The organism is Paenibacillus xylaniclasticus (assembly GCF_004001065.1).
GTDB lineage: Bacteria > Bacillota > Bacilli > Paenibacillales > Paenibacillaceae > Paenibacillus_T > Paenibacillus_T xylaniclasticus.
Map to the genome: position 1 here is coordinate 115,343 of NZ_BIML01000003.1, position 57,671 is coordinate 173,013.

General features: G+C 51.8%; 59 protein-coding genes, 1 pseudogene and 1 other annotated feature (2 of these 61 running past the window's edge). Of the genes and pseudogenes, 9 read left to right on the forward strand and 51 right to left on the reverse strand.

Annotated features, from left to right (window positions below; genetic code table 11):
• Positions 1–3,286, reverse strand: partial view of a helicase-exonuclease AddAB subunit AddB gene (gene addB, locus PXY01_RS04110; RefSeq protein ID WP_127567589.1) — the 5' portion only. It extends 329 nt beyond the left edge of the window; 3,286 of the gene's 3,615 nt are visible here — the first part of the coding sequence; it begins with the start codon at positions 3,284–3,286; its stop codon lies off the left edge, out of view.
• Between the two features lie 189 nt (positions 3,287–3,475).
• Complete coding sequence (locus PXY01_RS04115) at positions 3,476–4,858, reverse strand: class I SAM-dependent rRNA methyltransferase (protein ID WP_127567591.1); 1,383 nt, start codon at positions 4,856–4,858, stop codon at positions 3,476–3,478.
• Positions 4,859–5,122: 264 nt separating this feature from the next.
• Between PXY01_RS04115 and PXY01_RS04120 the strand changes: the two genes are divergently transcribed.
• Positions 5,123–6,097 (forward strand): Na/Pi cotransporter family protein, encoded by a 975-nt coding sequence (locus tag PXY01_RS04120; RefSeq protein WP_127567593.1) that lies wholly within the window; start codon positions 5,123–5,125, stop codon positions 6,095–6,097.
• Here PXY01_RS04120 and deoC read toward each other — a convergent pair.
• From deoC to PXY01_RS04160, 8 genes are all read right to left on the reverse strand, one after another.
• Entirely contained in the window at positions 6,021–6,755 is a 735-nt protein-coding gene (deoC, locus tag PXY01_RS04125) for a deoxyribose-phosphate aldolase (RefSeq protein WP_127567595.1), read from the reverse strand. The genes PXY01_RS04120 and deoC overlap by 77 nt on opposite strands.
• Entirely contained in the window at positions 6,748–7,188 is a 441-nt protein-coding gene (locus tag PXY01_RS04130; protein WP_127567597.1) for an NUDIX hydrolase, read from the reverse strand. The genes deoC and PXY01_RS04130 overlap by 8 nt, the downstream gene beginning before the upstream one ends.
• A 35-nt stretch (positions 7,189–7,223) precedes the next feature.
• On the reverse strand, positions 7,224–8,606 hold the full coding sequence (mtaB, locus tag PXY01_RS04135; protein WP_127567599.1) for a tRNA (N(6)-L-threonylcarbamoyladenosine(37)-C(2))-methylthiotransferase MtaB: 1,383 nt from the start codon (positions 8,604–8,606) through the stop codon (positions 7,224–7,226).
• A gap of 3 nt (positions 8,607–8,609) precedes the next feature.
• Positions 8,610–9,374 carry an RsmE family RNA methyltransferase gene (locus PXY01_RS04140; RefSeq protein ID WP_127567601.1) on the reverse strand — a complete coding sequence of 255 codons (765 nt, stop codon included), beginning with the start codon at positions 9,372–9,374 and terminating at the stop codon, positions 8,610–8,612.
• A 51-nt stretch (positions 9,375–9,425) separates the two neighbouring features.
• A complete protein-coding gene (locus tag PXY01_RS04145) occupies positions 9,426–10,130 on the reverse strand; it encodes a site-2 protease family protein (protein ID WP_127567603.1) in 705 nt (234 codons plus the stop codon).
• A 6-nt stretch (positions 10,131–10,136) separates the two neighbouring features.
• Complete coding sequence (prmA, locus tag PXY01_RS04150; RefSeq protein ID WP_127567605.1) at positions 10,137–11,135, reverse strand: 50S ribosomal protein L11 methyltransferase; 999 nt, start codon at positions 11,133–11,135, stop codon at positions 10,137–10,139.
• Positions 11,136–11,341: 206 nt separating this feature from the next.
• A complete protein-coding gene (locus tag PXY01_RS04155; RefSeq protein ID WP_127567606.1) occupies positions 11,342–11,554 on the reverse strand; it encodes a hypothetical protein in 213 nt (70 codons plus the stop codon).
• Positions 11,547–11,714, reverse strand: a complete 168-nt coding sequence (locus PXY01_RS04160; protein WP_127567608.1) for a YfhD family protein — start codon at positions 11,712–11,714, stop codon at positions 11,547–11,549. Before PXY01_RS04160 ends, PXY01_RS04155 begins: the two co-directional genes overlap by 8 nt.
• A 202-nt stretch (positions 11,715–11,916) precedes the next feature.
• On the opposite strand from PXY01_RS04160, the gene PXY01_RS22705 reads away from it, so the two are divergent.
• Both PXY01_RS22705 and PXY01_RS22710 read left to right on the forward strand, forming a co-directional pair.
• Entirely contained in the window at positions 11,917–12,216 is a 300-nt protein-coding gene (locus PXY01_RS22705) for a suppressor of fused domain protein (RefSeq protein ID WP_246027790.1), read from the forward strand.
• A 4-nt stretch (positions 12,217–12,220) separates the two neighbouring features.
• On the forward strand, positions 12,221–12,580 hold the full coding sequence (locus PXY01_RS22710) for a suppressor of fused domain protein (RefSeq protein WP_246027791.1): 360 nt from the start codon (positions 12,221–12,223) through the stop codon (positions 12,578–12,580).
• Positions 12,581–12,736: 156 nt separating this feature from the next.
• On the opposite strand, the gene dnaJ is transcribed toward PXY01_RS22710, so the two are convergent.
• From dnaJ to gpr, 10 genes are all read right to left on the reverse strand, one after another.
• Complete coding sequence (gene dnaJ / locus PXY01_RS04170) at positions 12,737–13,873, reverse strand: molecular chaperone DnaJ (protein ID WP_127567610.1); 1,137 nt, start codon at positions 13,871–13,873, stop codon at positions 12,737–12,739.
• Positions 13,874–14,004: 131 nt separating this feature from the next.
• A complete protein-coding gene (dnaK, locus tag PXY01_RS04175; RefSeq protein ID WP_127567612.1) occupies positions 14,005–15,843 on the reverse strand; it encodes a molecular chaperone DnaK in 1,839 nt (612 codons plus the stop codon).
• Between the two features lie 63 nt (positions 15,844–15,906).
• Positions 15,907–16,494 carry a nucleotide exchange factor GrpE gene (gene grpE, locus PXY01_RS04180; protein WP_127567614.1) on the reverse strand — a complete coding sequence of 196 codons (588 nt, stop codon included), beginning with the start codon at positions 16,492–16,494 and terminating at the stop codon, positions 15,907–15,909.
• Positions 16,495–16,558: 64 nt separating this feature from the next.
• The gene (gene hrcA / locus PXY01_RS04185) at positions 16,559–17,590 is read right to left on the reverse strand and encodes a heat-inducible transcriptional repressor HrcA (protein WP_127567616.1); all 1,032 of its coding nucleotides are present in this window, start codon (positions 17,588–17,590) and stop codon (positions 16,559–16,561) included.
• Between the two features lie 156 nt (positions 17,591–17,746).
• Positions 17,747–18,214, reverse strand: a complete 468-nt coding sequence (locus PXY01_RS04190) for an N-acetyltransferase (protein WP_127567618.1) — start codon at positions 18,212–18,214, stop codon at positions 17,747–17,749.
• 152 nt (positions 18,215–18,366) lie between these two features.
• On the reverse strand, positions 18,367–19,536 hold the full coding sequence (gene hemW, locus PXY01_RS04195) for a radical SAM family heme chaperone HemW (RefSeq protein WP_127567620.1): 1,170 nt from the start codon (positions 19,534–19,536) through the stop codon (positions 18,367–18,369).
• Positions 19,537–19,638: 102 nt separating this feature from the next.
• On the reverse strand, positions 19,639–21,456 hold the full coding sequence (gene lepA, locus PXY01_RS04200) for a translation elongation factor 4 (protein WP_127567621.1): 1,818 nt from the start codon (positions 21,454–21,456) through the stop codon (positions 19,639–19,641).
• A gap of 95 nt (positions 21,457–21,551) precedes the next feature.
• Positions 21,552–21,974 (reverse strand): hypothetical protein, encoded by a 423-nt coding sequence (locus PXY01_RS04205; RefSeq protein WP_127567623.1) that lies wholly within the window; start codon positions 21,972–21,974, stop codon positions 21,552–21,554.
• A 51-nt stretch (positions 21,975–22,025) separates the two neighbouring features.
• A complete protein-coding gene (spoIIP, locus tag PXY01_RS04210; RefSeq protein ID WP_127567625.1) occupies positions 22,026–23,339 on the reverse strand; it encodes a stage II sporulation protein P in 1,314 nt (437 codons plus the stop codon).
• A gap of 160 nt (positions 23,340–23,499) precedes the next feature.
• Positions 23,500–24,510 carry a GPR endopeptidase gene (gene gpr, locus PXY01_RS04215; RefSeq protein ID WP_127567627.1) on the reverse strand — a complete coding sequence of 337 codons (1,011 nt, stop codon included), beginning with the start codon at positions 24,508–24,510 and terminating at the stop codon, positions 23,500–23,502.
• A 191-nt stretch (positions 24,511–24,701) separates the two neighbouring features.
• Here gpr and rpsT point away from each other — a divergent pair, with 191 nt between their 5' ends.
• Complete coding sequence (gene rpsT / locus PXY01_RS04220) at positions 24,702–24,974, forward strand: 30S ribosomal protein S20 (protein ID WP_127567629.1); 273 nt, start codon at positions 24,702–24,704, stop codon at positions 24,972–24,974.
• A 125-nt stretch (positions 24,975–25,099) separates the two neighbouring features.
• On the opposite strand, the gene holA is transcribed toward rpsT, so the two are convergent.
• The 6 genes from holA to PXY01_RS04250 form a co-directional block, all read right to left on the reverse strand.
• The gene (holA, locus tag PXY01_RS04225; RefSeq protein WP_127567631.1) at positions 25,100–26,152 is read right to left on the reverse strand and encodes a DNA polymerase III subunit delta; all 1,053 of its coding nucleotides are present in this window, start codon (positions 26,150–26,152) and stop codon (positions 25,100–25,102) included.
• Positions 26,153–26,382: 230 nt separating this feature from the next.
• A complete protein-coding gene (locus tag PXY01_RS04230) occupies positions 26,383–27,648 on the reverse strand; it encodes an anti-sigma factor family protein (RefSeq protein WP_127567633.1) in 1,266 nt (421 codons plus the stop codon).
• On the reverse strand, positions 27,645–28,193 hold the full coding sequence (locus PXY01_RS04235; RefSeq protein ID WP_127567635.1) for an RNA polymerase sigma factor: 549 nt from the start codon (positions 28,191–28,193) through the stop codon (positions 27,645–27,647). Before PXY01_RS04235 ends, PXY01_RS04230 begins: the two co-directional genes overlap by 4 nt.
• Positions 28,194–28,397: 204 nt before the next feature.
• Positions 28,398–31,022, reverse strand: a complete 2,625-nt coding sequence (locus PXY01_RS04240) for a DNA internalization-related competence protein ComEC/Rec2 (RefSeq protein ID WP_127567637.1) — start codon at positions 31,020–31,022, stop codon at positions 28,398–28,400.
• A 95-nt stretch (positions 31,023–31,117) separates the two neighbouring features.
• Complete coding sequence (locus tag PXY01_RS04245; protein ID WP_127567639.1) at positions 31,118–31,648, reverse strand: deoxycytidylate deaminase; 531 nt, start codon at positions 31,646–31,648, stop codon at positions 31,118–31,120.
• Positions 31,649–31,730: 82 nt separating this feature from the next.
• Entirely contained in the window at positions 31,731–32,333 is a 603-nt protein-coding gene (locus PXY01_RS04250; RefSeq protein WP_218028207.1) for a ComEA family DNA-binding protein, read from the reverse strand.
• A gap of 185 nt (positions 32,334–32,518) precedes the next feature.
• Between PXY01_RS04250 and comER the strand changes: the two genes are divergently transcribed.
• Positions 32,519–33,358 (forward strand): late competence protein ComER, encoded by an 840-nt coding sequence (gene comER / locus PXY01_RS04255; protein ID WP_127567643.1) that lies wholly within the window; start codon positions 32,519–32,521, stop codon positions 33,356–33,358.
• A gap of 83 nt (positions 33,359–33,441) precedes the next feature.
• On the opposite strand, the gene leuS is transcribed toward comER, so the two are convergent.
• The gene (gene leuS, locus PXY01_RS04260) at positions 33,442–35,886 is read right to left on the reverse strand and encodes a leucine--tRNA ligase (RefSeq protein ID WP_127568067.1); all 2,445 of its coding nucleotides are present in this window, start codon (positions 35,884–35,886) and stop codon (positions 33,442–33,444) included.
• Positions 35,887–35,950: 64 nt separating this feature from the next.
• Positions 35,951–36,200 (reverse strand) — a binding site (T-box leader).
• A 296-nt stretch (positions 36,201–36,496) separates the two neighbouring features.
• Between leuS and PXY01_RS04265 the strand changes: the two genes are divergently transcribed.
• Complete coding sequence (locus tag PXY01_RS04265; protein ID WP_127567645.1) at positions 36,497–36,787, forward strand: hypothetical protein; 291 nt, start codon at positions 36,497–36,499, stop codon at positions 36,785–36,787.
• Positions 36,788–36,888: 101 nt separating this feature from the next.
• Here the strand turns inward: PXY01_RS04265 and PXY01_RS04270 are convergent, their stop codons facing one another.
• The 19 genes and pseudogenes from PXY01_RS04270 to hisA all read right to left on the reverse strand — a co-directional run bounded on the left by PXY01_RS04270 (position 36,889) and on the right by hisA (position 52,539).
• Positions 36,889–37,677 (reverse strand): class I SAM-dependent DNA methyltransferase, encoded by a 789-nt coding sequence (locus tag PXY01_RS04270; RefSeq protein ID WP_127567647.1) that lies wholly within the window; start codon positions 37,675–37,677, stop codon positions 36,889–36,891.
• Positions 37,674–38,609 (reverse strand): CvfB family protein, encoded by a 936-nt coding sequence (locus tag PXY01_RS04275; protein WP_127567649.1) that lies wholly within the window; start codon positions 38,607–38,609, stop codon positions 37,674–37,676. The genes PXY01_RS04270 and PXY01_RS04275 overlap by 4 nt, the downstream gene beginning before the upstream one ends.
• A complete protein-coding gene (gene rsfS, locus PXY01_RS04280) occupies positions 38,606–38,953 on the reverse strand; it encodes a ribosome silencing factor (protein WP_127567651.1) in 348 nt (115 codons plus the stop codon). Before rsfS ends, PXY01_RS04275 begins: the two co-directional genes overlap by 4 nt.
• Positions 38,950–39,525 carry a bis(5'-nucleosyl)-tetraphosphatase (symmetrical) YqeK gene (yqeK, locus tag PXY01_RS04285; RefSeq protein ID WP_127567653.1) on the reverse strand — a complete coding sequence of 192 codons (576 nt, stop codon included), beginning with the start codon at positions 39,523–39,525 and terminating at the stop codon, positions 38,950–38,952. Before yqeK ends, rsfS begins: the two co-directional genes overlap by 4 nt.
• A complete protein-coding gene (gene nadD / locus PXY01_RS04290) occupies positions 39,515–40,114 on the reverse strand; it encodes a nicotinate-nucleotide adenylyltransferase (protein WP_127567655.1) in 600 nt (199 codons plus the stop codon). Before nadD ends, yqeK begins: the two co-directional genes overlap by 11 nt.
• A 35-nt stretch (positions 40,115–40,149) precedes the next feature.
• Complete coding sequence (gene yhbY / locus PXY01_RS04295) at positions 40,150–40,443, reverse strand: ribosome assembly RNA-binding protein YhbY (RefSeq protein WP_127567657.1); 294 nt, start codon at positions 40,441–40,443, stop codon at positions 40,150–40,152.
• A 68-nt stretch (positions 40,444–40,511) separates the two neighbouring features.
• Entirely contained in the window at positions 40,512–41,396 is an 885-nt protein-coding gene (gene aroE / locus PXY01_RS04300) for a shikimate dehydrogenase (RefSeq protein ID WP_127567659.1), read from the reverse strand.
• A gap of 14 nt (positions 41,397–41,410) precedes the next feature.
• Positions 41,411–42,529, reverse strand: coding sequence for a ribosome biogenesis GTPase YqeH (gene yqeH / locus PXY01_RS04305; protein WP_127567661.1), 1,119 nt, complete (start codon positions 42,527–42,529; stop codon positions 41,411–41,413).
• On the reverse strand, positions 42,526–43,050 hold the full coding sequence (locus PXY01_RS04310; protein WP_127567663.1) for a YqeG family HAD IIIA-type phosphatase: 525 nt from the start codon (positions 43,048–43,050) through the stop codon (positions 42,526–42,528). The genes yqeH and PXY01_RS04310 overlap by 4 nt, the downstream gene beginning before the upstream one ends.
• Before the next feature lie 117 nt (positions 43,051–43,167).
• Positions 43,168–45,429: a transglutaminase TgpA family protein gene (locus tag PXY01_RS04315; protein WP_127567665.1), complete on the reverse strand. Its 2,262-nt coding sequence runs from the start codon at positions 45,427–45,429 to the stop codon at positions 43,168–43,170.
• A complete protein-coding gene (locus PXY01_RS04320) occupies positions 45,426–46,676 on the reverse strand; it encodes a DUF58 domain-containing protein (protein ID WP_127567667.1) in 1,251 nt (416 codons plus the stop codon). The genes PXY01_RS04315 and PXY01_RS04320 overlap by 4 nt, the downstream gene beginning before the upstream one ends.
• 2 nt (positions 46,677–46,678) lie before the next feature.
• Positions 46,679–47,635 (reverse strand): AAA family ATPase, encoded by a 957-nt coding sequence (locus PXY01_RS04325; RefSeq protein WP_127567668.1) that lies wholly within the window; start codon positions 47,633–47,635, stop codon positions 46,679–46,681.
• Between the two features lie 151 nt (positions 47,636–47,786).
• Complete coding sequence (gene spoVAE, locus PXY01_RS04330) at positions 47,787–48,137, reverse strand: stage V sporulation protein AE (protein WP_127567670.1); 351 nt, start codon at positions 48,135–48,137, stop codon at positions 47,787–47,789.
• Between the two features lie 4 nt (positions 48,138–48,141).
• On the reverse strand, positions 48,142–49,155 hold the full coding sequence (gene spoVAD, locus PXY01_RS04335) for a stage V sporulation protein AD (RefSeq protein ID WP_127567673.1): 1,014 nt from the start codon (positions 49,153–49,155) through the stop codon (positions 48,142–48,144).
• Positions 49,155–49,658 carry a stage V sporulation protein AC gene (gene spoVAC, locus PXY01_RS04340; RefSeq protein ID WP_164744309.1) on the reverse strand — a complete coding sequence of 168 codons (504 nt, stop codon included), beginning with the start codon at positions 49,656–49,658 and terminating at the stop codon, positions 49,155–49,157. Before spoVAC ends, spoVAD begins: the two co-directional genes overlap by 1 nt.
• 92 nt (positions 49,659–49,750) lie before the next feature.
• Positions 49,751–50,144 (reverse strand): annotated as a pseudogene (locus tag PXY01_RS04345) (DinB family protein).
• Positions 50,145–50,488: 344 nt separating this feature from the next.
• Positions 50,489–51,082, reverse strand: coding sequence for a GNAT family N-acetyltransferase (locus PXY01_RS04350; protein WP_127567675.1), 594 nt, complete (start codon positions 51,080–51,082; stop codon positions 50,489–50,491).
• Positions 51,083–51,309: 227 nt separating this feature from the next.
• Positions 51,310–51,627 carry a hypothetical protein gene (locus PXY01_RS04355; RefSeq protein ID WP_127567677.1) on the reverse strand — a complete coding sequence of 106 codons (318 nt, stop codon included), beginning with the start codon at positions 51,625–51,627 and terminating at the stop codon, positions 51,310–51,312.
• Positions 51,628–51,783: 156 nt separating this feature from the next.
• Entirely contained in the window at positions 51,784–52,539 is a 756-nt protein-coding gene (hisA, locus tag PXY01_RS04360) for a phosphoribosylformimino-5-aminoimidazole carboxamide ribotide isomerase (protein WP_127567679.1), read from the reverse strand.
• 100 nt (positions 52,540–52,639) lie between these two features.
• Between hisA and PXY01_RS04365 the strand changes: the two genes are divergently transcribed.
• Positions 52,640–53,017 (forward strand): DMT family transporter, encoded by a 378-nt coding sequence (locus PXY01_RS04365; RefSeq protein ID WP_246027792.1) that lies wholly within the window; start codon positions 52,640–52,642, stop codon positions 53,015–53,017.
• 63 nt (positions 53,018–53,080) lie between these two features.
• Here PXY01_RS04365 and PXY01_RS04370 read toward each other — a convergent pair whose 3' ends face one another.
• The 3 genes from PXY01_RS04370 to PXY01_RS04380 form a co-directional block, all read right to left on the reverse strand.
• Positions 53,081–53,428 carry a hypothetical protein gene (locus PXY01_RS04370; protein ID WP_127567681.1) on the reverse strand — a complete coding sequence of 116 codons (348 nt, stop codon included), beginning with the start codon at positions 53,426–53,428 and terminating at the stop codon, positions 53,081–53,083.
• Between the two features lie 70 nt (positions 53,429–53,498).
• Positions 53,499–54,083: a hypothetical protein gene (locus PXY01_RS04375; RefSeq protein WP_127567683.1), complete on the reverse strand. Its 585-nt coding sequence runs from the start codon at positions 54,081–54,083 to the stop codon at positions 53,499–53,501.
• 96 nt (positions 54,084–54,179) lie between these two features.
• Entirely contained in the window at positions 54,180–54,644 is a 465-nt protein-coding gene (locus PXY01_RS04380; RefSeq protein ID WP_127567685.1) for a GNAT family N-acetyltransferase, read from the reverse strand.
• Between the two features lie 396 nt (positions 54,645–55,040).
• On the opposite strand from PXY01_RS04380, the gene PXY01_RS04385 reads away from it, so the two are divergent.
• Both PXY01_RS04385 and PXY01_RS04390 read left to right on the forward strand, forming a co-directional pair.
• Positions 55,041–55,610: a methylated-DNA--[protein]-cysteine S-methyltransferase gene (locus PXY01_RS04385; RefSeq protein WP_127567687.1), complete on the forward strand. Its 570-nt coding sequence runs from the start codon at positions 55,041–55,043 to the stop codon at positions 55,608–55,610.
• Entirely contained in the window at positions 55,607–56,428 is an 822-nt protein-coding gene (locus PXY01_RS04390) for an SPL family radical SAM protein (protein WP_127567689.1), read from the forward strand. The genes PXY01_RS04385 and PXY01_RS04390 overlap by 4 nt, the downstream gene beginning before the upstream one ends.
• Positions 56,429–56,431: 3 nt before the next feature.
• Here the strand turns inward: PXY01_RS04390 and PXY01_RS04395 are convergent, their stop codons facing one another.
• On the reverse strand, positions 56,432–56,806 hold the full coding sequence (locus PXY01_RS04395; RefSeq protein WP_373864276.1) for a DinB family protein: 375 nt from the start codon (positions 56,804–56,806) through the stop codon (positions 56,432–56,434).
• Positions 56,807–57,153: 347 nt separating this feature from the next.
• Positions 57,154–57,671 carry the 3' portion of an HAD hydrolase-like protein gene (locus PXY01_RS04405; protein ID WP_127567693.1) on the reverse strand. Its footprint extends 88 nt past the window's final position, so 518 of the gene's 606 nt are visible here — the last part of the coding sequence; the start codon falls outside the window, past its right edge — the gene reads right to left on this strand; the stop codon is at positions 57,154–57,156.

Genomic DNA, 57,671 nt, shown 5'->3' on the forward strand with positions numbered 1-57,671 from the left:
GCAGCACCGATGAGTTCGAGTAAAAGGAGCCGTCTTTCTTCACTGCAACCGGCAGCACCTCGGAGTAGCCGGATTCCAGCTCGCTGTCCATAAGCCGAATAACCTTTTCATCTGCGACGAGCAAGCCTTTCGTTTTGAACTTCTTCAACCGCTGCCTGCGTGCCTCATGACGATCCAGCCCGCCTGCAGTGTTCAAGAGCGGATTATGCACGTGAAAATAAAGCACGCCGGCCGGCTTCACTTCCCGTCCTAGCCAAGAAGCACCGTGCGTCAGCAGCACGTCTAAGTAAGCCAGCATTTGGAGCGACAGCCCGAACGCCACCTCCTCCATCCGAAGATTGGTAGAGCTCGACTTATAGTCCATAACGCGAAGGAGAAGCCCTTCGTCCGTCTCGGCTGCATCGACGCGGTCAATTCGGCCAACGAGCTCGATGTCATCGCCTTCCGGCGTCTTTACCACGAGCGACGGCAGCGTGCCGTCAGGACCGAAGTCCACCTCCAAGCCGACCGGATGGAACGAAGCACGCCGGGCATGATCGCCGAGCATAATAGCCGCCTGGGCAATAATCGCCTTCAGCTTGGTCAGCATATAGCGATGGCGCCCGCTGCTGAGCAATATTTCCGATTGCAGGCGCGGCGCAAGCTCGCTTACTGCCTCAGCGACAGCATCAGCCGCTTGCTGATCGGTAACGGCGCCCCATCGACGGCCGAACTTGTCCGCAACCTTGCTGAGTGCAGCATGGAACAGCTGACCGACGTCCGGCGCTTCCAGACGGTAGATTTGACGCTCCTGCAGTCTCAAGCCATAAACGGCAAAATGCTGAAACGGACACGAAACGAACCGTTCCATCCGCGATACGCTCGCCCGCAGCCGCTCGCCGTACAGCTTACGCGCCGTGTCGGCATCAAGCGGCGGCTCCACGTTCCGATAATCGAGCGATGCAACGCGGCGGCGCAGCGGCTCCTGCCACATAGGACGGACAGCGAACCAGCTGAACACATCCCACCATGCGTCATCGATTTCTGCCCCCTGCCGCCACGCCCGCAGCCGGGCAATCAGATGCGGCAAAGCAGACACTGGACGGACAGCGAACGCTAATTGTTCTTCTCTCGTCATATCTTCCGAAGGCTCCGTACTAATCATGCGCACCGGCAGCAGCGGAAACATTGTCCTTAAATGACGAATCAGCTCGGATGGGTGCAAGCTTTTGCCTTCCTCATCTGCCATCGCATAGCTAATCCATAAATGTCTGCTCGGCGCTGCTATCGCATTGTAAATCATGAATCGCTCATCGAGCAGCCTGCGTCGTACACTCGGCGCCAGCGGCAGCCCAGCGTCGGACAGCATGTCCCGCTCCTGCTCGGTTAGAATGCCATCTTCCGTCATTCGAGCTGGAAGTACACCGTCATTCGCTCCTAAAATATAACAAACCTTCACATCGCCTGATCTCGTCCGGTCGACGCTGCCGATCAACACTTGATCGAGCGATGGCGGCACGGACGCCAGCTTCAAGCTGTCCAGCCCCGTCTCTAGCATCCCAGCGAACAACTCCGGCGTAAGCGGCTCTTCGCCCGTCATCTCGACCATTTGGTCAAGCAGCGACAGAACGCTGTCCCACAGCTGCCGATGCGAGCGCGATTGCCGGACGCGGCCGGCTTCCGCATCAGCACGGCTCCAGCGCTCCAGCCGATCAGCCGCACCACAATGCTCTAACAGCTGATACAGCGCTTCGCACATCGAGCGAACGTCCTTCGCGCTTTCCAGCGCTTTACTGAACCGCTGAAGCGGCAACACGATCGCTTGGCGCGCTTCAAGGACAACCTCAAAGCGTTCAAGCTCCGAACTGCTTGCTTCCGCCGCCTCCGGATTGTCAAGCGACTCGCGAACAAGCGGCTTCCAGCTTCGCTTATCGAGCCAGCGCCAGCCGTCGATGCCGGCAGCCAGTGCATAATTCTCGAGCAAATCGAATGATTCCCTCGTTAATCTTGAGCCGCTGTCTTCCTCATCAGGAAACAGCAGCTCCGTCTTCATGCAGCGGAATACAGCATCATACTTCCATCCGTGCAATACCGTTTCAAGCGCTGAGCGGATAAACTCAACGAGCGGATGATAGGATGCGGTGCGCTTCTGGTCTAGAAAGTATGGAATACCATTATCCTGCATCAGCTCGGTCAAATAATCCGTATAGTCCGTCGCGTTACGCACCATGATCGCCATTTCACGCCAGCGCATCCCTTCTTCACGTGCACGGCGCACCATATCGCGTACAGCCGCCTCCGCTTCCGCCCGGCGGTTAGGTGCGGCATGTACAGACAGCTCTCCCGCTTGCTGATGCGAATCAAACAGTGAAGCCTTCATTGCGTCGGCTGCCATTGGGCGACGCGAAGCATAGTTTTGTTCAATATGAGCAAGCACCGTTCGATTCATAAAACGCGGAGGTGTACCTTCGTTCAACATAAGCGTTTCTTTAATGGCAATGCCATTGTGCTGCGCAAGCTCGTAAAGCCGAATATATGTCTCCGCCGTCGGATGAAACAGCTCCAGCTCATGCGGGCGTTCCCCTTCGTCATACGGACGGTCCAGCGTGAGCGCAACCGTTACGTTAGCTGCCGAGCCAATTATCGCTTCCAGCGCTTCGTACTCCTTGGGGGTAAAGCCGTGGAAGCCGTCGATATAAATCTCGGCCCCTTTCAGCGATGGGCTGAGCGCGTAACCGCGCGCAAGAAACGTCAAATAATCTTCTGCATCTGCGTACAAATGCGCCGTCTCCAGCTCTAGATGACGGTACAGCAGCTGAAGGTCATGCAGCTTTCGCTGCAGCAGCGGCGAAGCGGCTGCGCCGGACGGCTGATGCGCCATCGATTCGGACAGTCGCGAGCTGTCCACGCCGTAACGCTTCCATTCCGTCAGCAGCTCGCCGAGCCGTTCGATAAATCCAGGCTGCCCGCCTGCGCCTTGGAACAGCTGCAGCTCCGATCCATGCCTGTGCATCAGCTTATAAAGCAGCATGTTTTTGCCGTTCTCGTCGATGGGAACAAGAGCAGTACCGCCTGTCTCCTGCATAACGCGGAACGCCAGGCGCCGAAAGCTGAGCGCTTGTGCGCGAATCGTCCCCGAGCGGCCGCCGCGCAGCAGCTCATACTCGGTCTGGAACGTCGCCTGCTCCGGCACAAGCATAATAAGCGGCGGGCCATCCGGCTCCGCCTGCAGCTTAACTCGTATTTCATCCAGGCAATATCGGGTTTTCCCCGCCCCGGAGCGACCTAGTACAAATCGCAGTGCCACAAGCGACACCTCCCTTTTCCGATCAATTTCGCCATCCTCTTAGCCGGATGACAAGGTGCCTCTATTCTAGCACAATCCGACGTTTTTTTCATTGATAGATCGAACATACATTCTGGGAGTTTTCGTTATAAAAAAGCCCTAGCCAGACGATCACATCGTCCCAGCTAGGGCAGGATTACAGAGAGGACGTTATCGCTTGCTCCGCACCTCAAAAATCGCAAATTTCAAATAGTGTCCCTCGCTTACGCCGAGCAGCTGCGGGTGGTCTTTGCCCGCTGCGCGCCATTCCACGAGGCGAAGCAGCTTGCCCGCATCGCGCGCCGCTTCCTGGATCGTCGCAAGAAACTGCTCTGGCTTCATATGATACGAGCAGCTGGCTGTAACGAGATAGCCGCCCTCGTTCACCAGCTTCAGGCCATGCAGATTAATGTCCTTGTAGCCGCGCACCGCGCCGCTGACTGCGCCGCGAGTCTTCGTGAACGCCGGCGGGTCAAGCACCACGACGTCCCACGTGCGGCCGCCGCCTGCTGCAAGCTTCTTCGACGTGTCGACCTTACCGCCATCCTCGCGATTTACAGCCGCGCGAGCCGCCCGATCATCAACGCCCTTGGCCTGTTGGCGCAAATAGTCGAACGCATCGGCTACGACGAATTCGACGCGATCCTCAAAGCCATTCCGGGCAACATTGCGGCGCGCCGTCTCAATCGCATGCTCCGATATATCGAGACAGGTCACTTTCTTCGCGCCATATTTGCACGCATGCAGCGTGAAGCTTCCCGTATGTGCAAAGCATTCCAGCACAGTTGCACCGTCCCAATAAGGGAATGTCACTTCTTTGCCGTTCGCATTAATCGGCACGCGCCTTGTCCCCGATTCGTCCGTTACATCCTGCAGCTTAATGCCGCTGCGGCTGCCCCAGCCCTTCATGAGTGGAGCGATCGAAGCGCGGTTCTCGCGCTGGTCGAAGAAGTAACCCGTCTTCTGTCCTTCGACGATGTCGACCTCCAGCCTCAAGCCGTTCTCGCTAATCTCGACGATTCGCGGGCAATCGCCGTACAGAACGCCTGTACGCTGCTCTAAGCCTTCGAGCGAACGAACGCCGACGTCGCTGCGCTCGTAAATGCCTTGCGGTGCGAATACATTCGCCAGCGCGCGCACAATAGCATCGCGTCGTACATCCATGCCGAGCGTTAAAATTTGTACGACCAGAACGCCACCGAACCGGTCGACGACAAGACCTGGAAGAAAATCAGCCTCTCCGTACACTAGGCGGCAATCCTGATCCTCAACAAACCGGCTCCGATGCTCTGCACACCGTTCAAACCGCTCACGGAAGAACGTCTCATCCATCTCAACATCAGGTGAATAGCTAATGACTCTCACCGTAATTTGCGAAGCCGGATTCCAATAACCGCTCGCCAAATATTTACCTTGATGGTTCGCAATATCAACGACGTCTCCCGGCTTGGCCTCGCCGTCCATCCGGTCGATCTCGCTGGCGTATACCCAAGGATGGCCATCCTCCAGTCTCTTCTTCCGGTTCTTGCTCAAAATAATGGTTGCCCGTTTCACCCTACCGTCCCTTTCTGTACTAACGTATTCCGATGGACTTTACCATCAGCCATCAGCAAGTGCTTCCTTTCGCCAATTCATCGGTGTCGTGCCACCCGAACAGGCTCTAGCTTCAACCTTTATCGTTCATCTAACGATAACATCTGACCTTGAGACATATGGTCCGAAGCCGACATGCTCGTCATTCTTGTCCAATCCCGTGCATAGAGATAAAGATAGCTTGCCTTATTCCTTCCAGAGCGTATTGAAAGGAGCCTAGCCGCGATGCTTCATACGATCATCCTACCTCTCACCCTCGGCTTCGCTGTCTTCATGACCGGTATGAAGCTGATGGAGATGGCGCTTAGCCGATGGGCCGGGCCTTACTTGTCCAGCATCCTTCGTAGGTTTACTGCAACGCCGCTGCACGGACTTGCGACGGGCACTGCAACAACGGCGGTGCTGCAGAGCAGCACCGCCGTTACCGTCCTCTCGATCGGCCTCGTGAACGCAGGCCTTATGACATTTCCGCGCACGCTTGGCATCGTACTAGGCACGAACATCGGAACCTGCCTGACGACCGAGTTGATCGGTCTTCAGATCGGCCGTATGGCCGTGCCGCTGCTGCTGACCGCATCAGCCGCTTGGCTGCTGACTGCCGCCGCAGGAGAAATGCGGCTTATCGCATGGAGCCGTGCTGAGCCCGTGCTTCTGCCGGTTAGGCTGCTTGCCGTCGCATCCGCAGGCTTCGCGCTTATCCTTCTCGGCATTACGACAATGCAATCAATTGGACCAGCCGTGCAAGCAAGCAGCATGTTCAGCTGGTTTATTGAGCAATCCAAGAACAGCGTTCTATGGGGAGTCGCAGCGGGTACGCTGCTAACAGCAGCCGTTCATAGCAGCGCCGCCGTGATCGGAATTGTAATGGGCATGTCAGCCATCGGTGCAATGCCGCTTGAAGTATGCGTTGCCGTCGTGCTTGGAGCGAACATCGGTACATGCTTCACCGCTGTATTAGCTGCCATAAGCTCGACGAAAGCCGGACGCTATGTTGCTATATCACATGTGGTGCTGAACGTAGCCGGCGCGGCGCTTTTTCTGCCGTTAATCCCGATGCTGGCCCATTTGTCCGCCGCGATCAGCGAATCTCCTGCTGCGCAAGTTGCACATGCGCAGACGATATTTAATATTGTGTGTTCGCTCCTGGCGCTCCCGCTGTGCTACTTGCCTGCGCTGCGCTCGCCGCGCCTGCTCCATTAACGATCGCGATACCGGCGCTTGTGCCCAGCCGGTTCGCTCCGGCATTCAGCATCATAATCGCCGTCTCCCGGTCGCGAATTCCACCTGATGCCTTCACGCCAATACTGGAAGATACGGACGCCCGCATCAACCGAATGTCCGCTTCTGTCGCACCGCCGGCCCCGAAGCCGGTCGACGTCTTCACATAATGAGCGCCGGCAGCTTCCGCCACGCGGCACGCCTCTGCTTTCTGTTCATCGCTAAGCAATCCGGTCTCAAGAATGACCTTCACAATTGCGCTTCCTTCGACTGCTCGAACGACTGCGCTAATGTCATGATTGACAACGCCATAACGTCCGTCGAGCAATGCGCCAATCGGCAGCACCATGTCGATCTCGGACGCGCCTTCGTCGACAGCTTCCGAAGCCTCGAACACTTTAACCTTCGTCGACATGGCGCCGAGTGGAAAGCCAACGACTGCGCTGACCGCAACGTTAGAGCCGGCAAGCTGATCTCTGCAATACGAAACCCAAGAGCCGTTCACACATACGCTGTAGAACTGGTGCTTGATCGCCTCTTCGCACAGCTTGCTGATGTCCGCACTCGTTGCACCAGGTTTAAGCAGCGTGTGATCGATGAACCGGGCAATACTCTGATCCGGTGTCCACTGCTCAGGCATGGCCTTGGACCTCCAAGCCGAGCAGCTTCAGCGCGCCAGCAAGGATACGGTCGTTGTTGTCATAGCCGGACGCCTTCTGCTTGCGCCATGCTTCTTCAGGCGTAAACCAATCGACGCCGCGAATTTCTTCCACCTGCGGTTGAAGCGAGCCGCCGATCGCTTCAACGAGGTAATAGTGTACTTCTTTATCGACAAGCCCTTTGGATTCATGTTTATATTGATATTTAATTTGATCGATTGGCTTAATAATAGTGCCGACCATGCCGGTTTCCTCTTCAATTTCTCGAAGCGCCGTCTGCTCGACGGTCTCGCCCGGCTCCATCTTGCCTTTCGGAAGCGATACTTTGCCGTATCGGTCCTGAATCAATTGAATTTGCAGCGTATTATCCTCGGTGCGGCGATATACGACGCCTCCGGCCGATATTTCTTTCATGCTCGGCACTCCTCTCTAGGTTATCGAATGATCAACTACAGCGCCTTCGCCTCCGGCACATCGCTTAATGCTTCATGGCGTACGGACGCAGCAGTAGAATCGAGTACACGAACGAGCTGTCCGCGGCATTCGTTCACGCCGGCTTCTGTAATTTTGACCCGACATAGCTGCCCAACCAAATCCTCGGAACCATCGAACACGATCTGCAGATAGTTATCCGAATAGCCCATAACGAGGCCGGTGCCCGGTGCCCCCTTATAGTCCCGTTCCGGTATGACGTCGACCACTTCGCCGACCCATTGCTTGGCATAAGCCAGCTGCATTTGCTCCGACAGGTCGATCAGCTTGTGAACGCGCTCGTTCTTCACTTCCTCGTCCACTTGATCTTCCATACGCGCAGCAGGCGTTCCCGTCCGTTTCGAGTACGGGAAGACATGCATCTCCGAGAAGCCGATTTCCTGCATGAAACGGTAGCCCTGCTCAAACATCTCATCCGTCTCGCCAGGGAAGCCGACAATGACGTCCGTTGTAATCGCAACGCCCGGCATTGCTTCCTTCAGACGTTTAATTTTGGCCGCGAACTCCTCTGTCGTATATTTGCGGCGCATCCGCTTTAATACGGAGTTTTCGCCTGCTTGCAGCGGGATATGCAGATGGCGGCACATTTTGCTCGAACGGTTCAGCACATCAATCATTCGATCGTCGATTTGACTAGCCTCAATCGAGCTGATTCGAATACGCTCCAAGCCTTCTACTTTGTCGAGATCCCATAAGAGATCCGTTAGCTTGTAATTGTCCAGATCGTCGCCATAGCCGCCGGTATGAATACCTGTCAGAACGATTTCTTTGTAGCCAGCAGCAACGAGCTGATGCGCCTGCTCGATGACGCTCTTCGGATCGCGGCTGCGTGACAGTCCGCGCGACCATGGAATAATGCAGAACGTACAGAAATTGTTGCAGCCCTCTTGAATTTTCAGGAATGCGCGTGTACGATCAGCGAAATCCGGCACATCGAGCTCTTCGAACTCCCGTGTCTTCATAATGTTACGTACAGCATTGACCGGCTGACGGTCCGATTGAATTTGACTTACATAATCAAGCAGCTTATCGCGGTCCTGCGTACCGATGACAAGATCAACGCCAGGTATCTCCAAAATCTCAGCCGGCGACGTCTGCGCATAGCAGCCCGTAACTGCGATGACAGCATCGGGATTGCGGCGCACAGCGCGGCGTATGATTTGACGGCTTTTCTTGTCGCCTGTATTCGTAACGGTACATGTATTAATGACGTATACGTCGGCTGTACGCTCTTCAAAATCAACCTGCTCGTAGCCGGCGTTCTTGAACAGCTGCCACATCGCTTCCGTATCATAAAAGTTAACTTTGCAGCCTAAGGTGTAAAATGCGACTGATGGCATTCCTTAATATCCTCCCATTTCTCCGGATTCGTACAGCAGCGCCGTCAGCGCGACGAAGCCTGCTGTTTCCGTACGCAGTATGCGTTTGCCCAAGCCAACGACGACAGCGCCTGCCGCCCGGGCTTCCTCCGCTTCCTTCTCCGTAAAGCCGCCTTCCGGCCCCACGACGACCAACGCGCGGATGTCACGACGCTCCTTATACGGCTCCAACGCCCCGCGCAAGCCTCCGCCTGTTCCGGCTCTTCCCTCTTCCTCATAGCAAAACAGCACCAAGTCGTAGCTCCCCATCTGCCCGAGCAGCTGCTTCCAGCTGACCGGCTTGGCAATGTCGGGAACACGACTTCGATGCGCCTGTTCTGCCGCCTCTTTCGCAATCTTCGCCCATCGTTCGAGACGTTTCGCTTCCTTCTTGGCGTCGTATTGAACAATCACTCGCTCCGATTCGAACGGGATAAACGAATAGGCGCCGATCTCCGTCCCTTTCTGAATGATTAGCTCCATCTTGTCGCCCTTCGGCAAGCTTTGAGCAATTGTAATTTTCCAGGCCGGCTCTCGATCTGCTGTAAGCTGCTGCTCGATCGTGCCTTCAACCCGTTCGGAATTGACGGAGGTCGCTTTCACGACCGCCTCCCGTCCGTTCCCGTCACTTGCTATGAATGAATCGCCGACGCGCATACGCATCACTCGGCATGCATGGTGCGCATCGTCGCCGAGCAGCACGACCGAAGCTTCGCCATACTGCTCAGCCGATACGAAATATCTTTGCATCTCTCATAACCACACTTTACGAAAGTTCCAACCTTCATCTTAACACGTTCACTAGTTCAAATCTACGAAGAACTGGTACCAGTTCATCGGCTTGGTGAAAATCTTCTCACACAACTCTACAATATGAAAGAAGATGTCGCCTGAATAGCTGAGCACCGGATCAATCGTTACATCCCGAAGCGGCGGAATAAATACCATGAGAAGGAACAGGTAGGCGCCCCAATGCTCATGCTGCTCCAGTTGCAGACGCGTCCGGTAAGGAAGCATATTTTTTACAATTCCATACCCATCAAGCGGCGGCAGTGGAATCAAGTTAAATAAGAACAAGGTAATATTCAAGAAAATTAAATAATAAAACAGATGCACTAATGCTTTATACAGACCGACCGAGCCAGCTTGCAATAAGCCCGTCTGGTTCAGAAAATAGAGGAGAAATATACTAATGATCACCAAAATAAGATTGCTAATCGGCCCTGCAGCCGTTGTCGCGATGCTCATTAACCTTGGGTTGCGGAACCGGTTCGGATTGTACGGAACCGGCTTCGCCCAGCCAAAACCTGCGAGCAGAATCATGATTGTACCGAACACATCCAGATGCGCCCGCGGATTCAACGTCACTCTGCCCGCGTCATATGCAGTCCGGTCGCCGAACAGATACGCCGTATAGGCATGCGCCCACTCGTGCACAGCAAGCGACACGGCAAATGCGATAATTATAAAAGGCAAATCCTCAAATGGAAACCAAAAAAAGTTCATCCTCGCCTATTCACCCGCTTTCGGTTTGCCTGCAACGAAGGCGATCCAGCCGTCTTCGCGGCGGCGGTCGATAATTTCAAAGCCTGCACGAAGCAGCCCTTGCTCCACGACTTCCTCTTTGTTCTCCCAGATGCCTGATGCGATATATATGCCGCCCGGCTTAAGGGCCGCGTATACATCATCGATGAACAGCATAATAATTTCAGCCAAAATGTTCGCCACAACGACATCGACCGGTACCGTAACGTTTAACGGGCCTGCCTCTGCGCCGCTCTCATCCTTCGTCTCACCCTTGAGCACGCCGAGAAGGTCACTTAGCCTCACGTCAATCGAATCGGACAAGCCGTTAAGCTTCGTATTCTCTTTCGCGCTGGATACAGCAACTGGGTCGAGATCGACTGCCAGCACAGCTTTCGCACCAAGCTTCATCGCGCCAATTGCGAGGATGCCAGAGCCTGTACCTACGTCAATAAGCTCCTCGCCGCCTCTGATGACGGAATCGAGTGTGCGCAGGCAGAGCGCCGTCGTCGGGTGCGTGCCTGTACCGAACGCCATACCCGGATCAAGGTCGATGACGTGCTCACCTTCACCTGGTGTATATTCCTCCCACGTCGGACGAATCGTCAGACGCTCCGAGACACGCATCGGTTTAAAATATTTTTTCCAAGCGTCTGCCCAGTCTTCTTCATCGACCATCTTCAGCGACAAATTATAATGACCCGGATCGAGATCGAATTCGCGCAGCCCTTCTATGAAAGGCTTGATCGCTTCCACAATTGGCTCCATATTCGTTTCTTCGGAGAAGTAGCCCTGAATAACTGCCTCTCCTTCCGGAATATTATTGAGCGGACGGTCGTACCATTGACCAAGCCTTGTATCCCGCGGCCTGTTCAATGAACCGGACTCCTCGATCGCAACGCCGCCAGCGCCTGCCTCATACAAATAATCAGATATCGCCTCAACGACTTCCTCGCGCACTGAGATCGTAAGTTCATGCCATTTCACTATCGTTGTCCTCCTAAACGTTGTACATCAACCTATCCCGCGCAAGCGGGACCTCATAGCGACTATTGTAGCACATCTTGACCTATAAAATCTTCCTGCCCTTCTGATCCGCTTATTCTCTTGCCGATTGATATACGGATCTGAGTTTTCATATCCGTGCATAGCAAAAAAGACCGAAGCCCCGTTCGGTGCCCGATCTTCTTCAATTAACGATATAAATCGACAGGCTCCGGATCGCCGCCCGTCTGTCGAATGAGATGGAGCGCCCGATCCAGCACGTCCGGTGAAACAGTCGCCGTCACAACTCCCGATGCATCGCCGGTGACGGCCTCAGCCCGCAAAAGCTGCAGCTTCAGCGCCGCTTCGCGCGCACCCGCCTCTGCCGTGTATGAAGCTCGAATGGTAATGCCTTCACTCATGTCTCTGCTTCACCCTGCGGTCAGCAGCTTCAGCTCTTCGCTGCGCGACCTTGTCGTCTTCGTCCGCAAGCTCCTCCGAGAACTCGACATCTTCATTCTCAACGATCGGCAGGTTACCGAAATTGACGTCTTCCATATTATTTTTCTTCAAATTTACCATATGTGTATCATCTCCTCTTCATCTGAATACCGCATGTAACAAATAATAGGATGAACAATCCCGACATTTATTATGCAATGCGTTAATCTTAACCTATATTCATTGTTATATAGATACACTGGTATTTTGTTTACATTTCCATGTATAATATGATATTTTGAATATGACTCCGATTACCAATATATCCCTTCAAAGAGGCCCTATGAGCAATCAAGAGCTATCTCCATCTGGACACTCTATCTATAGACATGAAGCAAGGGAACGGGAATTTCAACCGGCCTATGGAGATGAGCATGCAGCCGAACTCATTTCTCAACACGTAGAGAAGTACATCGGACCCATTCAAAGTGTATATCATGAAATCATATCAGATCTCGTTCATATCGACATCATCGTCGTAGCCCCTACTCCGGAACGCAACTTTTATACGCTTGTCACCTTGCGGCATGAGCAATTTGCCCATGACTGTACCGCAAGGAGCAGAAGCGTAGCGTTATGCTGAGCTCTTGCTCTGCCTGCCTCCCGATTGGAGCCTTTCCGACGAGGCATTCAAGCAGGAAGAGAACTACTGGCCAATTCGCAGCTTGAAGACGCTGGCCCGATTGCCGCACGAAAATAATACTTGGCTGACTGCGGCTCATACGATTCCTAACGATAATCCTGCCGAGCCATTTGCGAAAGATACGAAGCTAAACGGCATGATTATATCTGTTCCTTCGACGATCGAGTCGATCAATGAATTTTTTACCCTTTGCTTTTCGCCTGACAAGACGGTTCGGTTCTACAGCTTAATTCCGATCTATCAAGAAGAGATGGATCATAAAGCTGAAACGAGGCGCCGACAGTTTATTTGCCAAGCTGGATAAAGCCGGCGTTAATGAGCTCATTAACCCGAAGAGAAAAAATACTTGTGCCAAGCTGTTCGGACTGTTCTAGTCGATCCTCTTATCGTTATAAACCAAAAGACGCTCCAACAGGCATTATCACCTGTAGAGCGTCTTTTCTATTCGTATATCTGTTCGCTATTCGCCTCGAAACGCTTTCTTCATCCGCTCGAATATCGTTTCATGATGTTCCTGCTCGGGCACCTGAGCACCCCCGCTGCTGCCGCTTAAACCGCCAAATTGACGGAGCAGCTCTTTCTGTTCATCAGACAGCTTCGTCGGCGTTACGACGGTTACCTTAACGTGCTGGTCACCTGTTCCATGACCGCGCAGCTTCGGCACGCCTTTGCCCTTCAGCCGGAAATACGTGCCTGTTTGCGTACCGGCCGGAATTTTGAGCTTAACCTTCTCCGTCAGCGTCGGCACCTCAATCTCATCTCCGAGCGCAGCCTGCGCGAACGTCAACGGCACTTCGCAGTAAATATCGTCGCCCTCGCGGTCGAAGAACTCGTGCTTCTTCACACGAATGACAATATATAAATCGCCGGACGGACCACCGCGCAAGCCGCCCTCACCCTCGCCGGACAGACGGATTTGTGCGCCATCATCGACGCCCGCTGGAATACGGACGTTAATTCTGCGCTGCTTCTTCACTTTGCCAGCGCCATGGCACGTACCGCATTTTTCTTTAATAATTTTGCCGTTGCCGCCGCAATGCGTACATGTACGGCGAGTACTCATACGACCGAACGGCGTATTCTGAATAACCTCCTGCTGGCCTGTTCCCCGGCAAGTAGAGCATGTTTCCGGCTTCGTGCCCGGCTTAGCGCCAGAGCCAAAGCAAGTATCGCAAGATTCGGTGCGAGGAATCGTAATTTCCGTTTCTTTGCCGAATACCGCTTCCTTGAACTCAATTGTCATCGAATACTGCAGGTCATTGCCGCGCTGCGGCGCATTCGGGTCGCGTCGCCCGCCCCCACCGAAAAACATGTCGAAAATATCGCCGAAGCCGCCGAAATCGGCCCCGCCGCCGCCCATGCCACCGAACTGATTCGGATCGATATGGCCATGGCGATCGTACGTATCGCGCTTGCCTGGGTCGCTTAGCACGTCGTACGCTTCCTTGACTTCTTTGAACTTCGCTTCTGCATCAGGAGCCTTATTGACGTCCGGATGATACTGGCGGGCCAGCTTCCGGTATGCTTTCTTAATTTCTTCGTCGGATGCGCTCTTTCCGACGCCGAGCACCTCATAATAATCGCGCTTGTCAGCCAATTTCTCTCACCCCCATGTAGTCATCCACGGACATTTCCCCCTTGCGCACTTGAACGCAAGGATAGGTCAAAGCCAGGCCACGCCTGACTTTGACCTATCTGCAATCGCCCGTGAAAGATTGTGGTCTACGCTTATTTCTTGTCGTCTACAACTTCATAATCAGCATCGACGACGTTCTCTTTCTTCGGACCGGCTTCGCCAGCCGCGCCTTCCGAGGCTTCTTGACCAGCTTGCGCACTAGCTTGCTCATACAGCTTAACCGACAGCTGCTGAACAACCTCCGTCAGCGCTTCTGTAGCAGCTTTAATTTCTTCAAGCTGATCGCCTTCGAGCGCTTTCTTCACGCGCTCCTTCGCTTCTTCCGCTTTTGCGATCTCGCCAGCGTCGACTTTGTCGCCAAGATCCTTGAGCGTTTTGTCGACGGTATATACGAGCTGATCCGCGTTATTTTTCGCTTCTACAAGATCACGGCGTTTTTTGTCTTCTTCAGCATGCAGCTCAGCGTCTTTCATCATACGTTCAACTTCTTCATCGCTCAAGCCGCTGGAAGAGGTAATCGTAATTTTCTGGCTCTTACCCGTACCTTTATCAAGAGCCGATACGTTTACGATACCGTTCGCATCGATGTCGAACGTAACCTCGATTTGTGGTACGCCGCGTGGTGCTGGCGGAATGTCACCCAGCGTGAAGCGGCCGAGCGTTTTGTTGCCGGCAGCCATTTGACGCTCGCCTTGCAGAACGTGAATTTCAACGCTAGGCTGATTGTCCGAATAAGTCGAGAACACCTGTGATTTGCTCGTCGGAATCGTCGTGTTACGATCGATCATTTTGGTGAATACGCCGCCCGCTGTTTCGATACCGAGCGACAATGGTGTTACGTCAAGCAGTACAACGTCTTTAACGTCGCCCGTCAATACACCAGCTTGAACTGCTGCGCCGAGTGCAACAACTTCGTCCGGGTTAACACCTTTGTGAGGCTCCTTGCCGATCAGCTTCTTGATCGCTTCCTGAACGGCTGGGATACGAGTCGAACCACCAACAAGTACAACCTTATCGATGTCCGAAGGCGTCATTCCAGCATCGCTCAATGCTTGGCGCGTAGGCGCGAGTGTACGCTCTACGAGTCCTGCGGAGAGCTCTTCGAATTTCGCACGGGTGAGCGATACCTCCAAGTGCTGAGGTACACCGTCCACCATCGTAATGAATGGCAGCGAGATCGTCGTCGTCAGAACGCCGGACAGCTCTTTCTTCGCTTTCTCGGCAGCATCCTTCAGACGCTGCACAGCTCCTTTATCTTTGGACAAGTCCGTGCCATGCTCTTTGCGGAATTCCGCTACAAGGTAATCGATAATAACTTGGTCGAAGTCGTCGCCGCCGAGATGGTTGTCGCCGCTCGTCGCTTTAACTTCGAAGAAGCCGTCGCCCAGCTCAAGAATCGATACGTCGAACGTACCGCCGCCAAGGTCATAGACGAGAATCGTTTGGTCTTCCGATTTCTCCAGGCCGTATGCAAGTGCAGCAGCCGTCGGCTCGTTCACGATACGCAGAACTTCAAGACCTGCGATTTTACCTGCGTCCTTCGTCGCTTGACGCTGGCTGTCGTTGAAGTAAGCTGGAACCGTAATAACGGCTTGCGTAACCGGTTGACCGAGATAAGCTTCAGCATCCGATTTCAGCTTCTGAAGAATGATGGCCGAAATTTCTTGCGGTGTATATTCTTTGCCTTCAATGACTTCTTTATGGTTCGTACCCATATGGCGTTTGATCGAGATGATCGTACGATCTGGGTTCGTGATTGCTTGGCGCTTCGCCGTCTCGCCGACTACACGCTCACCGTCTTTCTTAAAACCGACTACAGAAGGAGTCGTGCGGTTGCCTTCTGGATTCGGGATAACGACTGCCTCGCCGCCTTCCATTACTGCGACGCAGGAGTTCGTCGTACCAAGGTCAATGCCTATTACTTTACTCATCGTAAATAGCCTCCTCAATGTTTGGTTCGTTATATGTTCGAATCATCATTCAATAATGATGATTTAGCTGCTCACTTTAACCATTGCCGGACGCAGCACTTTATCTTTCAGCATGTAGCCCTTCTGGAGCTCCTCCAGTACAATACCCGCTTCATGCTCTTCGGATTGCTCCTGCATTACAGCTTGGTGGTACTCCGGATCGAACGGCTGTCCAACAGCCTCCATCGATTTGAGCCCTTCCTGTTCAAGCACTTGTATGAATTGCCGCGAAATCATATCAACGCCCTTGGAAAGCGCCTCGAAATCACTATTCTGCTTCGCTGCGGCAATAGCACGTTCAAAGTTATCGATGACCGGCAGCAGCTGGTTCAACAATTTCATCGTCGCATATTGCGCCAATTCCTCACGTTCTTTGATCGTGCGGCGACGGAAGTTGTCGAAATCCGCTTGTGCTCTTAAGTATCGTTGCTGATGCTCCTCAACCTGACGTTCGAGCTCAGCGATGCGCGCATTGCCCGATTCTTCTTGTGCCTGTGCGTTTTCCTGTACCGGCGCATCCTCGGCTGATTCTATTGTATGTTCCTGTTCTTGTTCTTGATCGACATTCGTCACGGCTTCCTGCTCCTCCGTCTTATATTCATTCGCACTCATCTTGCTCACCTCCTTAAACTTCCCGCCTCGATCCCGGCTGTATTCATACGATCGGCATTAGCTCTTATCGATACCAGCGGGACAATAACGATGTCATGTCTTTCGATACGACGTCAAGCAGGCTGATAACCTTGGCATAATCCATTCGAGTTGGCCCCAGTATGCCGATCGTACCGAGTGACTGCCCGTTAATTGCATAAGTAGCCGTAATGACACTGCAATCGTTGATCGCCTCAAGCTCATTCTCTGTGCCGATTCGGACTTGAATGCCAGAAGGTGCCGAAGAAAGCATCTTCGATAGCGTAGGTGTCTCTTCCAGCAGGTCGAGTATCGTCTTGATTTTATCAACGTCCTTGAACTCCGGCTGCGTCAGCATGTTCGTGGCACCGCTTAGATATACCCGATGCTCGTGCTCGTCTCCAGCTGGCAGCGCGCTCTCCAGCACGCTCATTACTTGTTCATAATGATCGACATAACGACTCAGCTCTTCCCCAACCTCGGAATACAGCTTCGACGTTAATCGCATCATCGGTACTCCAGCAAGCTTCGCATTCAATATATGAACCGTCTTCTCCAAGTCGGATACGCTAATTCCTTCCGGAAGTGAAATCGTCCGGTTCTCTACATGCCCGGTATTGGTCACGACGATTGCTACTGCAGTCTCAGCATTCAAAGGTACGAGTTGAAAATGCTTCAAGGAATGATTAATCGAATCTGGCCCGAGCGCAATCGACGTATAATTCGTCATGCTCGCCAGAATTGTAGCCGCCTGCTGCATGACCTGTTCCATCTCCGTTATTCTCTCCGCGAAGAAGGAACGGAAGCTTGCCGCTTCCTTAGGCTGAATGCCGCCTGGCTTGACTAAGTGATCGACGTAATAACGGTACCCTTTGATCGAAGGAATACGTCCTGCAGACGTATGGGGCTGCTCCAGAAAACCAAGCTCCTCCAGATCGGACATTTCGTTCCGAATCGTCGCCGGACTGAAGCCGACGTCGCCGCGCTTGGAAATACTCCGCGACCCGACGGGTTCGGCTGAACGTATATAATCGTCTACAATAGCATTCAGTATCATTCGTTGTCTATCCGTTAACACTCCGAACCCCTCCTCTTGATCTTCGGTTGTATACCGGCCGTCTTCACCGTTAGCACTCATTAACGTCGAGTGCTAATCGTCAATACAAAAATACCAAACCAGCTTGAGCGTTGTCAAGTCGGTTCGGCACTTTATGCATCATTTCATCGTATTTTGTTAGATCACTTTTAGTACTGCAATTTCATCGCAATTATGCTGCTTTGGACAGTTAACGCAATCCGTCCACACTTTCTCAGGGAAAATTTCTTTCTCGACCACCGAGAATCCGTTCTTCACGAAGAAATCGGTCGCATAAGTGAGCGCCATTACTTTCGTAAGCCCCTGCGATTTAGCCTGATCGATCAGCTTATCAACCAGCTTGCTGCCGATCCCAAGCCCCTTATAGCCTTCCAGCATACCGAGTGAACGAATCTCAACTAAATCTTTACCAAGCTGGCACAACGATCCGCAACCGACGACTTCACCATCAAGCTCGGCCACGACGAACGTATCAATCAACCTGTTAAGCACTTGGCGGCTTCGCGGCAGCATAATTCCTTTCTCCGCGTAGCTTTGTATTAAATGAAATAACGCCTCGATATCGTCTGGCGCCGCCTGTCTGCAGGTTACCACCGATTGCTTCACGCTCGTCCCCTCCGCTTTGTGTGCCGGATATGATGTAATCCGTCGTCCGACTACGAAATAATATGAATAAATATACACCAAAGCGAATGAATCCTCAATAACTAATTTGAATTTTATTAGGACGAGCTTATTGAAGGGAGGCTTGGCAGCCTTCAGCCGGCAGATGTCGGAAGAACACCGATAAAAGCGCCAAATACTTCGTTGCCAAGCGGAATCCCTTTGTCCGTCAGCCGGTAGCCTTCTCCGGGTTTCCCTTGCAGCAGTCCTTCGCTTAACAGCCGTTCAAGCTGCGCTCCAAACATCGCTTCAATTGTATGTCCCGGAAACTGACGGCTGAACGCCTCACAACGAACACCTTCCAGCAGACGAAGACCGACCATCATAAAGTCTTCCATCGCTTCCGCTTCCTCGACCCGATTCGTCTCCAGCCGCGGAAGCCTCGCTCCAGCCGCCTCAATGTATGGCTGTACACCTTTAATGTTCAGATGACGTTCTCCACGCGCGTATCCATGAGCGCCGGCTCCAAGCCCGTAATACGGTTCGTTGCGCCAATACGTCGAGTTATGGCGGCTTTCCATGCCTGGCAGTGCAAAATTGCTGATCTCATAGTGCTTGTACCCAGCCGCTTGCAGCTTGTTCATGACAAGCATAAACATTTCCAGCTCCTCCTCTTCCGTCGGAAGCGGCAGCTCGTTACGTTCATACAGCTTGTGGAACAGCGTGTTCTCTTCAACCTTCAAGCTATACAGCGAATAATGCGTTAGTCCAAGCTGCAGCGCCTTATCGACGCTGTCAGACAAATGCTCAACCGTCTGCTTCGGAAGACCAAACATTAAGTCAATCGACAGGTTCGTAAAACCAGCCATCTTCGCGTTCTCTATGCTTCGGTATACGTCGTCCGAATTATGAATCCGACCGATCCTCTCCAGCAGGCCGTTATCGAACGATTGAACCCCAAAGCTGATTCGGTTCACGCCACCTGCGAGCATAGCCGCAAGCTTCTCGGAATCCGTTGTACCTGGATTAGCCTCCATGCTGAACTCAACGTTCGGCGCAAGCGGGAAGTGACGGTGAACCGCTGCCAAAAAACGTTCCATCTGCGTCGGCGTAAGCACCGTCGGCGTACCGCCGCCAACGAACACCGTATCGATCGACTCTGGCGGCAGCGCCGCAACCGTCATCCGCATCTCCGATTCCAGCGCATCCAAGTATGCATCGACTGGCTGTCCTTTCAGCACGAACGAGTTGAAATCGCAATAATGGCATTTGTTCGTACAGAACGGAATATGAATGTAAAGCGCTCTTGGCGCGTGCATAAGCATTGGGCATTCGCCCTCCTTGCCGGGCTGTGCAGCAGCTTCACCGTACAGCCTCTTATATGAGAAAAGACAGGAAGAGCAGCGCCCTTCCTGTCAACCGAATGGTTAGTCTTCGTCGATCTTGAGGACCGCCATGAATGCTTCCTGAGGCACCTCGACGCTGCCGACCTGCTTCATCCGCTTCTTACCTTCCTTCTGCTTCTCAAGCAGCTTCCGCTTCCGGCTAATATCGCCGCCGTAGCACTTCGCCAATACGTTCTTGCGCATCGCTTTGACGGTCTCGCGGGCGATAACTTTCGTGCCGATTGACGCCTGGATCGGTACCTCAAACATTTGGCGCGGAATAAGCTCGCGCATCTTCTCACAGATGACGCGGCCGCGATTGTAAGCACGCTCACGGTGCACAATAATCGATAATGCGTCAACCTGCTCGCCATTGAGCATAATGTCCATCTTCACCAGATTCGACTTGCGATAGCCGATCATCTCATAATCGAACGATGCATAGCCCTTCGTACGGGACTTCAGCTGGTCAAAGAAATCGTAGACGATCTCCGACAACGGCATCTCATAAGTTAACGTAACGCGGTTCGTGTCCAAATACTCCATATTGGAGTAATCGCCGCGTTTGCCTTGGCAAAGCTCCATAATCGTGCCGACATAATCGTTCGGTACAATAATTTGCGCTTTCACATAAGGCTCTTCGACGAATTCAATCTTACCAACCTCTGGATAGTTGGACGGGTTATCGATATAAAGCACTTCACCGTTCGTTAACGTCACATGATACACTACGCTCGGAGCCGTCGTAATAAGCGGAATGTTGAACTCACGCTCGATTCGCTCTTGAATAACCTCCATGTGCAGCAATCCGAGGAAGCCGCAGCGGAAGCCGAAGCCAAGCGCAGTTGAGGTCTCGGGCTCATATTGCAGCGAGGAGTCGTTCAACTCTAGCTTCTCGAGCGCATCGCGCAAATCGTTGTAATCTTGAGACTCGATCGGATATAAGCCGCAGAATACCATTGGATTAATCTTCCGGTAGCCTGGTAATGGCTCCGGTGCTGGACGCTTCGCTTCTGTTACCGTATCGCCGACACGCGTATCCTTAACATTCTTAATGCCTGCTACGATAAAGCCTACGTCGCCTACCGTCAGCTCGTCGACAATCGACATACGCGGCTTGAATGCGCCAACCTCAATAACGTCGAACTCAGCGCCGGTTGCCATGAATCGGATTCTCTTACCAGCCTTGATGCTGCCATCCATAACACGAACGTACACAATAACGCCTTTATACGGGTCATAGTGCGAGTCAAAAATAAGCGCTTTAAGCGGCTGATCGGGATCACCTGTCGGAGCTGGAACCTTCTGTACGACTTGCTCCAATATCTCCTTGATACCGATCCCCGCTTTCGCTGATGCGAGCACAGCATCACTGGCGTCAAGACCAATAACGTCCTCGATCTCCTGCTTCACCCGTTCCGGCTCTGCGCTTGGCAGGTCGATCTTATTGATGACCGGCAAAATCTCCAGATTGCTGTCAAGCGCCAAATAAACGTTAGCCAGCGTCTGCGCCTCGATGCCCTGCGCTGCATCAACGACAAGCAGCGCGCCTTCACAAGCCGCCATGCTTCGCGATACCTCGTACGTAAAGTCGACGTGTCCCGGTGTATCGATAAGGTTCAAAATATATTCTTCGCCGTCGTCAGCCTTGTAGTTGAGACGAACAGCCTGCAGCTTAATCGTAATGCCGCGTTCTCTCTCCAAATCCATCTGGTCGAGCACCTGCTCCTGCATTTCACGTGAAGAAAGTGCTCCCGTAAATTCCAATATACGATCCGCCAACGTCGATTTCCCGTGGTCGATATGGGCGATAATGGAAAAATTTCGAATTTTCTTCTGTCGTTCGCGAACGTCCGCCATGCGTAACCCCCACACCTTTAAGTGCTAACTATATCCCGTTAATTATAGCAGTAATGGGTCAAGGCGGCAACGGACGCTTGCACAGAACCCGTGTATTAATTCATGATGCCATCAAATACGGACACAAACAGCTTAATGCCGCCGCTCGACACCGACTGCAGCACACCAGCCGCTCCGTCTGCGAACTTATTCACGGCCGGCTCGCTTGTCTCATACGGTACGCCTGGCAGACGTCCCTCTAAAGTTGACCGCGGTGCGTCTTGTACCGAAGCTTGGCCTATCAATTGTTCGGAGCCAGCATTCCTACTGTACTGGTCAGCATACCATTTCGGATTGTGCGAAGCCGGCTGCTCGCCTGCTGTCGGTTCGTAATTTTCATTAACGGCATAAGCCTGCGAGCCCTCTCCGACCGGTCCGTACACATTCTCAATACCTCTGTCTGCTGAATCGAGCCCGTAGACGATCAGCAAGGCGGCAGCGCCGCCAACCAGCGCCCATTTCCATCCGTCTCTTCTCAATGAAATCCCTTCCTTCCGGCGGCCTGCAGCCGCTAATCGTCATTAGCGCTTCTAGCTTTCGCGCGGAGCGGCAGCTTGCTCGGCGTCTCCCCAATACAAATCAGCAATTACTTTCGCTAGAGCATCCGCCGTTCGATACGATTCCTCAAGCGTGTTATCGACACCGCCGATCTCGATCAGTACGCTTCCCGGAGATAACGACTGATTATATTCTCCATTGCCGTCCTTTGACGTCTTGCCCCATACGCCGCGCGAAATGCCCGGGTATTCGGCTTCCAGCGCTTTATGAATATCGGTCGCCAGCTTCTCATTCTTCCGCCAGTTCGGATTTTCTTGACCGATTATGAAATAAACTTGCGCGTACGATTTACCTCCAATCGTCGTCGTCGTATACTTCCGTTTCTGCGAATCGCGATGAATATCAAAAATAAATTTCAATTTTGTCCGCGCTGCGAGTGCTTCTTCAACGGTTTTGCGAGAATATTTATAGGATAGTGCCCACTTATAATTTTTAATCTCTGTTGGGTAGTCTGTTTTTGAAGTTTCCGCCCCCAGTCCAAGCTCCATCAGCTTATCCGCAAGCCGCTGGCCGACTAGTGTAATATTTTGTTTAGCAGAAGTCGGATCATCTCCATCGCTGCCGATGACCGGAAACCACGATTCACGGTTATGAGAATGATAGATAAAAACGACCGGCTCGTCCGTCTGGCTTGCACGATTAGGAGGAGCTGCCTGATGGCCCCCATCGCCCGGCTGAGCCCCCTCCTGCCCCGCAGCTCCTGGCTGTCCTTCATTGTCCCCAACGGCCGATTCATGGCTGGAACGACTCGGGTTCTCTCCCGAATGTTCGCCGCTACTGTCCGTACCCGGAGTCATGCCATTCATTCCGCTCGATTCTGAACCAGCTGAGCCCGGAATCGGCGGATGATCCTCCGGTCCGATAGCCGTCTCATTGCCCGACCCGCTTCGAATTAAGAACGGCTCGTCCGACGAAATGCCAGGCAGCTCTCTAGCCAGCAAGCTTCTCGGCTCATTCGGATTAACATCTGTTACAAGGCGCAGCAGAAACCGGCCTACCTGCTTGGGTGCCAGCGCCCGCTCCCCTTCATGCTCGGGGGTATAAGCAGCCACTTCCATTTTCAGCATATCCGTGAATAACGTTCCCGAAACATTAGCCGCCACTCCCTTCATCGTCGAGCCTGGAGAAGCTGCCGTACGCTGGTGAATCATATCGCCGATGCCAATTGCGACAAAGAAAGCCATAGAGCTGATAGACAGCATGACGAATGTGCGACCCGTCACGAGCAGCTGCCTCCATTTGCGGCTCCCTCTGCTCCAGTTAAACGTTACGATGAATCGTTTCATTGTTGCCCAGCCTCCCTATTACGCTCTTAGACTGCTACTAGCCTATGAGAATATGAGAGCTGATAGAACCGAGATGCCTTAAATGAGAGAATCATCATAATTTCAAGTAAAACAAAAATAGGATTCCGCCGGCGTCGGGCCGGACGAAATCCTGTTGTGCTTAATGCGTATAAGCTGCTACATTCGATGTATCGACGGCTTCATGCAGAGCAGCGTTTAAGCCGCTTGCAATAATGTTCGCAATGTCCTCAATGAACTGGTCGATCTCCTTAGGCGTAACAATCAGGTCATGTCCGAGCGGCTGCAGCACCTCCTTCACTAACTGCAATCTTTCGTTCTCAGCCATCTGATGCATGAGCCCCATAATTTGCGGACCGGCATTCTTGGTATGTGATGCCAAATGCTCTTCCAACAACCGAAGGCAGTCGTTAACAATATTGGAGGCGAATACGACGGTAGGCACCCCGATTGCTATGACCGGAACGCCAAGTATTTCTCTCGTAATTCCTTTGCGCTTGTTGCCGATGCCGGAGCCTGGGTGGATACCCGTATCGGCAATCTGGATTGTCGTATTGACCCGCTCCAGCGCCTTGGACGCCAGCGCATCGATTGCTATAACGGCGTCGGGCCTCGTCCGCTCCACAATGCCTTGTACAATTTCAGACGACTCGATACCGGTTATCCCCAGTACACCAGGCGCCACTGCACTGACAGGACGATATCCAGGCGCAACCTGGTCCGGCATCAGTTCAAAAAATTGTCTCGTTACCATAATGTTCTCTACGACAAGCGGCCCAAGTGCATCCGGCGTTACGTTCCAGTTGCCTAAGCCAACTATTAATACTTTAGACGTTTTCCCAACTCCAGCCTGTTCCAAGAATGCCTCAAATTCCTTGGCAAACCGCGTCGCCACCTTGTCCTGCAGCCCCGTGTCCCCCTTGCGAAGATCCGGAACCTCCAATGTTACATACCTGCCTGGCATCTTGCCGATAGACCGCGAGCCTTGCTCAGTCTGAACGTGAACGCGGGATACTTTAATGCCGTCTTCCTCGAGTGTGTCGGACAGGACGCCCGGAATTGGTCCCCCGCCTGTGGCCTCGGCAATCTCCTTCGCTTCCAAAGCCAGATCGGTATAAACGTCATAACGGCGCAGATCGAGAGCTTCTTCCATGCCTGCATCCATCCCCTTCCTTTTTTGCCGTTAGTGTGCGATGGCACCGCTTGTTCTATGCGGAAAAATGTTTTAAGCCTTATTCGCCAACTGCGATCTCCCGCTATTGCTTTTTGAGCAAGCCCATGATAAGATATTTTAAGTTGTGTTGCAGTAATGGGTTTTTTCCCTTTTTACAGGAGGTGAATGTGATGCCAAACATTAAATCCGCTATTAAACGCGTGAAGACGAGCGAGAAACGTCGCGCCCTGAACGCTTCGCAAAAATCCGCACTTCGCACGGCCGTTAAAGCAGCTGACCAAGCTATCGCCGGTACGGATGTTGAAGCTGCTAAAGCAGCTCTCATCGCTGCGTCGAAAAAGCTGGACAAAGCAGCTACGAAAGGCCTGATTCATAAAAATGCGGCTGCCCGCAAAAAGTCCCGTCTGGCTAAGAAGCTGAATGCCCTTTCGGCACAGGCTTAATGAACAACGGCTCCCGGTTCTTCAGAACTGGGGGCCGTTTTTTTGATGCAGAAACTATCGCAGAAGAGCAAAATAGGTTGGAGCGGAGAATAATGAAGTTCTCCTTCCAACCTATTTCTTTAGGTTCACGCTTCAGCAGTCGAATTTATACTCTGCCCGAACGACAGCAGGAATAGCTCCAACCCGAGTGTCTTGTCCACTTGTCCGGTCTTCATCCGGAAATCGAGCTCGGCTAGCTCTGCCATACATTCACCAAGCCGCTTGAGAGAAAACTTCGACGCCTTCTCAGCGGCAAGCTTTACGCGGAACGGATGAATACTTAGCTGTGAAGCCATCTGCTGAGGTGAATAATGCTGTCCAGACAGCTCCTTGACTTGGAGCATGAGCCGAAGCTGAGAAGCTAGCAATGCGGCTATCTTGATTGGCTCTTCCTTACGCTGAAGCAGCTCTCGATAAAGTTTAAGCGCTCTCGCCGTCTGCGCGCTCGCTATAGCATCTACGAGCGCGAACACATCCTCTTCAACTGTCGACGGTGTCAGCAGTTCAACTTCCGTGGAAGTAATCAGACCGCCAGGACCTGTATACAGACACAGCTTGTCTGTCTCCTGAGCCAGCTGCTGCAATCTCGTACCTGTACGGGAGATGAGCAGCTCTGCAGCATCCTCCATCATCGTTCGACCTTGTTCTGATGATCTGCGCATAACCCAGCGCTGAAGCTCTGGACCGTCCAGCTCGTTGAAAGCTATTACAGCCCCCTGTTCCTTCAGCCGCTTAACGAGCTTTCGCCGTTCATCCAGCTTGTCCGCATATACAAGGAATAAAATAACCGTTGTCTCCGCCGGATGGTCGATATACTCCAGCATCCTCTCCGCCCGATGCTCCAGCTTACCTTCCTTGGCTCCGGCACCGGAAGCAGCCAGAACGGATACGTCTCGAATAATGATCAGCTTCCGTTCAACGAAGAAGGGAAGCGTCTCCGCTTCAGCTGCAGCCTCTTCAATCGGCGTCTCGGATGTGTCAAACTTCACAATGCCAAGCTCCCGTTCCTCCGGCTTGAACAGCTTGTCCGCTAACATCGCTGCGAATTGTTCCATACGGTAGCGGTCCGATCCATATGCTGCGTATACGGGCCGGATTCGGCCGTTCTTCAATTCCTTCCAAATATCCTTCGTTTCCATTCCAGCCTCCCAGGTAACCGCCGTTCAATCACAATGCTCCTCGTCATCAACAAAGGGATGGAGCTTAAGCAGCTTCCATCCCTTTGTCCCTGAACATCTATATAAACATCATCCGTGCGGGTCCATGGCCTCCGCTTCGGTGATGGTCATACGACGTCAAGGCTGCCGCCGCTGACTCCTTCGATATACTATACGCAAGGACATCAGCAAGTGTGCTGGTTCAGTTCGTATTATTGTGGTGCAATCGTCCATTCCTGTGCATCGACCTTGAAATACGTTGTCTTCCCGTTGTCATCCTTCACTTCGAAAAACAACGCCTTACTGTCATCCGACCATTGTAGTCCACTGATCGTACCTGCTTGTTTGCCACTGTCGAGCTGAACCGTCCCTTCCTGCGTTGTGTATATAAGGACAGCACCATCAACAATTGCTGCCGAATATAGCTGGTCCGGTGATAAAACAACGTCCGAAATGCTTGCTTCCGCAGAGTCGCCGTTGCTCATGATGCCCATCAGCTCGCCGTTTTGATCCTTCGCGATCATCGACACTTCCGATTGCTTCAATATCTGGTCGGGCATACCGCCGTCATCCTCAATCTTCCTTTCATTTGAGGAGGAAACATCCTTGCTCGAACTGCTGCTCGAACTGCTAGTCGAGGAAATTTCATTGCTAATACTACTGCTCGAGCTACTACTCGAGGTCTGCTCCTCGATCGGCATATTTGCGACAGGGTCACCAGATTGCTCCTGTACAGGTTGAGAAGCAGGAGTATTTGTGAATGGTCTTACAGATTGAGATCGGTTGCCATTGTTGATTGTTTTACCCGGTGCAGCTTCCGGCTCCGATTGTTGAACCGTTGGCGAACTATGCTGAACATCGGGAGCTGGGGCCTGCTCAACGGCATTGCTGGTCGATTCGATCCGTACCTCATCGTTCTCTTGTATTTCCATGGAGCTGCTTGACTGACTTCTGTCTGGATGCGCAGCTGAAGAGTGACTTGCGGATTGCAAAGCAGTCGAATTACTAGTGAGATCCTTCAACTCAGGGGCATCTGCGGGATTGAATAGAACAAGAAACAGTCCGGCAACAAGTCCGGCTGCGGCCACCCCCGTTACGGTTGGCCATGAAATCCGCTTCAACCAGTCTCTATCCCGACCACGTGCCGAACGGCGACTTAACGGTCCACGCTCCACTTCTCGATCGTCAACCGGTTCATCGACGGTATGATCCAAATACTTCGTATCTATCGCCTGCCCGCTCTCTTGGCGCTCGGAATCGATCCGATCCAGCTGCGGAATAATAGCATCAACAAGACTATATGCAGGAACGACTTTAGGCAAACTGTCTAGTTCAGCAGACAATCGCTTCAGCCGTTCGAACATGTCGGCGCAATCCGAGCAATAACGTGTATGTGCTGTCAATGCGTCAGCCTCTTGCTCGTTCAGGTCGCCATCGAGCTGCCTCTGCATATATTCCATCACCTCTTGACAGGTCATCCTCGGACACCTCCTCTTTGGTATTCATGTAGTAACGTCTGAAGCTGTTGCCGGGCCCGGAACAAATAGGATTTCACGGTATTAAGCGGTAGATCAAGCGAATCAGCAATTTCATTGTAGGAGAAGTCCTGCAAATACCGGAGCACGACAACCGCTCGGTGATGCTCGGGCAGCATGTCAATCGCTTTGCGAATATCGTCCGCCACATAAGTAGACAGAACATCATCTTCCACGCTCGATTTCTCACGGAAGACAAGATCATGCTCCTCAATCGATATAGTCGGCTTGCTTCGTCTGAACTTATCGATGCAAATGTTCGTCACGATCCGCTGAATCCATGTTTTGAATTGTGCTTTCTCTTCGTAGGAGGAAATTTTCGTATAAATACGTATGAGCGCCTCCTGAGCCGCGTCCATCGCATCTTGCTCATTATTCAATATATAATAGGCTGTCCGATAAACGTGGGTTTCAATCTCTCGCAGCAAAGTGATGAGAGCATCGCGATCGCCCGATTGAGCCGCTCTAATGAGACTAGGCTCCACCAATGAAGCTTCCCCCTCTCATACAACCTTAACGACGGAATGACCGGTACAAAGGTTGCAGTTGTTCTCATATATTTTATGGAAACCGCATAGAGACATGTCTTTCTTCATCATCTATTGGCTATGGCTTTCTATGAACCTAACTTTTAGGATAACAGAAATAAAAGACTCCGTACATAGGTGCCTCTTACAGCTGATACCATTTTATTAACCCCATTTGTCCGTTTGCCAACCTACCAACATGGCACCGTTAGGTTTAACAGCGAATCGAATTTCTCCGTCTCGATCGGTGCGCCATATACCGCTCCCCGCATCTGCTATTCGATCAAGCGTAACTGCATGGGGATGACCATAAAGATTATTCATACCTGCTGATATAATCGTCCATCTCGGCTGCCAGAACCGCAGCCACTGCTCTGAGGTTGACCCTTTGCTACCATGGTGACCAGCTTTCAACACGTCTAAGCAGCTACTAGTATCCACCGACATTACATTTTCACTCCACGAGCAATAGGTCTTAAGACCTGACATAATTCTCTGCTCGGTTCCATGTCCAATGTCACCGGGAAATAGGAAGGTTCGACCGTATACTGTTAACAATATTGTAACGCTGCTCTCATTCTGATTAGAGGCTTCATTTATCATATCGTCAGTCGTACGCTCTGGCCAAAGCACATCCAAACGGGTGTTCTGATCCGGCCCCCAGCTCATTCCAGCCGCTGCACGATGCAGTGGAACATCTCGTTCCAGCGCCGCGTCCAACAGCTCAAGAGCTGGCTTACTACGATCAAGCGTACCGTTCCACCATATTCGCTTCACCGGTATCGATTCAATGACAGCGCGGAGGCCTCCGATGTGATCGGCGTCCAGATGAGTTGCAATAATTAAATCCAATGAACGGATACCACGCTGCTTAAGCAGCGGCACGAGTACCTTGCGGCCTACCTCAAATGGATCGGCACGCTCGCGCCATTCTTCTCCTTGCTTACGGAACGAAACTGCTCCGCCGCCGTCAATGAGAATATGCTGTCCGCTTCCGGTTCGAATCAATATCGAATCACCTTGTCCGACATCCAGTACGCTAACGACAGCCGTCCGATCCACAACGTCCGGCAGCCAGGCAACAAGAAGAAGCATTACAGCTGTCATAGTAGAGCATATAAGAATAGATAACCGTTTCTTCTTTGCCACCGAGACAATCAGCTTCAACCCTTCGTCTAATGGAATGGTCGATGCTTCATTATCGCTCAAGCTCGCACGAACAAGAAGGGAATCCGACCGCTTCTGTTCGGCAATTCCCCGCAAAGCTCTCAATGCGGCAGCGAGCACCGTATACCACGCCGCAACCCACCAGACGGGCGGTTGCTTGATGATCATTTGCCAGCCATTCAAGCTAGAGACCATCTCTACCAGTCGAAACGTAAGTTCATTAAGCATAGATGCTGCATATGCCATCCCGTGCCCTGCTGCAGGCCATAGCGGTTCAGCCGCCATCGAAGCTGCGCCTAACGGCATGACAATAAAGCTAATAAACGGGACAAACAAATAATTGGATGGTATTGATAGAGGATTCCATTGATTGAAATAGTAGATCGTGATCGGAAACGAAACCAGCTGAGCTACAACCGTCACAGCAGCAAGATCAAGCAGTGGCTTCGCTCGTTTCCATCGGGGCATAACCGTACGCACAGGAGATACACCAACAATAAGTCCTGCCGTCACAAGAAACGAAAGCTGAAACCCGATATCGTATACGTAAGCCGGATTCCATACGAGCATAAGAACAGCGGATGCTGCAAGCAGATGAAGGCCGTCCTTCAGCCGGTTATACCGTGCCGCTAGCAAGCCGATCATGGCCATCATCCCGGCTCGTATAACGGACGGCGACGCTCCGGACAGCAGCACATATGCGGGGGTCGCCAATGCCAGCAAAAGGAGAGCTCGTTCACGAGTCATCCGAAGCAGCCGAAGCCCCATATTGAGCACATACAGAAACACAGCTACATGTAAGCCCGAGATCGCCAGTATATGCGTTAATCCTAATTCTGCGAACTGACGGTACACTTCTGGGTCCAAATCTCCTCTGTTGCCGATGACAAGTCCCTTCATATACCCAGCATGCTCCTTCGGATACAGTCGTTCTACAATGCTGCCCAGCCGCTCCCGTGCTGCGTCGACACGTCCGAGCAGCGCATCGACGGAATATGGCTTACCTCGCTTCGCCGATACTGCCTCCGCACCTTTCACACGAAGCAGCCAATGAATGTGCTGAACTCGATTCAAGTAACGTCGGTAATCGAAGCCGCCAAAGTTCGAAGGACCTGACGGCCTCTCCAAAATTCCGGCAAGCTGAACATGATCTCCACGCTGCCAACGCTTTGCGGTTTGCAGCTCAGATTCTTTCTGCAGCTTTAGACGGACAAGCAGCCTCTCATGTACTCTTCGTGCAGATGCTTCGCCGGTTAGCTCGATTGTATTCGTCTCCAGCTCAAAGGTGACGGCATCACCATCGAGCTTAACATCAGAGCTAATCGTACCTTCTGCATTTGCTTCATACGTTACCGGCGGGTACGTCGCGTCCGCAGCCAATTTCAAGTCTGGCAGTGAAGTATCCATCCGATGCTCATTCCACAGCGCCCAGCCGCCTCCTGCACCATATATAAGTAAGCAGCATAGTGCAAAAACTAAAGATGTGCGCTTCGTTAATACAGCTGCAGCAGCTATGAGGGCCATTCCAGCGCCTAACATACTGAACAAGGTGCGAGACGAACCAATTGCCGCAATTCCAGCCGTCCACGAGACAGCAATCCAAATAATCGGTCTTCTGTTCACAGCTAACCTCCTCTACTGAACGAAAACAAAAAACCTTCTGCCCAAACGTCCACTTAACGGGACATCTGTACAGAAGGTTCTTCCTTCTTGTCTTGCTAGGATATAACAGCACGCGCTGTCATTGCAGGCGGCTCATAATGATCAATTACTCGGAACACAATACCCTTGCCGTGCATTAGCGCTCCGACCTTATCGCTGTCCTTCGGATAAGGACGATGATAGACAATTTCCTTAATACCGCTGTTCGCCAGCATATTCGCACAAGTCCAGCATGGCTGATCGGTTACATAAACCGTCGAGCCTTCACGGTCGATCCGGTCGGTGAATAGCAGCAAATTTTGCTCGGCGTGAATCGTCCGGATACAGCGCTCCTTCTTCACCATATGTTCCTTGCCGCCGACAGAAGTTAATTCATATTCCTCTACGATCATACAACCTGCTTCTAAGCAATCCTCTACCCCCATCGGTGCACCGTTATAAGCCGTTCCGAGCAGCTTCTTCCCCTGCACCAGCACCGCACCTACATGTCTCCGATTACAGCGCGAACGTGTTGCAACCATGTAAGCAATGTCCATGAAATAAGTGTCCCAATCTTTGCGGGACGCATCGGTGCCTTTCGTCGTCATCGTCGGTCATCCCTTTCTATCCTTGCGACGAGCGGATCGCAACCCTATCCTTCGTCTCCTGCTTCCTAATATTGTCGCATATTTAGGGCTGTGCGACAACCAAGTCACGCAGCTTCTCTACGATCGCAGGTCCGATTCCTTTAACGCGCACGAGATCGTCCACCGACTTGAACAGGCCTGACGTTTCCCGGTCATTAATGATGGCGGCTGCCTTGGCAGGTCCGATCCCCGGAAGCATGTCCAGCTGCTCAGCAGTCGCGCGATTAAGATCGAGCCTGCCGTCCGCAGCAGGAGGTGAAGTTTGTGCAGACGATACCGTTTCGGAAGCTTTCGAAGCAATTGCATTCTCTGAGGCTGTCTGCACACCGTCGACTTGTTGTACTCCGCTGCCGCTGTCCGGTTCTACGATTGCTCCACTTGCACCTGCTTCGTTAATTTCAATGGTCGTGCCTAACATTGCTTTCCCGCTCTCTTCGGCTGAAGGATGGATCCCTTCAGCTATTACAACCGATTGCTGATGTTCCGCTGCTGCCAGCGCTTCGGCCAACTGCTCATTGACCGGCTGCCAATGCGCCGTCTCCGAATACTGCTGCTTCCACATCCCCATGCCAATGAGCAGTGCTCCTGCGCAAGCACATAATACAGCCAGCTTGGTCCGCATACTTAACATTCGTAATCCAGCCATCCGATTGTCAGCCTCCATTTCTTCTAATCGATTGCTAGTTTAACTTCAATAAAAATTAAAAAAATAAAAAAACGTCATGACAACCGCACTATTGAGCATAGTGTAGTAAGAGCAGATTATAATGTCTATTTATCACATGATGGGAGACAGCCATCGTACATTCGAGTCGCAAGGGAGGAGTTCCGATGAATGTCGGGTTTATCGGCACTGGCAGCATGGGCAGCCTGCTCATCGGCGCATTCATCACATCTGGCGCGCTCAAGCCGTCACAGATTACGGCGAGCAACCGGACGATTGCGAAGGTGGAATGCTTGGCCGAGTTATATCCAGGTCTGCGCATCGCCGCTTCCAATGCCGATGCAGCCAAAGATACGGACATTATCTTCTTATGTATTAAGCCTCATGAGTTCCGCAGCGTACTGAGCGACATTCGGGTAAGCCTCCGGTCCGAGCAGCTTATTGTATCGATTACAAGTCCCGTCATGCTGTCACAGCTGGAGGACTGGGTCCCCTGCAAAGCAGCCAAAATTATACCAAGCATTACGAACCATGTCGGCAGCGGCGCCACCCTATGCATGTACGGAAGCCGTATGAACAACGAGGACCAGCATCAATTAGAATCGCTGCTGCGTCATATTAGCGAACCGATTCGAATTGAAGAGCAATATACACGAATCGTCTCTGATCTGTCGAGCTGCGGCCCTGCCTTCTTCGCTTATCTTATTCAACAATTTGTCGATGCCGCTGTTATCGAAACGGGTATTCGGCGTTCCGATGCGCTGGCCGTTGCGAGTGCCATGCTGCTTGGCACCGGACGTTTGCTAACGGAAGGCGGCATGACACCGGAACAAATTCAAGAACGGGTAGCCGTACCAGGCGGCATTACCGCCAAAGCGCTTCAATCGCTTGAAATCGACTGTGACGGAATGTTCAATCGTCTCATTCGAACAACTCATGCTAAATACAGGGAAGATACAGTCAAAGTATCTGCCTCCTTATACGGCGAAGAGGTGAACGGCCAGTAACACGCTATTCTTTAGCGTGACGGGCCGCTCACCTCTTCAGAGCCGGCGTATTCAATTACGAGTAACGCCATGACGAATGGACGTTAGTTGGCTACAATATTGACGAGCTTACCTTTAACGGCGATAACTTTGCGAACGGTCTTGCCTTCGATCGCTTGCTTCACTTTATCAAGCCCCTTGGCGAGACTTTCCATCTCATTAACTTCCATATCCGCTGCAATGCTGACGCGGTCCACGATTTTACCGTTCACTTGAACGACGATTTGGACCTCCTGATCGACCGTCCAAGCCTCTTCATATTGCGGCCAAGGTACGTAGGTGATGGATTCGCTGTGACCAAGCTTCTCCCACAGCTCTTCAGCAATGTGCGGCGCAAGCGGCGACAACATCTGTGCGAAGTGCTCAAGCGCCTGACGAGGCAGCGTATCTGCCTTGTAAGCCTCATTAACGAAAATCATCAGCTGGCTGATCGCCGTGTTGAAGCGGAGATTTTCGAAATCGTCGGTTACCTTCTTAATCGTACGATGCCACGTCCGTTTGAACGACTCGCTTCCTTCACCATCAACCACTTTGGAAGTCAAGCTTCCATCCTCATTGACAAACAGGCGCCATACCCGGCTCAAGAACCGGTACATGCCTTCTACCCCGCTCGTATTCCACGGCTTCGTTGCCTCCAGCGGCCCCATGAACATCTCGTACATCCGAAGGGTATCTGCGCCAAACTCGTTCACAATTTCATCTGGATTAATAACGTTGCCGCGCGACTTCGACATCTTCTCATTGTTCGTTCCAAGAATCATGCCTTGGTTGACCAGCTTATGGAACGGCTCTTTCGTTTCGACGACACCGAGGTCGTACAACACTTTGTGCCAGAAGCGAGCATACAGCAGGTGGAGAACAGCGTGCTCCGCTCCGCCGATATACAGGTCAACCGGAAGCCACTGGCGCTGCTTCTCCTTCGAGCAAATTTCGTTCTGGTTATGCGGATCGATGAACCGCAGGTAATACCAGCAGCTGCCTGCCCATTGCGGCATCGTGTTCGTCTCGCGGCGCGCCTTCATCCCCGTCTCAGGATCGATTGTCTCGACCCATTCCGTCACGTTGGCCAACGGCGACTCACCCGTACCTGAAGGCTTAATGGCATCGACATCCGGCAACAGAAGCGGCAGCTCCGACTCCGGCACAGGCTTCATCGTGCCATCTTCGAGGTGAAGAATTGGAATCGGCTCTCCCCAATAACGTTGACGGCTGAACAGCCAGTCACGCAAACGATAAGTCGTCTTGCCTTTGCCGTAGCCTTTAGCTTCAAGATGCTCGATCATCGCAGCAATAGCCGCCTCGTTACCCAGGCCGTTCAAGAAGCCCGAATTCACATGCACGCCGTCGCCGGTGAACGCTTCTGCTTGGACGTCTCCGCCTTGGATGACTTCGACAATCGGCAAGCCGAACTGCTTTGCAAACTCCCAGTCGCGCGTATCGTGGCCCGGCACGGCCATAATTGCGCCTGTACCGTAGCCTGCCAATACATAATCTGCGATCCAGATTGGCAGCTTCTCACCGCTGATCGGATTTACGGCATATGCACCCGTAAATACACCCGACTTCTCCTTCGCAAGATCAGTACGCTCCAGATCACTCTTACGAGCAGCTGCCTCTTGGTAAGCCTCAACAGCCGCCTTCTGCTCAGCAGACGTAATCTTCGCCACAAGCTCATGCTCCGGTGCAAGTACACAGTAGGTTGCGCCGAACAGCGTATCCGGACGTGTCGTGAACACGACAAGCGATTCGTCCGTACCGTCGATAGCGAATGTTACTTCCGCTCCCGTCGACTTGCCGATCCAGTTGCGCTGCATTTCTTTGATGCTTTCGGTCCAGTCGAGCTCGTCGAGGTCTTCCAGCAAACGCTCTGCATATTCCGTAATCTTCAGCACCCATTGACGCATCGGCTTGCGGACGACCGGATGGCCGCCGCGCTCGCTCTTGCCGTCGATTACTTCTTCGTTCGCAAGCACCGTCCCCAGCGCTTCACACCAGTTCACTGGTACTTCCGCGACATAAGCGAGGCCTCTCTTATACAACTGAATAAATATCCACTGCGTCCACTTGTAATAGTCCGGATCGGTCGTGCTGAATTCACGTTCCCAATCGTACGAGAAGCCGAGCGACTTAATCTGACGGCGGAAATTGTTAATATTCTTCACCGTAATGTCGCGCGGATGCTGGCCGGTATCGAGCGCATGCTGCTCAGCCGGCAGACCAAATGCGTCCCAGCCCATTGGATGAAGCACGTTGTAGCCGCGCATCCGCTTATAGCGGGATACGATATCAGTAGCCGTGTAGCCTTCCGGATGGCCGACATGCAGTCCGGCGCCGGATGGATAAGGGAACATATCGAGCGCATAAAACTTCGGTTTATTCGGTTCTTCTTTCGTTGCAAACGTCTTGTTATCGTCCCAATAGCGCTGCCACTTCGGTTCGATAACGAGCGGGTTATATCCCTGCTGTTGATTGTGGTTGTCTTGGCTCATAATCGAAAATCTCCCTTCGCGACTGTCAAACATGTAAAAAAACCTCCCGCCCCAGCGTATGATCGCTAGGGACGAGAGGTTGTTATTCCCGTGGTACCACCCTAGTTAGCGCAGGCGTTCTTCGCCATAGCTCACTCTATTCCCTTAACGCGGGCGATTCGGCGATATGTCGTAGATCCGGCTTGCATGCATCCGACACTTCTTCATATCGCGGCTCCAAGGCGAGATTCCTCGTGCGTAAACACCGGCTTGCACCATCCGCCGGCTCTCTGAAGACTACGTCCTCGAGTACTGCTCCTCTTCAATGCCTGTTGCTGTCTGATCACTTAGGATTCGAACATGTATAGGTTAGATTATAGGAGAAGCCCGATAAGATGTCAATAAACGAGAGAACGGTCGCAAGCTCTATTCGATGATCTCACGAAACCTTGAATACCATCCGTATAAATAATGTCGATAATGGGCAAAATAGTATGAAAGTCATTAGCGGCTGCCGCTGCTTGTAAGTATAAAACATAACAATTGCCGCCAAAACATTGACAGAGATACGCATATCAAGCTATTCTATCGTGTAGACCTTGTACAACAATATAGACAGGTGGTATGTGAAATGTCATTTAATCCGGTCATTGTCGATATCAAGGACTCCGGGGATTTCAACATCAAAGAAAAGATTTATCAGCTTATCGTAACACTTGATGACAACTCGCGTACCCGTTTCTTTCTGAAGAAAGATCCGGATTGGCAATTAGTCGACGTTACGCGTCTGCTGAACATTCCATGCCCCGTATGTCGGAAAGATTATTACTGCAATTGTATGAATCGTCATTTGCCGAAGCTTGAAGCGGAATTCAAAGCGAAAATCGACAGCTACATGGATCAGCTTCCGCACATTGAGTAACCGATACTCACTGGAACTAGTTATGCGACAAGCCCCAGCCTTCGAAGCTGCTCGTCTTCTCCTTGAAGATGAGCAGCCCGAATGCCGGGGCTTTGTGCTAGTTATTTCACGGCAACAAAGAACAGCCGTTCTGCGGTTGGTGGAGCTTCATCCATTAATTCGACAGTGCTGAAATCGGCATATCGCTCGACACGAGAGAAGCCGGAACGCTTGAGTGCGTCCTCGATCCACCTGGAATCGTAGGCGCGTTCCACATGAATCTCTTCAATTCGCATAAATCGGCCTGCCGCATCGTTCACATCACGTGCAAAAATCGTCAGCGCATGCTCGATCTCATACTTCGATTCATCCCAATCACAGGTCCATATGTACGCCACATCGCGCTCATCAAGCGTGAAAGGCTGGTGATCTGCATATCGCTGCAGCTGCTGAGGCGGCAGCACATCGAACAAAAACATACCTCCAGGCTTCAGTCCTTGGAATGTCGCACGAAACGCTGCTTCAACATCCTGCTCCTCCGTTAAATAGTTCAAGCAGTCACAGAACGAAATAACGGTATCGACCTGCTCCGGCAGCTCCCATTCCCTCATATCCTGCTGCAGCCAGCGGATGGAACCGCCGCTTGCACGCAAGCTGCTGCCGGGACGATCCTCCCACTTGCTCCTTCCAATTGCCAGCATATCAGCCGATAAATCGATCGCATAGACGCCAAAGCCGGATTTGGCCAGTGGAATGGACAAATTGCCGGTGCCGCAGCCGAGATCGACGACCGTACTTGGCATTTGCCCCCTGTCCCATACTGTCCGTGCGAAGCGCAGCCAATCTGCATAAGGCATATTTTCCATCAAACGGTCGTATACCGTCGCGAATTGGCGATAAGATGCCGTCATCTTGATTGCTTCCCTTCCGGAGGCTTGGAAGCGGCAGCTTGCGCTGGATCGACAAGCTTCGTCCAATTGCCCTCCTGCGTCACAAGTCGCTCACGCATCAGCTTGCCGAGCGCTCGCTTGAACGCCGACTTGCTAATGCCGAAGCGCTGCTTAATCAAATCTGCTTCCGTCGCGTCGGAATAAGGCATCGCACCGCCCGGACGTTCCTTAAGAAATGCCAAGATACGTTCGGAATCGGTTGCCATTCCAACTTCCTTGCGCTCGATGAGCGATAGGTTGACTCGGCCATCCTCACGAACGAACGTCACTCGCGCGCGAACCCGCTCGCCCAGACGAAGCGTCCGGTTCCGTTCCGCCGCCGGAATCATACCAAGTGCTCCGAATCCGAGCACGCCTCCATCCAGCAGCACGAAGGACCCCATCTGCAGCGTCTTCGTTACCCAGCCTTCGATCCAACGGTTGCGCCAGTCCGATGGTGCACGGAAGATGTGAGGCTGGAAATCTTCTTCACGCGCCAGCTTGGCGATAAGCCTTCCCTGTTTGTCATGATGAAGGATAACAAACACTTCGTCGCCGATGAGCGGACGGAAATCGCGGTTTTCCGGCAGCTCCGACAATGGCAGCAGCAGCTGGCGACCTAAGCCGATCTCAAGGAAGCAGCCGAGTCTCGGATGAATATCCGCCACACGAAGACGTTTCATCTCACCGAGCGTAATAAGCGGTTTGCGCATCGTGGCCGAAAGACGGTCATCCGTATCGAAAAATAAGAAGACGTCGACATCGTCGCCCGGCTTTATTTTGACCCCTGCTGGAGTTACAATTTCGCTATAGTGAAGCAGAACGTCCTGCGTCCCATCCGTTACAAAAAAGCCGTAAGGCGACACTTCCCTCGCTACCCGCAAACGAACAATCGTACCCGCAATCAAGCTCATGCAAGCTCCACGACTTTCGCGTCGGACCAAAGCCGCTCAAGATTGTAATAATCGCGCTCATCCCGGTGGAATACGTGTACAACGACATCGCCGAGGTCGATCAGCACCCAGCGTGCGGAATCCATCCCTTCAATGCCGCGCACGCGAGCGCCAAGCAGCTCCGCCTGCTTACGAATTTCGGTCGTAATTGCCTGCACTTGCACGTCCGAGTTACCCGAGCAAATGACGAAATAGTCCGCTACGAGCGAGATTTCTTTCAAATTCAGTGCTACGATACGCGATGCTTTTTTCTCCTCGGCAGCTGCCACCGCCGCTTCCAGAAGTCGATCTGCAGTTACTGTCATTCTTCAGCCCCCTGTAATTGTTGAATCAAATCGTTACGCGCCGACACCGTGAGCGGGAATATTCGCTTGCCCTTCTCCAGCAGGAACGCGATCGTCGAGTCGAAGCCCGCCAGCAGAGCCTTCTCCACACTATGCTCAGCCTCAGCCCGTATTTTATTCACGCCTGGAAACTCACGGCTTGGTTCCATATAATCCGCCAGACATACGATTTTCTCCAGTAATGTCATTCCGATACGCCCCGACGTGTGGTACCGAATGGCATCCAGCACTTCCGGATCGGTCACACCATATTCGCGCTCTGCAACGAGCGCTCCGACAGGAGCATGCCATAGCTCCTTATCATACTCCAGCAGCTCCTGTGGGAGTTGCTCCTCCCGAATGATCCGCTCCATTCGCTCGGTCGGCCAATACTTTGCCACATCGTGCAAAATAGCGGCCAGCTCCGCGCGCTCTGGATCAGCGCCGAACCGGTTCGCCAGCTCAACTGATGTCGCCATGACGCCTTGAACATGCAGCCATCTTCGTTCCGGCATTTGCGCCTTGACGGATTCAATCATTTCTTCACGATTCATACAGCCCCTCCTTCACGATCTCGGAATAGACAGGCTCCGTAACCATATATCGAATCGAACGTCCCGCTTGACGACGGCTGCGAATGTCGGTAGACGATATGCCCACCTGCGGCATACTTACGAGCTCAACCCGGCTGCGCAGCCAATCCGGCAGTCGGTTCAGATCAATGGGCTCGCCGGGACGCTCTACGCCGATGAACCGAACCATCGATGCCAGCTCCTCAATTCGGTGCCACTGCGGCAAATCATGAATTCGATCGGAGCCGATAATATAATAAAAAGAACAATCTGGATTACGGCTTTCCAGCTCGCGGACCGTATCGATCGAATAGCTAACGCCGCCGCGCGCAAGCTCGATCGCCACTGCCTTGAACCGCGGCTCATCGGCAATGGCAAGCCTTACGAGACGAAGACGCAGCTCTGCAGCCGCCCCCTGTACACCTTCCTTCAGCGGCGGAACGTTCGTCGGAATAAACCATACTTCATCGAGCGCGCAAGCATCGAGCGCTGTATTAGCTGCAAGCAAATGTCCGACATGAATCGGATCGAACGTCCCGCCCATAATGCCGATATGCCTGTTCCGATTCATAGACGATGCAGGACTCCTCTGTTCCATTCTTTAGCTTATTGCGGCAGCTCGATCGTCTTATGATCGCGCGATTCTTTATAAAGTACGATCGTCTTACCAATCACCTGAACGAGCTCGCTGCCGGAGCCTTCAGCAAGCTCTTGTCCGATCACCTTCGGGTCCTCTGCACAGTTGTTCAGTACAGAAATTTTAATCAATTCCCGCACTTCGATCGCTTCTTCAATATGTTTTATAATTTGCTCGTTCATACCGCCCTTGCCCACTTGGAAAATCGGAGTCAAATGGTGCGCCAGCGAACGCAAATACCGCTTCTGTTTGCCTGTTAACATCGTATACAACCTTCTTTCGTTATGTTGGCGCCTTCGTGTATAAATAATGCCTTGGCCGGGCCAGTCCGTTATTGCTGCAGCGCCTCCAGCACAACCTCGCGCATCGCAGCAGCCGGTGCCGGCTTCCCTGTCCAATATTCGAAAGCATACGCGCCCTGATAAATAAACATCCCCAGTCCGCCATGGATTCGGCAGCCGGCCTGCTCTGCTTCAATCAAAAATTTCGTCTTCATCGGATTATATATAATGTCTGATGCTACCGCCCCTGGCTGCAGCCATGCAGCATTAACCGGAGATTCGTTAACGTTCGGATACATGCCTGTCGAGGTTGTATTAATGACGATGTCTGCATCTTCACATACCTGCTGCAGCCGTTCATTGGATACACCGACGACATGAGCCCGATCACTCATTGAAGCAGCAAGCTCAACGGCCCGCTGCTCTGTCCGGTTCGCAATCGTAATTGAGGCAGGTGCTTCTTTCGTCAGCGCATATATAATGCCCCTCGCGGCGCCCCCTGCTCCAAGCACGACGATGCGTTTACCAGCAAGCACCGGCTCCGCCTCCTCCTTCAAGGAGCGAACATAACCGATGCCATCCGTATTATATCCGGTCAGAACGCCGTTATCGTTCACGATTGTATTGACAGCACCAATCGCCGACGCAGATTCGTCGATTACGTCGAGATGCTTCATAATATCGAGCTTATGAGGGATTGTGACATTCACGCCGCGCACCCCCATTGCGCGAACACCCGCTACAAAATCACCGAGCTTGTCCGTCGTAATATGAAACGCAGTATAGACGCCGTTCACACCTGTTTCACGAAAAGCTCGATTCATCATAATGGGCGACTTCGAATGGCGGATCGGATCACCAATAACCCCGAACAGCACCGTATGGCTGTCTATATGCTGAGCTGCATTCGACTTGAACTGTGCAGCTGCCGTCATCGCACTCATCTCCCTTAGATTAGCGCACGGCGAACGTGCACCTTAATTCCCTTTGGCAAATAAACGTCGACAAGCGCCCCTGTCATGCCGTTCACGCGCATCCAACCTAGTCCTGATACGAATACATCGTAATCTCCGCCGCGTGGAATACGGAGCGAGTGCCGCGTCCAAGCCGGCATCTCCGCCAGCTCTTCCGCAGATGGTGGCGATAAAAGGACACCCTTATGCTCTGCCCACAGCTCGTCCGCACGTTCGAGCTTCGTCCGATGCACATCCAGTCCGTTCGAGATATACAGCGTGAACGATTGACGTTCTCCCGACACAAAATCGAACCGGGCAAGCGCGCCGACGAACAACGTCTGCTTCTCATTCAATTGATATACAAGCGGCTTAATTGGCTTGTCCGGCAGAATAGCCTGCAGCACGCTGCGCGGCACAATCTCCGTCATACGATGCGTGTATACAATTCCCGGCGTATCGATAATCGACTTGCCGTCGTCCAGCGGAATGTGCACCGCGTCGAGCGTCGTACCCGGATAACGGGATGTCGTCAGTTCAGCGTCCAGATCACTATAATCACGAATTATGCGGTTGATAAGAGTCGACTTGCCGACGTTCGTCGCGCCTACTACATAGACGTCGCGGCCTTTTCTATAATATTCAATCGCATCCACGACACGATCGAAGCCGATATTGCGCTTGGCGCTGCATAATACGACCTCGACCGTCTTCAGACCCGCTTCCTTCGCCTGCTGCTGCACCCAGTTACGAATGCGGTTATAGTTAATCGCTCGTGGCAGCAGATCGATTTTGTTCACGACGAGCAGTACCGGATTGTTGCCGACGAACCGCTGCAAGCCCGATATGACGCTGCCTTCGAAATCGAACAGGTCGACGATATGAACGACGAGACTGTTCGTATTCGCAATTCCACTAATGAGCTTTAGAAAGTCGTCCTGATCGATCGTAATCGACGATGCTTCATTATAGTTTTTAATCCGGAAGCAGCGCTGGCAAATAGCCGGCGTCCGCTCTGCAGCAGCTGCCGGGATGTATCCCGACCGCTCCTTGTCCGTCGTCTGCAGCTTGACGCCGCAGCCGGCGCATGAACCCGAATGTTCGGTTACTGTCAATTTGTTTCCTCCTCATACCATAAACCCTTTTTACGCAGGCTTCTGAGCGCGATTCTCTCGAGAAACCGATTAATACGAGTGCCTATTCCTTCATCCTTCGGCGAGATCGGCAGCACGAGTATTGTATACATGCCAAGACGATTACCGCCAAGCACATCCGTCATCATCTGATCGCCGAGAACAGCCGTTTCTTCTTCAGTGAGATTCAGCATTCGAAGCGCCTGCTTAAAAGCACGGTTAGCTGGCTTACGCGCAGCATGCACGAACGGAATGCCGAGCGGCTGCGCGAATTGCGATACGCGTGTTTCATTATTATTAGAAACGATAACGACTTTCAAGCCATGCTCGCGAAGCTTGTTCAGCCATTGGATCAGCTTAGGCGTAGCATTCGGCTCCTTCGCACCGACAAGCGTATTGTCCAGATCGGTAATAATTCCCTTGATACCGCGGCGGACTAATGCCTCGAAATCAAGATCATATACGGAATTAAGGCGTAAATTCGGCAACAGCCGTTCAAACATAGTTTCGACTCCCTTGACATGACCTGCTATACAACGAAACTATACCATAATAGGCGAAAATGTTGCAAAAAAATACCGCATGCGGCTACTGTCCGCATGCAGTATGGAAGACGATCATTACAGCCGTTCTCGAATCGACCGAACAAGCTTGACGAAATGTTCGATGTCCGCCGTCCCTATAACGGCTCTGCCATATTTGGCCCGCTCGAATCGATCAGCAACCTCCTTCAAGTCTTGACGCAAATATTTCCGCTCCGCTCCCCATCTTTCGGAGGCTTCCCGAATCGTCTCCCAATCCTCACGGCGCAGACCTTTGCGGCGTGCATAACGGAGAAAACGATTCGTCTCTGCGATGATGACTTCATTCGGATGAACCGCCCGATTACGTAAGCGAACCCAAGCATCCGCTACATTCCTGCGGCGAATGACAACGATGACCGACAATAGAACGAGAAGGGTGATAGACGTCCAAAGTACGAGGCGAGAAGCGAGATTAGGTGAGGTCGTCTCTGCCTCCGATACGACCGTATCATCTTCACCGGGCAGCTCGATATCTGGAACGGTTACGTCTGTAGCTTCCTCAATCGAATAAGGGAACGCGAAGCCCGGCGTTGGCTCGAACGGAATCCAGCCGAAGCCGTCGAAATAAATTTCTACCCAGGAATGGGCGTCTGCGTTCCGCACCGTATAAGTGCCTTGACCTGTCGGATTGATAAATGAAGGATTGAATCCGCTTTCTCTCATCATTCGTTCCTGTTCCTCCGGCAGCGCTCCCGGCGCATACCCTTTCACCCAGCGGACTGGCAGACCAACCGAGCGCCCAAGCACCGCCATCGCGGTTGAGAAATAATCACAATACCCTTGCTTCACCTCGAACAGGAACGACTCCACGAAATCGGCGCTCTTCCGTTTGGAGATATCCGGCCTATTCGTGTACGTATATCTTTCTTTCAGAAACGACTCGATCCGCTTCGCTTTCTCGTAGTCATTCGGCGCGCCGGCGACGATCTCTTCGGCAAGCTGCGTCACGCGAGGTGCCATTGCAGCCGGCAGCTCATAATATTCGCTATGGTCACCCGTTTGCGGATTCTGCTCATTCCAACCGGCTGAAGCTTGCTTAAGTGCAGGCTCGTTCAGTACCGGTAATTCCGACACAACCGAATAGGTTTTGGGATATGTTGTACCAGTCCAATGCAGCGTCCAGTTGGATGGATCCCAGCTTAGCTCGCTAGGAAGCGTCCGATTCTGTTCATCATTCACCCAGTTAACCTGATGAACCGGAGAAGCTGCGAATAGAACAGGATAAACATCCTCCCGAATCATCGTATACGCCTGCTCGATTCGCACCATTGCTGCACTGTCTCGCTTGTCATCGAGCGGCAGCTGCTGCTTCGGCATTAAGCCGTTCACCCTAGACGAAGAGCTCTCCTTATTGGTAGGCAGCCAGCCATTGCCAGTATATCGCGACCGCGTCTCGCCGCGCCAGTAGCTCCGATGCGTCGTGCTGACGTACATTACAGGCGAATAATCGTACTCGAATCCGCCGCCAAGCTCTGCATCGTTGCGGCTGTAACCCGAGCTCGTATCAGCATTTGAAGTCCCGCTTGACGGTGACGGAGGCTTCGCATCCGTGTACGAGCCACTCACCGTTCCTCCACGCGATTCCACCCAGATCGTATAAGGGTCCTTGACGAGCGGTGTAATGCTCGGCGCCAAAATCCCGAGCACCATAATTCCTGTTACTATAGCGAGCATCGGCAGGAAGAAGCTAATCGGATAGTCCATCAGCTCCGACCAGCTGTTTGGGTGCTCGCGCTGGAATCGGTGCAGGTGATCAGCGATTAGCCAAGCCAGCCCTGCAAATATTGCCCATGCCGCTTCATCCCACAGATAGATCGGCGTGAATGAATCACATATCATGAGAACAAGCAGACTTATGAACACGAACAATATCACTCGGCTTCGTTTCGTCGTCCATGTCGAATAGAAGGCGGTAAAGCTCCAAACTAGCACCGCTATTCCGATATAGGGGTCGAGTTGAACGACATTGTCAGACAGCCATGCACCTGTCGCAGCAAGTGAATTCCCCTTTAATCCGACATATTCATACCCGGCCGTAATGCCCGTTATAATTAATACCATGGCCCCTTGGATAATAAGGCGGTAAACCGTCTTCCACGTCAAAATCCAATCTACAGCAACAGCAGATAAAAGCAGCCATCCGACGCACCTATACGTTTCTTCCCACCAGTAGCCTTGAAATACTTGCACAAGCTGCCAGACGATCAAGGCCGTAAGCAGCGATGCGATACGTCGATACCAATGTTCTAACCAATTCGCCTTAATCTTCCTATTGAAGGCCGCAGCTATTGTACTCATGAGGCGCCGCCTCCTTCCAGCACTTCCGGGAGCTCCTGCAGCTGCCGGACGCTGTAGGCTGACCAGCCTTTCGATCGGAGCGCATGCAGCCAAGCCGGCTTAATCGCTCGTCCATGCCGGGCGTCTCCTTCATCAACACCTATATAGGAAATGATGACGCCCTTACGGGCCAACCAGTTAAGTGTATGAAGCATTTCGTCACCTTGAGCGCCAGAAATGACAATGACGAGTGTGCCCGGTTCCCATACCGTCTCCAGCCGCTGCAGCGCAACGAACAGCGGCGTTACGGCATCCGGCTCTACAACCGTCAAATGACTCGTTATCGCTGTCCGCTGATCAGCCCCGGTGCGAGGAAGGACGACTATAGATTTCTCACCAGGAGAGACAAAACCCATCGCCGTTTCATGTCGCATGCCAAGATCGATGAGCGATGCTGCAACCGATACAGCCAGCTCGAATCGTTCCTGACGGATACCGTACGCTCCGGGATGACGGTCAAGTACAATGATCGTTCGTGGAAGTGATTCACGCTCGAACGCTTTCGACTTCCACTCCCCCGTCTTCGCCGTCGCATTCCAATGAATACGGGACAGCTTATCACCGTACAAATATTCCCTAACGCCGTTGATCTGCGTCGTTTCTTTCGCGGCACGCGGTGCAGACGCATGCGAATGCGGTCCGCGGAGACCTCGCCGAATTTGCTGCCATCCTCGCAATGGCACCGTCTGCGGCACAACCGCGAACGACTCGCCGGATACGAACGAACCGCTATGCTCGAACAAACCGAATACGTCCTTAGTCGTACATTCCGTAGGACCGAACCGGTACATGCCTCTTCTAAGCGGAGGTGTCGAGTAACAAACCTCGCCGGCTCGTTTCCAATTCGGGACGAACGACGTCTCGAACGGAATCGACTGCCCGTCATGACGAAACAACCGATCCCGCACCAGCACATAAGGAAGCGGATACATCCCCGGTATTCGTACATTAATTTTAATTTCTACACTCGAACCGCTGAACAACTGGCCATCTGCACTGCCTGCTAGGCCAACAATCCGTTCTCCTTGCACTTTACGAATGCCAGACCATTGGCCCAGCCATAAATATAAAATAAGAACATTAAAAATAACAAAGACCATCCCAGGCAGCTTGCCGCCTTGGAACAGCAGGTAGAACAAGCTTCCGACATACAGCGCCCCGATGATCCACTTGCGCCGACGGACGAACGAGCTGCTGCCCCTGCTCATCGTTAACGCTCCATTCGAACCGGAACCTTCGTCTGATGAATAGCGGCCTGTACGATATCCTCAGCCTTCAAACCATTCATCCTCGCTTCCGCCTGCACAATAATTCGGTGTGGTAGTACCGCCTCTGCCATCCGCTTCACGTCATCCGGCGTTACGAACGAACGCTCACGCAGCAGAGCGGAAGCTTTAGCAGCGCGCATTAACGATACGGCTGCACGCGGGCTTGCTCCGAGGAAAGCGCCGCGATGCGATCGGGTGGCACGCACGATCTGTACCGTATATTCAGCCACTCCGCTATCGACATGCACTTCTGATACAAGCTGCTGCAGCCGAAGAAGATCGTCAATTGAAGCAACCTGCTCAATCCGGTCGGACGGATGTCCTCCATCCACAGCGCTAATCATCCGCTGCTCGTCGGCCTCGGACGGATAGCCAAGAGATAGCTTTATCATAAATCGGTCCAGCTGTGCTTCCGGCAATACATATGTACCTTCGAATTCGATCGGGTTCTGTGTTGCGATAAGCAGGAATGGACGCGGCAGCTCGTACGTCTCCCCATCCACCGTCACATGCCCCTCCTCCATCGCTTCCAGCAGCGCCGATTGTGTCTTCGTCGTCGCGCGATTAATCTCGTCCGCAAGCAGCAGATGGCACATAATCGGTCCTGCCCGGAACAAGAACGCCTCTTGCTTCGGATGATAGATGGAAACGCCAGTAATATCGGTCGGAAGCAAATCCGGATTGCACTGAATACGACGAAATTGGCCGCCGATTGATTTCGCGAGCGCTTTGACGAGCTGCGTCTTACCCGTTCCTGGGACGTCTTCAAGCAGCACATGGCCTCCAGCGAGAACAGCCGTTAAAAGGCGGTCAATTTCTTCTTGCTTGCCTAGAATACAGCTCTCTAAATTAGTTCGAATGGCGGAGCAAATTTGCAGATCAGTCTCATGCAACTCCATGGATATGAACCTCCCGATTCTACAAGTATCTAGCAGACATTACGACAATCTATTTCCATTTTACTAAATATACGGTAACGCGTATATGTCCGCCCTAACCAAAAAAAATTGGAGGATTCCACAGCGGAACCCTCCAACTTCGTTGTGAAGCCTAACCTTTGGGCCGGACCACAACCGATGCAAGAAACGAAAAAATAATCGCAGCCGAAATACCAGCGCTCGTAAGCTTGAAAATACCGGTGATCACACCGATCCAGCCGTCCTCGCGCAGAGACGTGAGAGCGCCATGGACAAGCGCATTGCCGAAGCTTGTAATCGGTACGGTCGCGCCCGCTCCGGCAAAGTCGACAAGCGGATCATACAATCCGATACCGTCTAATACGGCTCCGATGACGACGAGCGTTGCCATTGTATGGGCTGGGGTCAGCTTCAATACATCAAACATAAGCTGACCGACGACGCATATCGCTCCGCCAATAAGAAATGCCCACAAAAACTGCATACGCCTACACCCCCTTGCCCGCGATTGCCACCGCATGCGCAATGCCAGGAATCGATTCGCCTTGCTGAAAAGACAACGGTGAGAGCAGAGCCCCTGTCGCGACGACTAGAATGCGCTTCAGCTCACCTCTTGCCAGCTTCTTCAGCAAATGCCCGTACGTGACGACAGCCGAGCAGCCGCAGCCGCTTCCTCCCGCCTGTACCTTCTGCTTATTGACATTGTAGACCATTAGCCCGCAATCATTAAAAATCGTATCGTTCATCGGAACGCCGTTACGAAGCAGCAGCTCCTTAGCAATCGGATGGCCCACGGTGGCTAGATCACCCGTCACGATGAGATCGTAATCAGATGGTTGGCGGCCCGTATCATTGAAATGAGCTTGAATCGTATCGACAGCGGCTGGCGCCATCGCAGCTCCCATATTGAACGGGTCCGTAATGCCCAAATCCATCACCTTGCCAATCGTCGCGCATTCGACGACCGGTCCGTCGCCCGTCGGCGCTACAACAGCCGCTCCCGCGCCTGTTACTGTATACTGCGCCGTCGGCGGTTTCTGCGAGCCATACTCGGTCGGATACCGGAACTGCTTCTCCGCCGTACAGTTATGGCTGCATGTTCCGGCCATTGCGTACTGTGCATTACCAGAATCAACGAGCTGTGCCGCAATTGCAAGCGTCTCCATCGACGTCGAGCAGGCACCGAACGTACCGATATATGGAGCGCCGATCGAACGAGCGGCAAAGCTGTTGCTAATAATTTGGTTCATTAAGTCGCCGCCGATATAGAATTGGATGTCGTCCTTCTTCAACCCAGCGTGCCGGATAGCGAAATTGGTTGCCTGCTCAAGCAGAAGGCGCTCAGCCTTCTCCCAGCTTTTCTGCTGCATGTCGAGCTCTGGGTGGATGAGATCAAAGTCTTCGGCAAGCGGACCTTCGCCTTCATCCGGTCCGACGACGCTTGACGCCCCGATTATAACCGGCTTATTGTTGAACCACCACGATTGTTGACCCTTCAACATTAATGGTTCCCTCCGGTGCCGAAGATCAAATGGCCAATGCCGACGAAGAAGGCGGCAACTGTCCCGTATACGATAACGGAGCCTGCCAGCTTGAACATATTCGCGCCGACACCGAGCACTAATCCTTCTGCCCGATGCTCCAGCGCTGCCGACGCCATCGAGTTAGCGAAGCCTGTAACAGGAACAGCTGTTCCCGCACCGGCCCACTGCGCGATTTTGTCGTACACGCCAAGACATGTCAGCACAACTGAGATAAAAATAAGCGTCGCCACGGTCGGATTGCTCGCTGCTTCCCTCTTCATGCCGGCCAGATGAATATACAGCTGCTGAATAAACTCTCCCAGTACGCAAATTGCCCCACCAACGACGAACGCTTTGATACAATTCGTTAGAACGGACCGCGCCGGCTCCCGCTGCTTGGCAAACGTCTGGTATTCCTTCGGTGACATGCTCATTTTCTTATAAGGGCGTTCGCCCGCACTGCTCGTGGACAACAACGTCATCTCCCTTGCGCCAAAGTCGATTTCATTATTTGTTAATGCCGACTCGTTTATCCACTGCTGCATCAGGACGCTCGCAATGAGTTCAAAAATTTTTAGAGCATTGTTTTCAAAGCTTTAATCTGCTCGATATGCCGCTGCTCATGCAGATAGAGTAATCCGCTCCATTGGTCTAAGGGCAAATTCCCAAGGCATGATGCTGTACGATAATGGCTTCTAATATCGTCCTATCGTTCACTTTACTTATTGCATCGTTTAATTTACTTCTGGATTCTTCTTCGATCTGTCCAGCACAATGTGTATAGGTTTGCGCGTTGATTTAGTTTCTGTTCCACTTCTAGTCTCGAGCCCTGTTCAGTGATGACAAACCTGTGCTATGCTCCATCGATTAAAATCCACTCTGTAGTTAAACTCCGTATCATCAAGACCAACAATTTCTTTGATCAAGGCTTCTCTAGTTCTAATTAAATTTGCTTTAAGCTCCTCCATACTTCACCCTCTCCTTATATCCGAAACCATTATGATAAGTAGTACTTGGTACTAAATTGTACGATTTTATTGAAATGATCAACCATCCTATCAACAAGCCCCAATAGCAAAAGACCTGCCGCACGGCAGGTCTTCAAGTCGAAAGATCGTTACTGAAAGTCAAACAAGTATAAAATCAACAACAAGATCGCCAACAATACGTACAGCACGACCGAGATGATCATTAATGTTCGTCTACTCATAATGCCGCTCCCCTTCCGCTGCCGCAAGCACGGGCTTCTATAAGTAATGTATGCAGCAAATGCCCACACGGAAGTTGTCTAACTTGCGTTTGATGCTACCGCTTACAAGAAAGAGGAGAACACCTTACGTTCGAGCTCATCCCATTCCGAACGTATAATGCTGTAATAAACATCGTCCCGGCACTCACCATACGCATTAACATAGTTACTTCTAAAGATTCCCTCCTGCGTCGCACCAAGCTTCTCCACCGCACGCCGGGAGCGCGCATTGTCTACGTCAACGCTGAACTGTACCCGATTGCAGCCTAGCTTTCGGAATGCATACGACAACAGCAGGTGCTTACATGCTTGATTGATTCCGGTTCCCCGATACTCGCGTCCATACCACGTCCAGCCAATCTCAAGCCTTCTGTTAGGCGCTTGAATACTGCCGTAACGTGTTACGCCTGCGGCTCGCCCCGATTTCTGATCAATGACGATGAAAGGATATCCAATGCACTTCTCTCGTACATCAAGCGTTTGTGCGATATATTGATCCAGATCCTCCTCCGTATCGATATGGGCGCCGGTAAATTTCGTTATTTCACGGTCAAAAATAATCGCAGCAAGCTCGTCTCTATATTTGGCATGGAATGGCTCTAAGCAAACAACATCATTACGTAAAATGATATGCTCCTTGAATAAATCGATATCCATAAGCTTATTCCTCGCTTTTCCTAATAGATCAATTAGATTTGCTATTATCCTATTAGGAAAACCAAGCGAAATAAATAGAATAACTGTATAATCTTTGGCATTAAACCGCGACTGGCTTACGTTATCTGGTATCGATAGTCTCACCTCAAGCCTTATCTCGTTCGCTCCGCGCTGAGAGGCCAATCTTTCTAAGTACGCAATCATTTGTTACAAAGATTCTATAAGATTTATGAATCGGTGTGATTGCTCCGGTTATACTCACTCTCGAATCTATCGTTGGCTGCTTTAAGCTCGGCGGCTATTTTGGCAAACGAACGACGAAGCATAATATAGAGACCCGCAAGGATAAATGGCAATCCTGACCACATCGTAAACGTCGTAATGCTCCAGATCGCATCCGGCACTGATTGACGAAACAAGTCCATTTCATTACCTACGTAATTCGGTTTCGACACGTACAAAATAATTCTCTCCAGCCCACCAAGAACAGTCAGTCCGGCCCCAAGCGACAATAATCCTAAGCCTATCGAACGGTCAGATCGCATTTTATTCCCCCTTTATGACATATCAGAATCGAGCATTTGAACTCATTTCACGAGGATGTTTATTATAACGTCAAAAATAGCACTAAGTTACATATTAGTCAAAAAAAATAAACAGCACAGGAAGTGCTCCCATGCTGTTATAGAGTTCAAATTTAATTATTGTGCACAGTAAGCGACAACCTGCTCATATGGAAGTCGTCCGCCATAAATATCAAGCGCGCTACCAACCGTAATATCAAGCTTGCCGCCAGACAAGCGTTTGAACAGCTCCAAATCTTCCATCGAACGCGCGCCGCCTGCATAGGTGCAAGGAATCGTCACCCATTGTGCAAGCGCTTCGACCAGACTTTGCTGAATGCCGCTCTGCTTGCCCTCAACGTCCACTGCATGAATGAGAAACTCGTCGCAAAACTGCTCTAAGTACCGAATGTTCGCCTCATTCACTTCAAAGTCGCTGAATAGCTTCCATTGATTCGTTACGACGTACCATTTGCCGTCTTTCTCCTTGCAGCTTAAATCAATGACAAGCTTGTCCTTGCCTACCTCCGCCACAATAGCGTCCAGGTTGCCTTGATCCAGCTTGCCTTCACGGAAAATATACGACGTTACGATGACATGTGAAGCCCCTTGCTCCAAATAAAATCGAGCGTTGCCCGCATTAATGCCTCCACCGATCTGTAAGCCGCCCGGATACGCCTGAAGCGCGCGAACAGCCTCTTCTTCATTCCCTCCGCCAAGCATAATAACGTGGCCGCCGGTGAGCTTGTCCTTCTTGAACAATTGTGCGTAATAAACAGAGTCGTGGCTTGAAACGAAATTTTCGACGACCGCTCCTTGCTCCGAAGTTAGCGTCTCGCCGACAATCTGCTTCACCTTGCCCTGATGCATATCGATACATGGTCTAAATTTCATGAACATTATCCTTTCGCATGCTGCTAATTTCTTTTATCCTATCATGTTCTTCTCACGTGGTCACGAATATGCTAAATGATGGGGAGCAGCATTCGATACGATGGTGCTGAGCGCATATCAAATGCTGACAGGAGGCATAGGACTGCTGCTGCTAAGTGCGACTGCTGAGAAACCGGTGTTCGATATCAACAGTAAGTCCATAGCAGTCGTGCTACTATTAGCGTTCTTCTGTTCGATCGTTCAGTTCTCCTGCTGGTATTACTTACTGCAACAAGGCGACGCAGCAAGAACAAGCTCCTTCCTGCTCCTTGCTCCCCTATTCGGCGTATTGACCAGCTGGCTGCTGCTCGGTGAGCAACTCCATATGTATGTAGCCGTTGGCGGAGCACTCATCTGCGCAGGCATCTGCCTTGTTAACCGCAATGAGCGCAAGTCAGAAGACAAATATAACCCGAAGACAGCAGCTGTAGAGAGCTAGGGACAATGTGGTGGAGAAGCATCAAAGTTACCCCTGCGAGGAATCGAAGCTTCAGTTATCGAGTCAAATGAAAGAAGTGATCAGCTTGAGAAGCGGTACGGCAATCACGATCAATGCGAATACAATGATGAACGATTTGACGAAGCCTCTAGTAAAACTAAATGAATCGTCTGGCTGCCGCCGAGCAGCCAGCTGCACCACCGTTTGAATAGCAAGAGAAGCTAGCGTAACGATCGCCGCGAAGCGGAGCACCTCCAACACATACTGCTTCATTGGCTTAGCAATCGGCACATACACCCCAATATCCTGAACTACTCGATATTCATCCTTCACCCACACAAGCCCTGTTAGCAAACCAATAATAAAGCTATATATTCCCGTCTTTATGAACTTTTTCTCCAACGAATACAATCGTGATGCAGCTCCTTTCGTAAAAGAAACACCGGAAATAGCATAATTCTTCATAAGCTCGGTCTGTTGTTTACCGTTTGAGACATACCTGAACCGTGCGATCCAATATGTGAATCACTTGGTTCCATTCCAGCAGCTCCAGCGGCTCATCCTGATGCTCATCTTTGCTCTCGAAATCGTGGACTAGATCTTGAATAAGTGCAGGCAAGTACCGGTAATCGATCTCGTCGATCTCTACAGGCAGCACCTCCAGCGAGGCAAGCTTTAAACCGTAATGATCAATCAGCCTTCCGTTCAGACGTCCGAAATCACGGTAGTAGCTCTCTTGCGCTATTTTTTTCCGCGGCTGCGGAAGCCATTTAATTAGCGGATAATAGACAGCTTCAAGCCATAATTGGTCAGAGATGAGGTGGTAGTAATAACCGAGATGAAAGGGATGGATGCGGTCACGAAAATATTTGGCCCCGAATGCTTCATAATCCGAATACATTAAACCTTGTGAATTAAGGCTGCCAAAATGAGATTTGGCCTTCGGCTCCTGCATATGCTTATGAACGTCAGGCGCGATTCCTCCAAGCCAAAACTGTGGATCGTCAATCTCCATCGCCTCGCCAAGCCTTGTCGTAATGCAGTAATGCATAATTCTAGAGCCCAAGCCTGCCCGCCTCCTTTGAACGCTGCCGATTTGGTTCAACGCATCTGACATATTGTATTCGCATTAAGCAGCATTGAAGTCCGAATAATTTAAGCTTTACTTAGGGCTGGAGCCTGAAGAAGAAGCTGTGGCAATGTTTTTCATCAGTACCGCTTCTTCCTTACGTGTATAATCGAACCGCTCATAAGCTTTAATCGCGATGTCATTGTCTGCTCCTGTCAGCACTTTGACATGCTTAACCCCCCTTGAGCGCAGCTCCTCCTCCATATACGCCATCAGCATGGAAGCAAGTCCTTGACCTCGTGCACTTGGTTCGACGAACATTTCTGTTAATTCACCACGGAGTTCCCTGTAACAAAATGATTCAAAATACTGTGCGCATGCGAACGCAGCCGGATGCTCATCCAACAGCGCAATAGCAACGAGCTCATTCGACCGAAGCAAGCTCTCGCGCACTTCTTCCTCCGAAATACGTACACCGTTAAACGCTTCATTCAACCGAACCAAGTCTGGTGCATCTGTAATATATGCTCTTCGTACCGATTTTTTGGGTGCTGCCATTATAGGTGCCTCCTTCTCAAGTTAATTCATCTCATATTTACATAGTACTTCAGGCGGTTCACCAATATCGCCTGAACGTTATTCTAAAGCGGACTGCTTAATAGCGAGTGCGCTTTCACTATGCCACATTCCGGACGGGTTTAGTGTATATATTCGCCACTAATGTGGCCAATCTCCTTCCAGCATCCTGAAATTACCAGGTAGGACACTCATCTCGCCCTACTATGCATCGATTCTCCTATTTCCTACCGAAATATACCCATAATTCCCATGATCTAATCAATAAGTCCTATTTCACATTTTTGTGCTTTTAATGGATATTCCGTACAATCGGTTCACATTCGGTTTATACTGTTTGTAGAAGAGATCTCTAATCGAATAGAAAGGAGCCACAACATGGCGAAAACGATTACGAAAGCGCCCCTATACTGGTCAATAATTTCGTACGACAGCTGGAATCTCTACCTTGCAGCCACCGCAGATGGACTATGCTTCGTCGGCTCCAACGGACATCCATTCAATGAGCTGTTGCAATGGGCCGCCGCCCGCATGCCTGGAAGCGAGCTTCTACGGGATGACAACAGACTCCAGCCTTATATAAATCAATTCTCTGAATATTTTGCAGGAAAGCGCCGAGATTTCACCTTCCCGCTCGACTGCTCCGGTACTCCGTTCCAGAGAGCGGTATGGGATGCATTATGCCGTATCCCTTACGGTCACACCGCATCGTACTCCGATATCGCAGTAAAGGTGAGCAGACCATCAGCCACTCGTGCGGTAGGCAGCGCAATCGGTGCAAACCCAGTATTAATTACGGTGCCCTGCCATCGCGTCATCGGCAAGAATGGGACGTTGACCGGCTACCGCGGGGGATTAACGATGAAACGCGTACTGCTTCAGCATGAGCAGAATGTGTCAGCTGCCGAAAGCATACACACAACTAGCCTGCTGGTTGCCGACCAATGACAAGAATCGCCTACGAATATACAAAGCCGAAGACGCTGCTCAATCGCGGAACCGGCTTTCTTGCCGGCTACTCTCATACCCTTAATCCATATACCGGCTGTACGTTCGGCTGCTCGTACTGCTACGTACGCCAAATGCCCGTATCATTGTTCCACGGCAATGAATGGGGCAGCTGGGTCAATATTAAACAACAATCCGCTGAGCTGCTGCGCCGGGAGCTGGTAAAAGCGAAGAGCAAAGGGCCAGTTACAATATTTATGTCGTCCAGTACAGACCCGTACCAGCCGATCGAGTATAAAGAACAAGTTACCCGCTCCTTGCTGGAAGCAATGGCGGAGGAGCGTCCGCAATTTCTGCTTGTTCAGACCCGAAGCCCGCTTGTTACCCGAGACATTGACCTTCTACTCCGATTCGGCAAACAGATACGCGTCAGCATCACAATCGAGACGGACCGCGAAGACATACGTAAAGTCTTTACCCCTAATGCTCCTCCGGTCTATGCTAGAGTTCAAGCTCTTAGGGAGCTCGCTGAAGCAGGTGTTCCCGTGCAGGCAGCCATCGCTCCTCTGCTTCCTTGTACCGAGCGGTTCGCCGAGCTGCTCAGACCGATCGTAAGCCGTATATGCATGGACGACTATTGGATGGGGGATGGCAGCGGAGGCAGACGTACACAAAGATTAGGTATTGCAGCGCTGTACAAGCAGCTTGGGCTTGAGGAGTGGTACGAGCCTGAAGCATACCGAGATGTATATCACCAATTTATGCGGCTATACGCTGAAGAGGAGCTGTATATTAGTCAAAGAGGTTTTGAGCCTTAACGGTTACTCTAGCAGGGATAACGAAACCGTAATCGGCACCAGCTTATAATCCTGCAGTTCCGCCCAACTGTCCTCACGATACGAGCAAGCAGACGGGGACTCTTCCGTGAGTGCTCTCTTAAACCGAAGAACCGCGTTCATATCGTTATCTGCCATGTGGTGAACGATTTGTTGATTCGTCCACCCGCCCTCTCGATACGGCGTCTGAAGCTGCTCGTTCGACAAGCCGGTAAGCAACAAAGGTAAATCGTTCACGATACCGGGTACTTGCCGGATATAATACAGCCTTGTATCAGAGGCAAGCTGTATGGATCGGTTCGAATCGCCCGATCGGATAACGCAGGGAATCCATCCTTCCTGCTCCCCCACCCATCGCATCAATTTAGGACATTCAGTCGTAATCTGAAACAGCCTATTCCATAATTATACAGACATTTATTGCAGCCGGGAACTAGTGTAGACATCATTTAAAGTGGAAATTACAAATGAATGCAGCGCAAATTAAATAAGCCCTTCATATAGGGAAGGGCTTATTTCTATTCCATGTTATATTCACACGATTACGATTCTGTCTTTGCGCTCTTTTGCAAATAGATTGAGGATAAAAAGCCAAGTCCCCCACCTTGGCCAACTGCTGCGAACGGGCCTAGTTGAGCCAGTGCCTCAATAATCATCGTGCTTGGCAGACTGCGGCATTGCTCTGTTATGTACCATTCATGTGTTGATCAGCGAATATAGCTGCGATCGAACCGATTCCACATCGTTCGTTCGGTCAGGTGATAAATTCCCGCCATTCCAAGCTTTCTCGGAACAATGAGATTACTCTCCTTGTTGTCGATAAAGACACTTCCATACGGTTCTACCTGCAAGCTCTCAAGCGCAATATCAAAGATTTGACGATGCTGCTTATTCGAGCCGACCTCCGCGGAAATTATAGTCGTATCAAAAATATGATCCAAACGATGAAGCGTATACAAATAATGCATTCGATCCTTCTTATTGTCCGTTATTATTCCAAGCATATAGCCTTGCTCCTTCAGCTCTCGGGCAAGTGCTAGCATATCCATGTTCATCGGCGTGCTATCGAACGATTCGATAAGATGGCGTTCCTCAAGCTTCCCATGCAGCATCGCTCCAAGCTCTTCCCAAATGTCCGCATGAGATTTGTTCCCCAGCTGAAGCTGATCATTAAAGGACCGATACGCCTTCATCACCTCATCGAACGGGAGCCCTGTCACCTTAC

Coding starts and splice junctions, on each gene's coding strand:
- PXY01_RS04120 (WP_127567593.1), top strand. CDS start 5,123: ATGCTTCATACGATCATCCTACCTCTCACCCTCGGCTTCGCTGTCTTC.
- deoC (WP_127567595.1), bottom strand. CDS start 6,755: ATGCCTGAGCAGTGGACACCGGATCAGAGTATTGCCCGGTTCATCGAT.
- PXY01_RS04130 (WP_127567597.1), bottom strand. CDS start 7,188: ATGAAAGAAATATCGGCCGGAGGCGTCGTATATCGCCGCACCGAGGAT.
- mtaB (WP_127567599.1), bottom strand. CDS start 8,606: ATGCCATCAGTCGCATTTTACACCTTAGGCTGCAAAGTTAACTTTTAT.
- PXY01_RS04140 (WP_127567601.1), bottom strand. CDS start 9,374: ATGCAAAGATATTTCGTATCGGCTGAGCAGTATGGCGAAGCTTCGGTC.
- PXY01_RS04145 (WP_127567603.1), bottom strand. CDS start 10,130: ATGAACTTTTTTTGGTTTCCATTTGAGGATTTGCCTTTTATAATTATC.
- PXY01_RS04155 (WP_127567606.1), bottom strand. CDS start 11,554: ATGAGTGAAGGCATTACCATTCGAGCTTCATACACGGCAGAGGCGGGT.
- PXY01_RS04160 (WP_127567608.1), bottom strand. CDS start 11,714: ATGGTAAATTTGAAGAAAAATAATATGGAAGACGTCAATTTCGGTAAC.
- PXY01_RS22705 (WP_246027790.1), top strand. CDS start 11,917: ATGAGCAATCAAGAGCTATCTCCATCTGGACACTCTATCTATAGACAT.
- dnaK (WP_127567612.1), bottom strand. CDS start 15,843: ATGAGTAAAGTAATAGGCATTGACCTTGGTACGACGAACTCCTGCGTC.
- grpE (WP_127567614.1), bottom strand. CDS start 16,494: ATGAGTGCGAATGAATATAAGACGGAGGAGCAGGAAGCCGTGACGAAT.
- hemW (WP_127567620.1), bottom strand. CDS start 19,536: ATGCTTATGCACGCGCCAAGAGCGCTTTACATTCATATTCCGTTCTGT.
- lepA (WP_127567621.1), bottom strand. CDS start 21,456: ATGGCGGACGTTCGCGAACGACAGAAGAAAATTCGAAATTTTTCCATT.
- spoIIP (WP_127567625.1), bottom strand. CDS start 23,339: ATGAAACGATTCATCGTAACGTTTAACTGGAGCAGAGGGAGCCGCAAA.
- gpr (WP_127567627.1), bottom strand. CDS start 24,510: ATGGAAGAAGCTCTCGATCTGCGCCGTTATGACGTTTATACCGATCTG.
- rpsT (WP_127567629.1), top strand. CDS start 24,702: ATGCCAAACATTAAATCCGCTATTAAACGCGTGAAGACGAGCGAGAAA.
- holA (WP_127567631.1), bottom strand. CDS start 26,152: ATGGAAACGAAGGATATTTGGAAGGAATTGAAGAACGGCCGAATCCGG.
- PXY01_RS04230 (WP_127567633.1), bottom strand. CDS start 27,648: ATGACCTGTCAAGAGGTGATGGAATATATGCAGAGGCAGCTCGATGGC.
- PXY01_RS04245 (WP_127567639.1), bottom strand. CDS start 31,648: ATGACGACGAAAGGCACCGATGCGTCCCGCAAAGATTGGGACACTTAT.
- PXY01_RS04250 (WP_218028207.1), bottom strand. CDS start 32,333: ATGGCTGGATTACGAATGTTAAGTATGCGGACCAAGCTGGCTGTATTA.
- comER (WP_127567643.1), top strand. CDS start 32,519: ATGAATGTCGGGTTTATCGGCACTGGCAGCATGGGCAGCCTGCTCATC.
- leuS (WP_127568067.1), bottom strand. CDS start 35,886: ATGAGCCAAGACAACCACAATCAACAGCAGGGATATAACCCGCTCGTT.
- PXY01_RS04265 (WP_127567645.1), top strand. CDS start 36,497: ATGTCATTTAATCCGGTCATTGTCGATATCAAGGACTCCGGGGATTTC.
- PXY01_RS04270 (WP_127567647.1), bottom strand. CDS start 37,677: ATGACGGCATCTTATCGCCAATTCGCGACGGTATACGACCGTTTGATG.
- PXY01_RS04275 (WP_127567649.1), bottom strand. CDS start 38,609: ATGAGCTTGATTGCGGGTACGATTGTTCGTTTGCGGGTAGCGAGGGAA.
- rsfS (WP_127567651.1), bottom strand. CDS start 38,953: ATGACAGTAACTGCAGATCGACTTCTGGAAGCGGCGGTGGCAGCTGCC.
- yqeK (WP_127567653.1), bottom strand. CDS start 39,525: ATGAATCGTGAAGAAATGATTGAATCCGTCAAGGCGCAAATGCCGGAA.
- nadD (WP_127567655.1), bottom strand. CDS start 40,114: ATGAATCGGAACAGGCATATCGGCATTATGGGCGGGACGTTCGATCCG.
- yhbY (WP_127567657.1), bottom strand. CDS start 40,443: ATGTTAACAGGCAAACAGAAGCGGTATTTGCGTTCGCTGGCGCACCAT.
- aroE (WP_127567659.1), bottom strand. CDS start 41,396: ATGACGGCAGCTGCACAGTTCAAGTCGAATGCAGCTCAGCATATAGAC.
- PXY01_RS04310 (WP_127567663.1), bottom strand. CDS start 43,050: ATGTTTGAACGGCTGTTGCCGAATTTACGCCTTAATTCCGTATATGAT.
- PXY01_RS04315 (WP_127567665.1), bottom strand. CDS start 45,429: ATGAGTACAATAGCTGCGGCCTTCAATAGGAAGATTAAGGCGAATTGG.
- PXY01_RS04320 (WP_127567667.1), bottom strand. CDS start 46,676: ATGAGCAGGGGCAGCAGCTCGTTCGTCCGTCGGCGCAAGTGGATCATC.
- PXY01_RS04325 (WP_127567668.1), bottom strand. CDS start 47,635: ATGGAGTTGCATGAGACTGATCTGCAAATTTGCTCCGCCATTCGAACT.
- spoVAE (WP_127567670.1), bottom strand. CDS start 48,137: ATGCAGTTTTTGTGGGCATTTCTTATTGGCGGAGCGATATGCGTCGTC.
- spoVAD (WP_127567673.1), bottom strand. CDS start 49,155: ATGTTGAAGGGTCAACAATCGTGGTGGTTCAACAATAAGCCGGTTATA.
- spoVAC (WP_164744309.1), bottom strand. CDS start 49,658: ATGACGTTGTTGTCCACGAGCAGTGCGGGCGAACGCCCTTATAAGAAA.
- PXY01_RS04350 (WP_127567675.1), bottom strand. CDS start 51,082: ATGGATATCGATTTATTCAAGGAGCATATCATTTTACGTAATGATGTT.
- PXY01_RS04355 (WP_127567677.1), bottom strand. CDS start 51,627: ATGCGATCTGACCGTTCGATAGGCTTAGGATTATTGTCGCTTGGGGCC.
- hisA (WP_127567679.1), bottom strand. CDS start 52,539: ATGAAATTTAGACCATGTATCGATATGCATCAGGGCAAGGTGAAGCAG.
- PXY01_RS04365 (WP_246027792.1), top strand. CDS start 52,640: ATGGTGCTGAGCGCATATCAAATGCTGACAGGAGGCATAGGACTGCTG.
- PXY01_RS04380 (WP_127567685.1), bottom strand. CDS start 54,644: ATGGCAGCACCCAAAAAATCGGTACGAAGAGCATATATTACAGATGCA.
- PXY01_RS04385 (WP_127567687.1), top strand. CDS start 55,041: ATGGCGAAAACGATTACGAAAGCGCCCCTATACTGGTCAATAATTTCG.
- PXY01_RS04390 (WP_127567689.1), top strand. CDS start 55,607: ATGACAAGAATCGCCTACGAATATACAAAGCCGAAGACGCTGCTCAAT.
- PXY01_RS04395 (WP_373864276.1), bottom strand. CDS start 56,806: ATGCGATGGGTGGGGGAGCAGGAAGGATGGATTCCCTGCGTTATCCGA.